56 protein-coding genes and 1 tRNA gene (1 of these 57 running past the window's edge) are annotated in these 57112 nt (G+C 45.9%); 33 read left to right on the top strand and 24 right to left on the bottom strand.

The features are described 5' to 3' along the window. Window positions 1–65 precede the first annotated feature (65 nt). Window positions 66–142, bottom strand: a tRNA-Pro gene (locus AZI86_RS17130). A 93-nt stretch (window positions 143–235) separates the two neighbouring features. Here AZI86_RS17130 and AZI86_RS17135 point away from each other — a divergent pair. Continuing rightward, a complete protein-coding gene (locus AZI86_RS17135) occupies window positions 236–898 on the top strand; it encodes a hypothetical protein (RefSeq protein WP_061836520.1) in 663 nt (220 codons plus the stop codon). Here the strand turns inward: AZI86_RS17135 and AZI86_RS17140 are convergent. Continuing rightward, window positions 895–1080, bottom strand: a complete 186-nt coding sequence (locus tag AZI86_RS17140) for a hypothetical protein (protein ID WP_061836521.1) — start codon at window positions 1078–1080, stop codon at window positions 895–897. The genes AZI86_RS17135 and AZI86_RS17140 overlap by 4 nt on opposite strands. A gap of 149 nt (window positions 1081–1229) precedes the next feature. On the opposite strand from AZI86_RS17140, the gene AZI86_RS17145 reads away from it, so the two are divergent. Further along, entirely contained in the window at window positions 1230–1625 is a 396-nt protein-coding gene (locus AZI86_RS17145; protein WP_096000921.1) for a hypothetical protein, read from the top strand. Between the two features lie 86 nt (window positions 1626–1711). Here the strand turns inward: AZI86_RS17145 and rpsR are convergent, their stop codons facing one another. Beyond that, on the bottom strand, window positions 1712–1981 hold the full coding sequence (gene rpsR / locus AZI86_RS17150) for a 30S ribosomal protein S18 (protein WP_081111981.1): 270 nt from the start codon (window positions 1979–1981) through the stop codon (window positions 1712–1714). 187 nt (window positions 1982–2168) lie between these two features. Between rpsR and rpmB the strand changes: the two genes are divergently transcribed. From rpmB to AZI86_RS17190, 8 genes are all read left to right on the top strand, one after another. Next, entirely contained in the window at window positions 2169–2459 is a 291-nt protein-coding gene (gene rpmB, locus AZI86_RS17155; protein ID WP_061836523.1) for a 50S ribosomal protein L28, read from the top strand. A 9-nt stretch (window positions 2460–2468) separates the two neighbouring features. Further along, window positions 2469–2729: a 50S ribosomal protein L24 gene (locus tag AZI86_RS17160; RefSeq protein ID WP_061836524.1), complete on the top strand. Its 261-nt coding sequence runs from the start codon at window positions 2469–2471 to the stop codon at window positions 2727–2729. Window positions 2730–2923: 194 nt separating this feature from the next. After that, on the top strand, window positions 2924–3238 hold the full coding sequence (locus tag AZI86_RS17165; protein WP_253716003.1) for a hypothetical protein: 315 nt from the start codon (window positions 2924–2926) through the stop codon (window positions 3236–3238). A 4-nt stretch (window positions 3239–3242) separates the two neighbouring features. Continuing rightward, window positions 3243–4076, top strand: coding sequence for a carbon-nitrogen hydrolase family protein (locus tag AZI86_RS17170; protein ID WP_061836526.1), 834 nt, complete (start codon window positions 3243–3245; stop codon window positions 4074–4076). A gap of 128 nt (window positions 4077–4204) precedes the next feature. Then, on the top strand, window positions 4205–4450 hold the full coding sequence (locus AZI86_RS17175; protein WP_061836527.1) for a hypothetical protein: 246 nt from the start codon (window positions 4205–4207) through the stop codon (window positions 4448–4450). Window positions 4451–4462: 12 nt separating this feature from the next. Beyond that, the gene (locus AZI86_RS17180; RefSeq protein ID WP_061836528.1) at window positions 4463–6199 is read left to right on the top strand and encodes an electron transfer flavoprotein-ubiquinone oxidoreductase; all 1737 of its coding nucleotides are present in this window, start codon (window positions 4463–4465) and stop codon (window positions 6197–6199) included. 56 nt (window positions 6200–6255) lie between these two features. Next, window positions 6256–7380, top strand: a complete 1125-nt coding sequence (locus tag AZI86_RS17185; protein ID WP_061836529.1) for a THUMP domain-containing class I SAM-dependent RNA methyltransferase — start codon at window positions 6256–6258, stop codon at window positions 7378–7380. 54 nt (window positions 7381–7434) lie between these two features. Continuing rightward, window positions 7435–7779, top strand: coding sequence for a hypothetical protein (locus tag AZI86_RS17190; RefSeq protein WP_157684757.1), 345 nt, complete (start codon window positions 7435–7437; stop codon window positions 7777–7779). Here the strand turns inward: AZI86_RS17190 and AZI86_RS17195 are convergent. The 3 genes from AZI86_RS17195 to lpxD all read right to left on the bottom strand — a co-directional run bounded on the left by AZI86_RS17195 (window position 7770) and on the right by lpxD (window position 9640). Next, a complete protein-coding gene (locus tag AZI86_RS17195; protein ID WP_061836531.1) occupies window positions 7770–8135 on the bottom strand; it encodes a CoA-binding protein in 366 nt (121 codons plus the stop codon). The two genes, AZI86_RS17190 and AZI86_RS17195, sit on opposite strands and share 10 nt — an antisense overlap. Before the next feature lie 77 nt (window positions 8136–8212). After that, window positions 8213–8581, bottom strand: coding sequence for a hypothetical protein (locus AZI86_RS17200; protein ID WP_061836532.1), 369 nt, complete (start codon window positions 8579–8581; stop codon window positions 8213–8215). A 9-nt stretch (window positions 8582–8590) separates the two neighbouring features. Beyond that, complete coding sequence (gene lpxD / locus AZI86_RS17205; protein WP_061836533.1) at window positions 8591–9640, bottom strand: UDP-3-O-(3-hydroxymyristoyl)glucosamine N-acyltransferase; 1050 nt, start codon at window positions 9638–9640, stop codon at window positions 8591–8593. Window positions 9641–9762: 122 nt separating this feature from the next. On the opposite strand from lpxD, the gene AZI86_RS17210 reads away from it, so the two are divergent. From AZI86_RS17210 to AZI86_RS17235, 6 genes are all read left to right on the top strand, one after another. Beyond that, window positions 9763–10299 (top strand): hypothetical protein, encoded by a 537-nt coding sequence (locus AZI86_RS17210; RefSeq protein WP_061836534.1) that lies wholly within the window; start codon window positions 9763–9765, stop codon window positions 10297–10299. Window positions 10300–10426: 127 nt separating this feature from the next. Continuing rightward, window positions 10427–10645 carry a translation initiation factor IF-1 gene (gene infA / locus AZI86_RS17215; RefSeq protein ID WP_061836535.1) on the top strand — a complete coding sequence of 73 codons (219 nt, stop codon included), beginning with the start codon at window positions 10427–10429 and terminating at the stop codon, window positions 10643–10645. Window positions 10646–10721: 76 nt separating this feature from the next. Continuing rightward, window positions 10722–13100 (top strand): helix-hairpin-helix domain-containing protein, encoded by a 2379-nt coding sequence (locus AZI86_RS17220; RefSeq protein ID WP_061836536.1) that lies wholly within the window; start codon window positions 10722–10724, stop codon window positions 13098–13100. A gap of 293 nt (window positions 13101–13393) precedes the next feature. Continuing rightward, the gene (locus AZI86_RS17225) at window positions 13394–14263 is read left to right on the top strand and encodes a hypothetical protein (RefSeq protein ID WP_061836537.1); all 870 of its coding nucleotides are present in this window, start codon (window positions 13394–13396) and stop codon (window positions 14261–14263) included. Between the two features lie 112 nt (window positions 14264–14375). Continuing rightward, on the top strand, window positions 14376–15764 hold the full coding sequence (locus AZI86_RS17230; RefSeq protein WP_061836538.1) for a TldD/PmbA family protein: 1389 nt from the start codon (window positions 14376–14378) through the stop codon (window positions 15762–15764). Next, window positions 15764–17107, top strand: a complete 1344-nt coding sequence (locus AZI86_RS17235) for a TldD/PmbA family protein (RefSeq protein WP_061836539.1) — start codon at window positions 15764–15766, stop codon at window positions 17105–17107. Before AZI86_RS17230 ends, AZI86_RS17235 begins: the two co-directional genes overlap by 1 nt. A gap of 74 nt (window positions 17108–17181) precedes the next feature. On the opposite strand, the gene AZI86_RS17240 is transcribed toward AZI86_RS17235, so the two are convergent. The 3 genes from AZI86_RS17240 to AZI86_RS17250 all read right to left on the bottom strand — a co-directional run bounded on the left by AZI86_RS17240 (window position 17182) and on the right by AZI86_RS17250 (window position 19829). After that, entirely contained in the window at window positions 17182–18219 is a 1038-nt protein-coding gene (locus tag AZI86_RS17240; RefSeq protein WP_061836540.1) for a hypothetical protein, read from the bottom strand. Between the two features lie 269 nt (window positions 18220–18488). Further along, entirely contained in the window at window positions 18489–18893 is a 405-nt protein-coding gene (locus AZI86_RS17245) for a hypothetical protein (RefSeq protein ID WP_061836541.1), read from the bottom strand. Window positions 18894–19049: 156 nt separating this feature from the next. Next, window positions 19050–19829: an HAD family hydrolase gene (locus tag AZI86_RS17250; RefSeq protein WP_061836542.1), complete on the bottom strand. Its 780-nt coding sequence runs from the start codon at window positions 19827–19829 to the stop codon at window positions 19050–19052. A gap of 153 nt (window positions 19830–19982) precedes the next feature. Here AZI86_RS17250 and topA point away from each other — a divergent pair, with 153 nt between their 5' ends. From topA to AZI86_RS17290, 8 genes are all read left to right on the top strand, one after another. After that, window positions 19983–22697, top strand: a complete 2715-nt coding sequence (gene topA / locus AZI86_RS17255; RefSeq protein WP_061836543.1) for a type I DNA topoisomerase — start codon at window positions 19983–19985, stop codon at window positions 22695–22697. 90 nt (window positions 22698–22787) lie between these two features. Further along, window positions 22788–23687 (top strand): hypothetical protein, encoded by a 900-nt coding sequence (locus AZI86_RS17260; RefSeq protein ID WP_061836544.1) that lies wholly within the window; start codon window positions 22788–22790, stop codon window positions 23685–23687. Window positions 23688–23811: 124 nt separating this feature from the next. Then, on the top strand, window positions 23812–25836 hold the full coding sequence (locus AZI86_RS17265; RefSeq protein WP_061836545.1) for a S41 family peptidase: 2025 nt from the start codon (window positions 23812–23814) through the stop codon (window positions 25834–25836). Between the two features lie 182 nt (window positions 25837–26018). Continuing rightward, window positions 26019–26933, top strand: coding sequence for a response regulator (locus AZI86_RS17270; RefSeq protein ID WP_061836546.1), 915 nt, complete (start codon window positions 26019–26021; stop codon window positions 26931–26933). Between the two features lie 116 nt (window positions 26934–27049). Further along, on the top strand, window positions 27050–28162 hold the full coding sequence (locus AZI86_RS17275; RefSeq protein ID WP_061836547.1) for a thiamine pyrophosphate-dependent dehydrogenase E1 component subunit alpha: 1113 nt from the start codon (window positions 27050–27052) through the stop codon (window positions 28160–28162). Next, window positions 28162–29217, top strand: coding sequence for an alpha-ketoacid dehydrogenase subunit beta (locus AZI86_RS17280; protein ID WP_061836548.1), 1056 nt, complete (start codon window positions 28162–28164; stop codon window positions 29215–29217). Before AZI86_RS17275 ends, AZI86_RS17280 begins: the two co-directional genes overlap by 1 nt. Then, window positions 29217–30059 (top strand): class I SAM-dependent methyltransferase, encoded by an 843-nt coding sequence (locus tag AZI86_RS17285; RefSeq protein WP_061836549.1) that lies wholly within the window; start codon window positions 29217–29219, stop codon window positions 30057–30059. Before AZI86_RS17280 ends, AZI86_RS17285 begins: the two co-directional genes overlap by 1 nt. Window positions 30060–30199: 140 nt before the next feature. After that, window positions 30200–30847: a hypothetical protein gene (locus AZI86_RS17290; RefSeq protein ID WP_061836550.1), complete on the top strand. Its 648-nt coding sequence runs from the start codon at window positions 30200–30202 to the stop codon at window positions 30845–30847. A 38-nt stretch (window positions 30848–30885) separates the two neighbouring features. Here AZI86_RS17290 and AZI86_RS17295 read toward each other — a convergent pair whose 3' ends face one another. The 4 genes from AZI86_RS17295 to AZI86_RS17310 form a co-directional block, all read right to left on the bottom strand. Continuing rightward, on the bottom strand, window positions 30886–31521 hold the full coding sequence (locus tag AZI86_RS17295; RefSeq protein WP_061836551.1) for a hypothetical protein: 636 nt from the start codon (window positions 31519–31521) through the stop codon (window positions 30886–30888). A 172-nt stretch (window positions 31522–31693) separates the two neighbouring features. Beyond that, the gene (gene pyrE, locus AZI86_RS17300; protein WP_061836552.1) at window positions 31694–32212 is read right to left on the bottom strand and encodes an orotate phosphoribosyltransferase; all 519 of its coding nucleotides are present in this window, start codon (window positions 32210–32212) and stop codon (window positions 31694–31696) included. 47 nt (window positions 32213–32259) lie between these two features. Then, window positions 32260–32574 carry a divalent-cation tolerance protein CutA gene (gene cutA, locus AZI86_RS17305; RefSeq protein WP_061836553.1) on the bottom strand — a complete coding sequence of 105 codons (315 nt, stop codon included), beginning with the start codon at window positions 32572–32574 and terminating at the stop codon, window positions 32260–32262. Window positions 32575–32577: 3 nt separating this feature from the next. Beyond that, complete coding sequence (locus AZI86_RS17310; RefSeq protein WP_061836554.1) at window positions 32578–33618, bottom strand: CNNM domain-containing protein; 1041 nt, start codon at window positions 33616–33618, stop codon at window positions 32578–32580. A gap of 193 nt (window positions 33619–33811) precedes the next feature. On the opposite strand from AZI86_RS17310, the gene AZI86_RS17315 reads away from it, so the two are divergent. Both AZI86_RS17315 and AZI86_RS17320 read left to right on the top strand, forming a co-directional pair. Then, window positions 33812–34609: a dienelactone hydrolase family protein gene (locus tag AZI86_RS17315; protein ID WP_061836555.1), complete on the top strand. Its 798-nt coding sequence runs from the start codon at window positions 33812–33814 to the stop codon at window positions 34607–34609. 100 nt (window positions 34610–34709) lie between these two features. Then, window positions 34710–35120 carry a hypothetical protein gene (locus AZI86_RS17320; protein ID WP_061836556.1) on the top strand — a complete coding sequence of 137 codons (411 nt, stop codon included), beginning with the start codon at window positions 34710–34712 and terminating at the stop codon, window positions 35118–35120. 39 nt (window positions 35121–35159) lie between these two features. Here AZI86_RS17320 and AZI86_RS17325 read toward each other — a convergent pair whose 3' ends face one another. The 3 genes from AZI86_RS17325 to AZI86_RS17335 form a co-directional block, all read right to left on the bottom strand. Continuing rightward, on the bottom strand, window positions 35160–35606 hold the full coding sequence (locus tag AZI86_RS17325) for a hypothetical protein (protein WP_061836557.1): 447 nt from the start codon (window positions 35604–35606) through the stop codon (window positions 35160–35162). Further along, a complete protein-coding gene (locus AZI86_RS17330; RefSeq protein ID WP_061836558.1) occupies window positions 35606–35833 on the bottom strand; it encodes a glycine zipper domain-containing protein in 228 nt (75 codons plus the stop codon). Before AZI86_RS17330 ends, AZI86_RS17325 begins: the two co-directional genes overlap by 1 nt. Window positions 35834–35916: 83 nt before the next feature. Beyond that, window positions 35917–36756 (bottom strand): LysR family transcriptional regulator, encoded by an 840-nt coding sequence (locus AZI86_RS17335; RefSeq protein WP_061836559.1) that lies wholly within the window; start codon window positions 36754–36756, stop codon window positions 35917–35919. A 92-nt stretch (window positions 36757–36848) separates the two neighbouring features. Between AZI86_RS17335 and AZI86_RS17340 the strand changes: the two genes are divergently transcribed. Both AZI86_RS17340 and AZI86_RS17345 read left to right on the top strand, forming a co-directional pair. Continuing rightward, window positions 36849–37307 (top strand): hypothetical protein, encoded by a 459-nt coding sequence (locus tag AZI86_RS17340; RefSeq protein ID WP_061836560.1) that lies wholly within the window; start codon window positions 36849–36851, stop codon window positions 37305–37307. 83 nt (window positions 37308–37390) lie between these two features. Beyond that, window positions 37391–38773, top strand: a complete 1383-nt coding sequence (locus tag AZI86_RS17345; protein ID WP_081111983.1) for a peptide MFS transporter — start codon at window positions 37391–37393, stop codon at window positions 38771–38773. Window positions 38774–38812: 39 nt separating this feature from the next. Here the strand turns inward: AZI86_RS17345 and AZI86_RS17350 are convergent, their stop codons facing one another. The 4 genes from AZI86_RS17350 to fusA form a co-directional block, all read right to left on the bottom strand. Next, entirely contained in the window at window positions 38813–40411 is a 1599-nt protein-coding gene (locus AZI86_RS17350) for a tryptophan halogenase family protein (RefSeq protein WP_061836561.1), read from the bottom strand. Between the two features lie 12 nt (window positions 40412–40423). Beyond that, entirely contained in the window at window positions 40424–42292 is a 1869-nt protein-coding gene (locus AZI86_RS17355; protein WP_061836562.1) for an OPT family oligopeptide transporter, read from the bottom strand. A 141-nt stretch (window positions 42293–42433) separates the two neighbouring features. Further along, the gene (locus AZI86_RS17360) at window positions 42434–42868 is read right to left on the bottom strand and encodes a hypothetical protein (RefSeq protein WP_061836563.1); all 435 of its coding nucleotides are present in this window, start codon (window positions 42866–42868) and stop codon (window positions 42434–42436) included. Between the two features lie 150 nt (window positions 42869–43018). After that, complete coding sequence (gene fusA / locus AZI86_RS17365) at window positions 43019–45127, bottom strand: elongation factor G (protein ID WP_061836564.1); 2109 nt, start codon at window positions 45125–45127, stop codon at window positions 43019–43021. 194 nt (window positions 45128–45321) lie between these two features. Here fusA and AZI86_RS17370 point away from each other — a divergent pair, with 194 nt between their 5' ends. From AZI86_RS17370 to abc-f, 4 genes are read left to right on the top strand one after another with little or no spacing between them, the layout of a single operon-like run. Beyond that, window positions 45322–46776 (top strand): RecQ family ATP-dependent DNA helicase, encoded by a 1455-nt coding sequence (locus tag AZI86_RS17370; RefSeq protein ID WP_061836565.1) that lies wholly within the window; start codon window positions 45322–45324, stop codon window positions 46774–46776. Then, window positions 46773–47435 (top strand): leucyl/phenylalanyl-tRNA--protein transferase, encoded by a 663-nt coding sequence (gene aat / locus AZI86_RS17375; protein ID WP_061836566.1) that lies wholly within the window; start codon window positions 46773–46775, stop codon window positions 47433–47435. Before AZI86_RS17370 ends, aat begins: the two co-directional genes overlap by 4 nt. A gap of 52 nt (window positions 47436–47487) precedes the next feature. Continuing rightward, entirely contained in the window at window positions 47488–48306 is an 819-nt protein-coding gene (locus tag AZI86_RS17380) for a S1 family peptidase (RefSeq protein ID WP_061836567.1), read from the top strand. A 38-nt stretch (window positions 48307–48344) separates the two neighbouring features. Further along, window positions 48345–50150, top strand: a complete 1806-nt coding sequence (abc-f, locus tag AZI86_RS17385) for a ribosomal protection-like ABC-F family protein (RefSeq protein ID WP_061836568.1) — start codon at window positions 48345–48347, stop codon at window positions 50148–50150. A 51-nt stretch (window positions 50151–50201) separates the two neighbouring features. Here abc-f and AZI86_RS17390 read toward each other — a convergent pair whose 3' ends face one another. From AZI86_RS17390 to AZI86_RS17400, 3 genes are read right to left on the bottom strand one after another with little or no spacing between them, the layout of a single operon-like run. Next, entirely contained in the window at window positions 50202–51278 is a 1077-nt protein-coding gene (locus AZI86_RS17390) for a hypothetical protein (RefSeq protein ID WP_061836569.1), read from the bottom strand. Window positions 51279–51290: 12 nt separating this feature from the next. Next, window positions 51291–52784: a TolC family protein gene (locus AZI86_RS17395; protein WP_061836570.1), complete on the bottom strand. Its 1494-nt coding sequence runs from the start codon at window positions 52782–52784 to the stop codon at window positions 51291–51293. Then, complete coding sequence (locus AZI86_RS17400) at window positions 52778–53578, bottom strand: hypothetical protein (RefSeq protein WP_253716005.1); 801 nt, start codon at window positions 53576–53578, stop codon at window positions 52778–52780. The genes AZI86_RS17395 and AZI86_RS17400 overlap by 7 nt, the downstream gene beginning before the upstream one ends. A 203-nt stretch (window positions 53579–53781) precedes the next feature. Between AZI86_RS17400 and AZI86_RS17405 the strand changes: the two genes are divergently transcribed. Next, window positions 53782–56934 (top strand): efflux RND transporter permease subunit, encoded by a 3153-nt coding sequence (locus AZI86_RS17405; RefSeq protein WP_061836571.1) that lies wholly within the window; start codon window positions 53782–53784, stop codon window positions 56932–56934. 15 nt (window positions 56935–56949) lie between these two features. Here AZI86_RS17405 and ygiD read toward each other — a convergent pair whose 3' ends face one another. Beyond that, window positions 56950–57112, bottom strand: partial view of a 4,5-DOPA dioxygenase extradiol gene (gene ygiD, locus AZI86_RS17410; protein WP_081111984.1) — the 3' portion only. The gene runs 605 nt beyond the window's last position; the window shows 163 of its 768 coding nt (coding positions 606–768); the start codon falls outside the window, past its right edge — the gene reads right to left on this strand; the stop codon is at window positions 56950–56952.

Here is a 57112-nt window from a genome sequence, read left to right on the forward strand (position 1 = left end):
CAAATTTTTTTAAACAGATGGGTGAATGAGAGTAACGAACTGAACAGCCGCGCTGTTTAAAAAAATGGTCGGGGCGATAGGATTCGAACCTACGACCCTCTGGTCCCAAACCAGATGCGCTACCAGACTGCGCTACGCCCCGACGAGGTTTGGAAATTATGAAATTGGACGGACTTTGTCAAATCTAATTCAAATCTCTGGATACTAACGCGTGATATAAGCTATCCTTTTTTACATGGAAAATTTCATCAACTCGCTGCCAAAGCCAGTTCTCGTATTATTAGTTCTGATTGTTGCTATATTTGTGATCTTTTTACTGCAACCTCCACGCACGATATGTGACACCCAACTGGACTCTTTCAAAGAAGACCAAAAAGGCAGCATCTTTGCCTTAAAAGAAAAAAAGAACGTCATTCCTCCGAGCATCCAGCGCTCTAAAGAGGCTTGCCAGCTTGGGAACAGTCCGGGTTCTTGCTATGAATATTTCCTGACCCTTAAAAAAGTGGCCGATGGGATCAATAAGGCTTCCACAGAATGTGCAGCGCAGCTCTTTGGAGTAGCAGAGGCCCGTACGGCCATCACGGATGGGGTTGAGTTGATGACTCGTCTGGCTTGGGGCTTAAAGCCGCCAGAGCCGACGCTTGAAAGATTTGGTTGGATGCAAGAGGCAGAGCTTGCGACCTTTTGTCGTCTGCGCTCGGTGTACATCCGGGCCAATGGAGAAGAGGGATGGGTGGAGCTGCGCCGTAAGATTTTTGCTAAACTTCCAGGCGAAGAGGTTCCAGTGGCTCTTGAGCCGGGCCAAGAAAGTGTTCAGCCAAGAATGGCAAACACAATGATGACCGAAGAAAATATCTGGAACCGCAGTCTGTTTTCAGTTCGGTGTGAGATCTTTTAGATCGACCACAAGCGCAGAAATTTCCAGCGAGGTTTGCTGGCGCGATATTCCACTTGCCCGTGAAACTCAAAGCCGGCGTCGTATTTGTGACTGATGAGATATTGCGACCCTTGCAGGCGTTGAATGTCCCATTCCAAAGGGTTTAACCCGAATTGTCTTAGTGATAAATTAAGTTGCTCCATGAAATTCTCCTTAAAAGTTGTCCGATGTTCGCATCGTGTTTCGATAAGGAAGCATTGCAACATAAAGGCCCGGACATGCCGGCCCCCGCAACGATTTTATGCGGGTTTCAGGCTTGAGTTGTCCGGCCCCCTGGACTAGCTTCCTAGACATGAGACGAAATGCATTTCTTGGATATTTGATGGCGCAAGTGGTGGTGATTGGGGCGGTTCTGGTGATCTTTCGAGTGATTCCGGAACGTCAGACCGCCGCAACCGTCGCAGGTGTTCTATTTGTATTACTGCCTGTTATATTGATGGTTCTGGAATATAGACGTGCTCAATTACAAGAGATGATCTGGTTTGTGGCCGTTTTGCAGTTTTGGACGGTCTTTGCTTTGCCCATCTTGGGGATTCGGCTTTTGAATTGGGGGGTGCCCTTTGATCAATTGTCTTTTGTTGGAATCCCGGGCCCGGTCCTGCATCAGTTTTCGAGTAAAAGCTACATGGTGATGATGATCGTCACGGCGTGGTGCTGGATTAAGCTGGCTCGAAGAGCCCAAACCTAAATAGGCGAAAATAGAAATAAAAAAAGCCGGTTTTTAAACCGGCTTTTTAGTATCCAATAGGAAATCTAGTTCAGTTCAAAGATTGATTAGATCTCGAATGGAACTGGAGAGATAGCTTCAGCTCTGTGGAAGTTATCGAAAGCATCAGACCCACCTGGCAATAGAGCCAAGTTACGAGCTTTTTTAACTGCCGCAGCAACGCGTTTTTGTTGCGCTACGCTGAGTTTAGAGATGCGAGAAGGAGTGATTTTACCACCGTCGCCGATGAAACGAGTCAAAGATGCTGGATCTTTGTAATCGAATACGTGGTCGCCGGAGAATTCTTGACGGTATTTGCTACGAGTAGTCTTTTTCATTAAAGTCCTCTTTCGATGTCCTATTGGTTGCGAGATCATGATGTGTACAAGAAAAAAGAGTTGCCAGCAAGTATCTTTTTACCTTATATCGTTACTTCTTGTTTGCGGCGCCTCCTAATTTAACCCGGATCGTGCTGTCCAGACTAATAGCTAGTTTGTATATAGGTAAAAGCCGAGGAGCTTCGTTATGAGCAAATGTGAAATCACTGGAAAAGGCCCTGTTGTAAAAAACTTGGTTTCTCACTCCAACATCAAAACTAAATCAACTGCACAACCAAATGTTCAGAAAAAACGCATCTTTAGCCGCGTTTTGAATTCTATGGTTCGTCTACAAATCGCTACCAGCGCTATCCGTGATATGGAGCATGTTGGCGGTTTTGACTCTTACATCCTTAACTCTGATGACGCTAAAATGTCTAAAAGAGCTTTGGCGGTAAAAGCGCGTATCCGTAAAAAAATGAGCACTGTAAAGAAATAGGGGCCAGACATGAAATTGAAAATTAAAAAGGGCGCAACTGTCCAAGTAATCACTGGTTCTGATAAAGGTAAAAAAGGGTCTGTATTGGCTGTAAACGCGGCTGCTATGAAGATCCAAGTTCAAGGTGTGAAAGTTCAAACACACTATGACAAAAAAGACGGTCTTCTAAAAAAAGAAGGCTTCATCGACTACTCAAATGTAAAGTTGGTTGAAGCAGCTTCTAAAGAAAAGAAGACTTCTAAAAAAGCTACTAAGTCTAAATCTGCATAGTAGCTCATAAAAAGCCGACCTCAGTGTCGGCTTTTTTTATCTCTGCCATGGTGGTTTTCATGGAAACCGGCAAAGATTGCCTAAGACAAAGTCCAAAATAAGTCCAAGTTTAATTGTTTCAGCGTTCTCTCTATTTTAGTCCGTCCTGAGCTTCTATAAAATCAAACTTGGGTACAAAACGTAGGAGATGCACCTTGAAAAAATCAATGATCACAGCAGCCCTTGTAATTCTAGGAACTTCCACGGCTTTTGCGGGACTGGAAAACTCGTTAGTTCTTTGCCGCAATCAAAAGAATGTCCGCACTTTGCGTGTGGAAATGGGCGAAGATCAAAAGTGCCGCGCTATCTACACAAAACAAGGTGTCGATGAAACGATTGGTTCAGGGCAAATTACGGGTTCTTGCGAAGAATACATCTCTAATGTTCGCAAGAACTTAGAAGAAGCTAAGTGGAATTGTCGCGAAATTAAAGAAGCACGCACTTCGTCCGTGATTCGCGACGCGGAGTAAATCCATGTCTGCCGCCGAATTGGTTATTGCAAATGTGCAGATGACGTCTATTGACGACGTCGATACCAATTTGATGCAAATGGAATCCCTGCTTGAAAGGGTTTTTGAAAAACACCAACCACGCTTAGTCACTTTTCCGGAAAACTGCCTTTACCTGCGGTTGACAGAAGGTGAAAAAATACCTGGATTTGAACTTTCTCATTCGTTGTTTTCCCGCCTTTCTGAATTATCTGTACAATATAAAACCTATCTTCACTTGGGCTCGGTGCCTTTGTTGATCGAAGGACATTTGTACAATTCGTCAGTCTTAATCACTCCCTCCGGACAAGTGCAGCCCACTTATCAAAAGATGCATCTGTTTGATATTCAGCTGGAGGGGCAAAAAGCCATTCGTGAATCCGATGCTTTTCGCCATGGGCAAAAGCCAAATATTTTAGAGGTCGATGGTTGGCGCGTGGGCGAAGCGATTTGTTATGACGTGCGCTTTGCCGAATTATTTTCTCAATATGCTCGCAAAGAAGTGGATTTGATTTTGGTGCCGGCAGCCTTTTTAGTAAAAACAGGTGAGGCCCACTGGAATATCTTACTGCGTGCACGTGCGATTGAGAGTCAGTCTTATGTTGTTGCCAGTGCCCAAGGTGGAACTCACCGAGGTGTTAGGGGCGGCACGCGAGAGACTTACGGTCATTCAATCAGTATTGATCCTTGGGGCAATATCCTGGGCGAAATCACGCAAAGCGGGCCGGGGTTTGTGATCAATACTTTATCGCGCCAACAGATTGAAAATGTGCGCAAACAAATCCCCATGAAATATCACCGCCGTCTGCCGGTGGGATGAGCTCTTGGCCCTTCGCCCCATAGACAACTCTCTAGATTTCCAGCACTATTTTCTGGTGACATCTTTCTCATTTAGTTTTTATATTCACACTGAATTGGCTCATTGGAGCGATTTAGGGGAGCTGGAACATGATCCGAGTTTTCTTTGCAATATTGGCTATCAATATGGCTTTGGTTTTGACCTCTCACGCGCAGGAGCTTAGCGGCCCTCGTTACGATGAGGCCAAAGAGGCGGAAATTGCCGTTAAAGCTAAAAAGCGTCTTTATCCGGGAGGCCGTGATGAAGAAGAGCTTAAAGTGCAAAGTCAGCTAACAACGCCGGTTCGTAAACTAGCTCCTCAAGCGGAAGTGAAAGAAGAATCTTCCGAAGAATAGCAGGAGAAATAAATGTCTACATACAATGATCTTCCAGAAGGTGTGACTCGCGAAACGATGGATGTTGATGTCCTGATCGTGGGTGGTGGTTCCGCCGGTTTGTCTTGCGCTTTGCATTTGCAAAACCAAATTCAAAAACACAACGAAGATGTCGCCGCTGGAAAAAAACAAGGCGAACAAATCCCCGAGCAAATGATCGTTGTTTTAGAGAAAGCTTCTGAAGTGGGCGCGCACAGTTTTTCTGGTGCGGTTTTAAATCCGAAAGCTTTAAGAGAGCTTGTGCCAAACTTTAAAGAAGAAGGCTGCCCGATTGAGTCGGAAGTAAAAAAGGATGCGGTTTATTATCTAGGTTCTGATTACTCTTTCAAAATGCCAATCACGCCACCGCCGTTTCATAACGACGGGAACTATATTGTGTCTGTCAGCAAATTAAATCGCTGGTTGGCTTCAAAGTGTGAAGAAAAAGGCGTTAATATTTTTCCAGGCTTTGCGGCGGTTGAAGCTTTGTATGAAGGTGACAAAATTGTCGGTGTTCGCACTGGCGACAAAGGCCGTGATAAAAATGGTAAACCGAAGGCGAACTTTGAGCCGGGTTTGATTTTAAAATCAAAAGTCGTGATCTTTGCCGAAGGAACTCGTGGTTCACTTTTCCGCCAAGTGGAAAAGAAATTAAACTTGCGTGCCGGTAAAAATCCAGAAGTGTTCGAAGAAGGCGTGAAAGAAATCATCCAGATGCCACCGGGCACCGTAGAAGCGGGCCAAGTGATTCACACAATGGGCTTCCCATTGTCTAAGTCTATTGGTGGTACTTTCATTTACACTTTGCCAGGCGATAAAATCATCGTGGGCTTAGTGGCGTACCTTGACACGAATGATCCTTTACTTGATCCACATCGTGAATTGCAAAAGTTAAAAACTCATCCGTTCTTACAAGACATGCTTAAAGGCGGAAAAGTGATCGCTTATGGCGGTAAAACCTTGCCTGCGGGTGGCTGGTATTCAATGCCAAAACTTTATGGCGATGGCTTTATGGTTTGCGGGGATTCTGCCAGCATGGTGGATGTGCAAAAGCTTAAAGGAATTCATTTAGCAATGAAGTCCGGTATGCAAGCCGCAGAAACGGTGATTGATGGCTTAATGAAGGGCGGCGACTTTACGGAAGCCGTGACCTCGGGGTACGAAAAACGTATTGAGAGCGGCTTCGTTAAGACGGACCTTTACCGCGTTCGTAACTTCCACCAAGCGCTGAGCAAGGGGATGGTTGCGGGAATGCCTTTGATCGCTTTGCAAGAGGCCACAGGGGGCCGTGGTTTGCATGATCCTATGCCGATTGGGCATCGGGATGCTGAAACCACTGAAAAAGTGGTTGATGTGTGGGGGCCCTATGGGCTTGATCACGAGGAAAACCGTCTGCCTAAGCCGGATGGGCAGTTGTTCTTTGATAAGCTTTCTAGCGTCTATTTGACGGGGACCATGCATGATGAGGACTCTCCGAACCATTTAATCCTTAAAGACGGGGATATCTGCCGTTCGGTATGTGAGCCTAATTACAAATCTCCGTGCAACCACTTCTGCCCGGCCAATGTATACGAGATGGTGGACTCCACTAAAGAAGCCGGTAAGAAGGACTTACAAATTAACTATACCAACTGTATTCACTGTAAGACTTGTGATATCAAGTGCCCATTCGAAAACATCGAGTGGACGGTTCCCGAAGGCGGGGGCGGCCCTCAATATCGTGAAACTTAGAAGGCTCGGCGGATAAAAAGGGACCGGGTCTTCTTAACCAAAGAAAGGCCCGTCCAATGCCAGAATTTTTCGCCTCCACAGCCCGTGGATTAGTTGAACCTCTTGAACAAGAACTTAAAGATTTAGGTCTTAAGGTCACTGATAAATATATCGGAGGAGTGTTCTTTGAAGGGCCTTGGGAAGACTGCTACAAAGCCAATCTTCACTCTCGCTTAGCCAGCCGTATCTTAAAACCGATTTTAGATTTCACCGCCTACCAGCCTGAAGAACTTTATAACCAAATTCTTCGCCATGATTTTACGAAATACATTAAACCAACACAAACGATCTCTATCGATGCATCGGTGTCTGAATCAATGATGCGGGACCAACGTTTTGTGGCGATGAAGGTGAAAGACGCCATCGTGGATCAATTCCGTGATAAATATGGTGTGCGCCCGGATGTAGATAACGAAAACGCTTCTTTGCGCATCAACGTGCGCGTGATTAAAAATCAATTCAACGTGGCGATTGACACTTCAGGTGAAAGCTTATTTAAGCGCGGCTATCGCACGGAAACTGGTGAAGCGCCGCTGAAAGAAAATCTGGCGGCCGGACTTTTAAAAGTCACCGAATGGGATGGAAATTCTCCGTTAGTGGATTTCATGTGTGGTTCGGGAACTTTCTTGATTGAAGCCGCGATGATGGCCATGAATATTGCCCCGGGTATCAACCGCAAACGTTTTGGTTTCCAAAACTGGTTGAATTTTGACAAAGCCACTTGGGAAAATGTCGTGCAAATGGCGATGGATTCCGAAAAAACAGAGTTGCCGTTTAAGTTTTACGGTTTTGATATTGATTCTAAGGTCATCCGTACGGCTAAAGAAAACGCTCGCAATGCGGGTGTTGATGGTGTGATCGAGTTTAAAAAAGAATCGGTGGCGACTGTCGAGCCACCCGTTGAAAAAGGCATGATCGTGGTGAATCCTCCTTATGGCGCGCGTATCGGGGATGAAGACAATCTTCGCGACGTGTATCGTGATCTGAGCTTTACTTTGAAGCACAGATTCAAAGGCTGGGATGCTTGGATTCTTTCGGGCAACAAAGATCTCATCGCGGACCTAAAGTTGAAATCAACGAAGAAGCATTTCGTATTTAATGGGAACATTGAATGCCGTTTCTTAAAGTACTCAATGTTTTAGGACGGTCGCTTGATTTTAGCTTTCTTTTTGAATTTATTTTTGGGGAGTCCGGCGTTGAGATACGAGTCGGTGATTTGTACTTATTCTGAATCCGAGACCGTCAAAAAGACGGTCTCGCAAAAATTGATTACGATTACTATTGATGCGGACTTCGGGCGTTTTGCCGAAATTCAATTCGGTGACGACACTAAAAAGATTCAGTATCAAATTCTTTTAGAAAACGATGCGAACAACGAGGCATCGGTAAACATCCTTCAGAATTTTCTGATAGGGGATCTTGAAAGTTCCGCGGAGTTTTCGGCGGACGCTCCCAAATATACTCGGATTGCTCAAGGCGCTCACAGTGTTCGCTGTGAGCTTGTGCCGGTGAAGGTGACTGCACCGGCGACTCAAAACTGATTTGTTCTTAATAAAACCATCGTGCACGCCTCGGTGGTTTCAATTCCGGCTTTTTCTAGTTCTTCTGCAAATTCTGTTGATTCTGTCCCTGGATTAAAGATCACTCTTTTGGGGTGCAGCTTTTTGATTTGATCTAAGTAAGGCTGCAAGCGCTGGGGATTCACATACAGAGTCAGCGTGTCCACACTTTCAGGTAAAGCCGTTAAAGAAGGTGTGACGTTCAACTCGTCAATTTTATCGATGTGGGGATTTACGGGATATACTTTGTGGCCATACTCTTGCAGCATCTTCATGGCTTTGTGAGCATAGCGTTCTGGATTGTCACTGGCTCCCAAGATAGCGACGGTTTCAGTCATGTCATTCCTCCTAAAAGAAAATACTAACATCAGTCCTTGGGAACCGTTCTTAAATCTCTGTCATGAAAGATTTTAAATTACATCCAAGGTTTGTTGACGGCGATAAATGCCGCGGTAGTGCCTAGACCCAAGATCAAAACCGCCACCGGCCAACCGATATAGCCTTTGCGTTTTACTAAGGAAATTCCAACGCCCATTAACAACCAGATTCCGATTTTTGCTTGAACCCAAGTCGGTAAACCCGCGACCAAGCCTAAGCGCGCGGCTAACCCGAAACCGCTAACAAAAATAAAGAGCAAGCCAACGCCGTGACAGGCATACGCCATAATGCGAGCCGCTTTTTTTAGCTCTACACGTGCGTACATAGAAACTAGCAATCCACCGAAACCGAAAAACAAAAGCATCAGACCTAAAAGATGAATGACTTTATAAAAGTTGTACGACACAGAATTCTCCTATTCTTCGGCGTTGAGGCCCAGGTGTTTAAGTACTCTGGCCATGTCTTTACGTAAGCGGGTTAGGTTCGTCAAGTTAGCAAGTGTTTTTAACGAATCACGCAGCGGCTCGGCAGGATAGCCGCCAAAAGCTCCCGGGCCTTCCATATCTTTAGTGACTCCTGTGCGGCCAGCTAAAATGACTCTGTCGCCAATGTGAACGTGGTCGGCAATATCAACGTTGCCGCCCGCCATGCCGTTATTGCCCATACTGCTAGAACCCGCCATTTTAAATGCTGCTGCCAGCACGCAGTCCTTACCGATCACCGAGTTGTGCGCAATGTGGACGAAGTTGTCGAATTTGGTGCCGTCGCCGATGCGAGTTTCAGTGAGAGCTGCGCGATCCACCGCACAGTTGGCGCCCATCTCGACATAGTTACCTATTACCACGCGACCGATCTGCGGGATTTTTTTGTGAGTGCCTTCTTTGGTTTGAGCAAAAGAAAAACCATCAGCACCGATCGTGGTGTGCGGATGAATTTCGCAGTGAGTTCCCAAAACGCAGTGCGCGCCAATAAAAACCTGCGGGTGCAACAAAGTGTGCGCCCCGATATCAGCGTAAGTTTCAATCACCGTGTGTGCGCCGATGGTGCAGTGATCGCCGATTTTGGCGTGTTCACCGATCACCACATAAGGTCCCAAAATAGTTCCCGTGCCGATGTGGGCGGTTTCGTGAACCACGGCGGTGGGGTGAATTTTGGTGGCTTGATTGAAGCGATTCATTTTTCCGTCAAACAGTGGCAAGATTGCCGCCATTGCCAGTTGCACGGATCCTGTTGAAAAAAAGGTCGCAGAAGAATCTGTCGGAAGAGTCAGACTTTTATGAGCCACGATAATAGGAGACTGCGCTTTAAGTGCGGCTTCCAGCTGGGGCGCTTTGCCGACAAAGACGAGCGTGTCCTTGGTAGAGAGTTCAGGAGGGAGAACCGAGGTTGCTACCGCTTGAAGTGGACCCGATACATATTGAAGATCGGACGAATTTAGTTCTTTAAGAATTTCTGCTGTGATCATAGTGATGCCTCGCGCTAACAGTTCTCCTATTATTTTTTTGATGTCAAGACACCGGGTGATAGTATAAGTCTGCTATAGATTACTTTTTGATGTTTTCTCACCTTAATAAGAGAGGAACTGAGATGGCTAAGAAAGCTGCAAAAAAGGAAGCACCTGCGGCAAAGAAAAAAGCGGCAGCAGCACCTAAAGCGGCGGCAAAACCGGTAAAAAAAGCGCCTGCCAAAAAAGCAGAAGCAAAACCGGCTAAGGCCGTAGCAAAAGCTCCAGCTAAGGCTGCAGAAAAAGAAGTTAAAGCAAAGCCTGCGAAAGCGGCGGCTCCAGCTCCTGTTTCTAAAGCTTCAGAAAAAAAAGCGGAGGTAGTGAAACCTGCCGCTGAACCTAAACCAGAGAAAAAAGCGGAAGCTCCTAAGAAAAAGGAGAAGAAAGCGAAGGTCGATAAAACGGGTCTGTCTGAAGATCAAGCCAAGTGGGTTGAGCTTCATGATAAATATCAGACTTTAAAAGCACCGACTTACAGTATTTCTGGTCAATTTGAAGCGCGTACACCGATTCAACACAAAATTTTCGGATGGGGATTTATTCTTTCAAATGAATATGATCGCTTAGAAGTTTTATTTGAAGATGGAAAGCGCATGTTGATAAGCAACCGTCAGTTATAAGTGTAATTTTCGATCTGCCGCATCGCTGCAACAGGACGCTGGAAGGGCTCTTTAGGAGCCTTTCTTTGTTCTTCGGCGGCAGAAATCTATTGCTTCGCCTCTGAAACTCGCCTACTAATTTACCTACATGGCAAAAGACGATTTAGTACAAATTGATGGTAAAGTGATCGACGCCCTTGCGGGTGGACTCTATAAGATCGAACTGGATAATAAAGCGATTATCAACGCAAAACTTTGCGGAAAAATGAGACGCTTTAATATTCGTGTGGTCGTGGGCGACCGAGTGAGCGTAGGGGTTTCTCCTTACGACCCAACTCATGGTCTGATCATGTTCCGTCATAAATAAGACTTACAACTTAATCTAAACTCACAAATCCAAAGACGACTCCGATGAAATCGGAGTGTAATAAGACGAGGCACCTATGGATCAGGCTCTTCAGAGTTATTTGGCACGTATTGCTCCCACAGTTTCCGCAAAGTCAGCACAAGCCGTGATTGAACTTGCCGCGGAAGGAGCAACGGTTCCCTTCATCGCACGTTATCGTAAAGAAAAAACGGGGAACTTGGACGAAGTTCAAATTCGCGCCGTGATGGAAGGTCATGAGACCTACAACGAAATCGTGAAGCGCAAGGCTTTCTTAATCAAAGAAATCGGCGAACAGAACAATCTGACCGCAGATATCCAAAAGCGCATCGAACTTTCCTGGGATCTGGGAGAGCTTGAAGAGATCTACAAGCCGTTCAAGAAAAAGAAAAAAACCAAAGCGACTATCGCGCGCGAAGCGGGATTGGAACCTTTGGCGAACTGGATCTGGGATATGGGCCATGGCAAGATCAAAGACGATCAAACTATGGAAATGAAAGCCAAGGGCTTCCTAAATCCGACAGCCAAAATTGTGACTTACGAAGAAGCGCTTAAAGGGGCTCAAGATATTATCGTCGAAAAAATCGCCAATGATGCGGAACTTCGCGCGATGATCACAAAAAATTATCATGAAAAAGGCCGCGTGGTGGCCAAAGCCGCGAAAGGCTTTAAACCAAATTCGAAGTACGACATGTACAAAGAATTTGAAGAGCCCGTAAAACCTCTTTTTGATGCTAAAAACAATCATCGCTATTTAGCGATGCGCCGTGGATGGCAAGAAGAAGAGTTGGCTTTGGATATCAAAGCTGATGACGAAGAAAATTTAAAAGCTTACGAAAAATTTGCGACTTCGACTCCGGACAATGCGATTGGGGATTATTTGAAACAATCGGCGCGTTTGGCGTTGAATGTTTATGTTCTTCCGTCTGTGGTGAATGAAGTTCACCGGATGTTAAAGGAAAAAGCAGACACAGATGCGATCACCGTTTTTGCGGAAAATGTGCGTAAGCTGTTGTTGGGTTCCCCTTACGGCGCGAAGTGCGTTTTGGGTGTGGACCCGGGTCTTCGCACGGGTTGTAAGATTGCTTTGATTGATAAATCAGGTGCTTTTATTTCTCACACCGTTTTGTACACTTTGGGGGATGACGCTGAAAGAAAAGCGAAGGCTCTTTTCGGTGAAGTTTTAAAACAAATCCAAATCGAAGCCATCGCGGTGGGTAACGGAACGGCAGGACGTGAGACTGAAAGTTTCATCCGTAAAATCCTTAAAGACTTGGGTAAGAACATCCCGGTGGTGATGGTTTCAGAATCAGGCGCGTCGGTGTATTCGGCTTCTGAAGCGGCTCGTGAAGAGTTCCCGGATCTGGACGTTACGGTCAAAGGGGCCATCTCGATCGCGCGTCGTTTGCAAGATCCTTTGGCCGAGCTTGTAAAAGTAGATCCAAAGGCGATCGGTGTTGGTCAATACCAGCATGACGTGAATCAATCGCAATTGAAAAAATCATTGGAAGCTGTCGTTGAGTCTTGCGTAAATAACGTGGGCGTAGACGTAAATACGGCTTCAGCGGCGTTATTGTCACATGTTGCGGGCATTGGTCCGGCACTTGCGAAAGGGATCGTTGAAGCTCGTAAGAAAACATTGTTCAGCGACCGCCAAGAGCTTTTGAAAGTTCCGAAGTTTTCGGCAAAAGTATTTGAACAAGCCGCGGGTTTCTTACGTATTCCTGCAAGTAAGCAAGTTCTTGATAGCACAGGTATTCACCCCGAGCGCTATCAGGCCGTGACCGATATGGCGAAAGATCTTGGTGTGTCGTTGTCCGAAATTATCGGCGAAGGCGCTAAAAAGCTGGTGGCTCAAAGAACAAAATGGGCGCAACTGGTGGGTGAGTTCACCTTTGATGACATCGTTAAAGAGCTAGAAAAACCAGGCCGCGATCCACGTGATCCATTTAAAGTTTTCCAATTCCGTGATGACATCATGGAAGTGAAAGACCTTAAAGAAGGCATGGTGTGCCCCGGTATCGTGACCAATGTTACTAACTTTGGTGCGTTCGTAGATATCGGTGTTCACCAAGATGGTTTGGTGCATATTTCAGCTTTATCGCACAAGTTTGTTGATGATCCACGCAAAGTCGTGAATCCAGGTGATCATGTGATGGTGAAGGTTTTGAAAGTCGATACCGTGAAAAACCAAATTTCTTTGACCATGAAAATGGAAGACGCCCCAGAAGCGTCAGCTCCTCGTGGCGAACGCCGTCCAGATCAAAGAAATGCGGGGGGGCCTAGACCTCAAGGGGGGCGTCCTGGTCAAGGGGGTCCTCGTGGTGAGCGCGATCGCGACAACCGCGGTGGGGCGCCGGGCGGAAAACCTCCGGGCAATCCATTTAACAATCCATTTGCAGCACTTTTAAACGTTAATAATACGAATAAAAAATAAGGAGAACATCATGGCAGTTAAAGGAAAATCAAAAAAAGGTATCCGCCACAGAATGAAGCGCATCTCTAAAAAGAAGCGCATGTACCGCGCAAAAATCCGTAAGTAATTTTTTGACAGCGTCTTAACAAGCGCTCTTCAAAATATTCAGGAATCAAAAACCCTTCTTCGCAAGAGAAGGGTTTTTTGTTTTGGGAGCTCGAAGTTTATGTAAAAACATAATTATATTTAGACTAAAGTCTGATCAGTTTAATTCTAGACTGCCTCGCTGACTATAAAGTTCCGATACTCATGTTATGAAGAAGTACGTTTCAATTATTTTTATCGTCGTTGCTGGCTTATTAACTCTTAACTGCCAGGAAGCCAAAAAAGCGGCCGTTGTTGATATCGGATCGCAAACGCCGGATGGGCCCACAGTTGTGACCGAAGTTGAAGGCGTTACCGCGGGTTCTCCGTTATTTGTTAAAGTTGGATTAGCCTGGGAGACGGATACTTCTGGCAAATATACTTTTTCCTCGCCATGTTTTTTTCCTCCTGGGTCGGTGGTAGGGGATGAAAAAGATTGTACCTTTACTGTCCCTGAAGCGAAGCTTTTTTACAGCCGTGTGAACTTCAGGATGGGGTCGCTGGATCCTGTAAATTGCGGCAGGATCGTTTTTGAGCCGTATTATTTTCAACGATCTAATAGAAAGATTGCTAATGCATTCGATCCATCCTTAACGGAAATCGATTGTGCCACGAACCCCACAAATCCTAAGGCTTCTGGATGTTGGGGAGGAGCTGCGCCGATTCTTCTTGGGGCAGAATGGCCTCTATCAACTGCAAAATATTTCTTTCCGACTATGGGGAATCAGAACGACTACGTTATTGATTCGTCTAACACTGTTAGGCATTTGGGCACCGGCGTAAATTGGATGATTACCAATGATTTAACTGACAGAGTGACGGGATACCAAGCCACCGCGAATGCGGATCCGACAAAACCAACTATCGTCGGCGCTAATGAAAGACTGCCTAACCAGTTTAAAGACTATTTCGTTAGCTGTGTGGACATATGGGGCGAGTCCCAGTACAAGATGAGGCTTATAATCTCTGACGAGAATACAGTAAATTCAGTCAACGGGTCTGTCTTGGACACCTATACTGATTGGGACAATTCTCCCTAGACTTAGAGGTATTACGGCGTAATACCTTGCCGTATTTGTACTGGATCTTGGCGAATTTTCTTTTAGGGGCGCGGGTTTTAGGGCTATTCTGCTTTGAACCAGGAGGCTCCTCATGATCGTGCAACCTCATATTCTGACTAAGGCTCTGGATGCGGCTTTGAGCACCGGCGCAGATTTCGCCGATATTTTTCTTGAAGACACTTATTCCTCTCAATTAACAGTTTTAAATGCGAAACCGGAACAGGCCATTGTTGGTCAACTTTATGGCGCGGGCATTCGTTTATTCTTCGGTCACGAAATCGTTTACGTCACGACCAATGATCTTTCGGAGGCAGGCTTAGTTAAAGCGGCCTTAAATGCAGCGCAAAGCCGGGGCCAAGGAAATCCCAAAAAGACCATGCCACTGATGCAAGTGCCATTTGATTCGATTCACACCTTTGGTGAAAAACCTTGGGAGATGGATCGTGCGCGCAAATTCCGTTGGTTGAATTCTTTGGACACTGTTTCGCGGGCGCGCAGTTCGCATGTCACGCAAGTCGAATCGGGTCTAAATGAAAAATTCCAACGTGTGCAAATCGCGAACTCAAAAGGAGTGATGGCTTACGATGAGCGTGCCTACACTCGCTTGCGTTCCGAAGTCTACGTTGAAAAAGATGGAATGAAAGAAAGCTTCTATGATGACGAAGGTCACATGGGAACTTCTGAAATTTATGATCAAGTGAATATCAATAAAATCGCCGAAGAAAATGTTGATAAAGCGTTGATGCTGATGACGGCCCAGTATGCGCCAGCGCAAGAAATGCCCGTTGTGATTGACAATGCTTTCGGCGGAGTGATCTTCCATGAGGCTTGTGGGCACGGCTTAGAAACCACAAGCGTTGCCAAAGACGCTTCGGTCTTCTGTGGTAAGATGGGGCAAAAGATCGCTCACGAAAGTGTCACCGCGATCGATGACGGAACCATCGCGAATGGCTGGGGTTCGCTCAGCATGGACGACGAAGGAAATAAGACCAAAAAGACGACATTGATTGAAAACGGTGTTTTAAAATCTTATATCGTCGATGAGATGGGTTCACGCCAAACCGGCTATGAAATCACGGGCAGTGGGCGTCGTCAGTCGTATAAATATGCGCCGGCTTCTCGTATGCGCAATACCTATATTGCTGCGGGCAAGGATAAGTTTGAAGACATGATCCGCGACGTAGATTACGGACTTTATGCAAAAAAAATGGGTGGCGGCTCAGTAAATCCGGGAACGGGTGATTACAACTTCAAAGTCGTTGAAGGGTATATCATCCGCAATGGCCGTATCGAAGAACCAGTTAAAGGCGCGTGCTTGATTGGTCGGGGCATCGACACTCTTGGAAAAATCACCAAAGTTTCTGACGATCTCAAATTGGCCCGCGGCATGTGCGGCTCTGTCAGCGGAAGTATTCCAGCGGCGGTTGGACAGCCGCAAATTTTAGTTTCAAGCCTTATGGTCGGCGGGAGAGCGAAATAATGGATGCGATTAAAGAAAACTTCCAAAAAATTGTTTCTGAAGCCAAAAAAGATGGTGTGCGAGTAGAGCTTCTCATTGCCGGTGGAGAAAATATCTCTATTGGCTATCAAAAACGAAAGCTCGATTCTTTTGAATCGACGCAGTCGCAAGTCGCCGGATTTCGCGTCATTGATGGGGCGAACCAAGGTTATGCTTACACCGAAAATCTTTCTGACGAGTCTTTGCTTCGGGCTTATAAAGAAGCTTTTAACAACGCTAAGACGGTGGAGAGTAAAACAAAATTTGAAATCCCTTTGACTAAGCCAGGACAAAAGATTCAAGCCTTGGATGTGAACAGTGCGGAAGACATTCCGATGGATGAAAAATTGGCCGTGGCCCAAAAACTTGAAGAGTATTGTCTTGATGCAGATAAACGCATTCAGGCCGTGCCCTATTCGGGGTTTGATCAGTCGACCAGCTTTAAGCGTATTTTAAATTCAGAAGGCTTAGATCAAGAATTTAAACAAAGCTATTATACAGGATATAGCTATGCTTTGGCGAAAGACGGCGAGTCTTCCAAAATGGACGGCGAAGGATTTTTTGCTCGTCGTTTTAAAGACATTGATGTGAAAGAAGTGACTCAAACAAGTGTAGAGAAAGCGATTTCGCGCTTAGGAGCGGTAAAACCAGAAACAGGTCATTTCCCCGTGGTGATTGATCGCACTCAGTTCCCTATGGTCATTGCCATGTTCCGCGCTTACTTGTCGGCACAAGAAGTTGACGAAGGAAAATCTTTGTTCGAGGGGAAATTGGGACAGAAAGTCGCCAGCGATAAGTTCACTTTGATTGATGATCCCTTTGAAACTCGTGGAAGTGCGGTTCGTCCGTTTGACGACGAGGGTTCTCCGACTCAAAAAACGGTTTTATTTGAAAACGGAGTTCTTAAGAATTTTCTAACAAATATCGAGTACTCGAAGAAAATGAATCTGCCACACACTTCAAGTGCGGCTCGTAGCCCGGCTTCTCCGATGGGAATTGGCGCGACGAATTTAGTGGTAGCTAAAGGAACAAAGTCTTTAGAAGATCTTTTAAAAAAGTATCCAAAAGTGATCCACATGACCGAGTTCTCGGGTGGTTTGCATGCGGGCTATAAAGATACAACGGGTGATATTTCAATGCCGGCAGAAGGTTTTTTATATGAAAATGGCAAGAAGGTCGCAGCCATTGATCAGTTTGTGATGTCCGGAAATGTGTTGGACCTTTTAAGGGATATTGAAGAGCTTAGCAATGAATACAACCGTGAGGGGTCATCGACGATCTGTCCAGATGTGTTGGTTAAATCGATGAGTTTCGCCGGAAAATAAAAGATAAGAAAATGAAAAAGCAAAGACCGAAGGCATCTTATCCTTCGGTCTTTTTTTACTTTAAAATCTAATTCTTAGTGTTGACCCAAAGATCCCAAAAGAAGTTGTAGGAATCCCGCCATACCTTGAGTTTGGCCTAAGCCCAATCCCAAGTTAGGAAGAGCGCCGGTTTGACCTTGAGTCAAACTGCCAAGCAAAGTCGTGATCAAGTTTGTGTTCAAACCTTGGTTGCCTCCTAAGTTGCCCAAACCTAGGTTGGCACCGGAAGTGAATGATCCCAGAAGTGTTTGAATAAGATTGGCGTTCAAACCACCCGACAAGCCCGGGATGGTGATGCCACCGATACCCGTTACTGATCCGGAGCCGATGGAACTCAAGATGCTTGAAAGTAAGTTTGAATTCATACCTGGGATTTGGATACCTCCAACACCGGTCACGGCACCTGATGAAATGGCCGAGATGATGGAAGACAATCCACCAGAGCCCAGGCCTGTGCCTCCCAAGTTACCAAGAAGAAGCCCCATCAAGTTTCCAGAGGCTGTCGGCAAACCATTTGTCGGAATCCCCGCGATCGGAAGATTTTGGAAAAGAGATCCGGAAAGAAGAGATACTAAGTCTGTAGGAAGTGCTCCGCCAGTCACATTGCCTAATCCGGTTGAGCCCAAGATCGAAGTCAATGAACCGTTACCAATCAAACCCATCAACGAGCTGATTTGTGATGTTGGCAAACCTAGGTTGCCAACGCCTTGGGAAGCGCCACCGATAAGAACTGGCAGAATCGCGCTAATGTCGTTAGATCCCATTAAGCCCGCGCCAAGAACTGATGAATTTGCAAATCCCATGATAGTAGAGATTTGTGAAAGATCTAAATTCAATGCTGGAAGATTTAAGTTCATTTGAACTTTTGTTCTTGCAGTTGATGAAGTCGCATTGGCTTTTAATGTTGCCTCAAGATCTGCAAGCATCTTTTGAGCTTGTGATTCTGGCTGCGCAGCAAGAGATTCATTTGTTGATGAATCGCTCTCATTAGTAGAACCCAAAGTTGCAAGCTTGTTGTTACATCCAGTTAGCATTCCGATTGTGACTAGTGCGAGAATCAAAAGTCTGTTCATGGTGTGTTCCTTTCGTTAAGTACACATTCAGGTTAGGACCAAAGTCGGAAAATAAAAACACTCGAAAAAAATAAATTTTTCGAGTGTTGAATGTGCTGACGGTTTTTTAAAAATCATTGAACAAACTTTGAACAGTAACTTAGACATTACATAAGAATGTCTGAGTGCTTAACACTTCTGTTTTACATTCACGGTTTTTCCACACTTCCTAAGAAGAAAGGAAATCTCAGGATGAAGCGGCAAAAACTGCCACGGTTCATTATTATGGTTCACTTGCGCAAAAACGACCACCAATGACGGCGTGTTTTAGCTTCCGTATTGTGATATTTTTGCTGGGCTCCTTGCTCTGAATCCTTATTCATCACGTAATCCTTATTGTCAGAATTCTCTCCGACAGGAGGTTTTGTGACCTGTCTTCCATGACCCCCGTCGCTATATATAGATGGCCGAAAATCATCGGAGCCATAGACTTGTTCAGGGCGATCATGGTGTTCATGGGCCAAGCGATCTTCGGTATTAAAGCGGATTTCTTCCGGGTCATTGTATTGAGCCGAGTTGGGGAGGAAGTCTTGATTGTCATCGGTGAAGTTTTCTAAGATTTTCGAGTCGTGTTCCGGATGGTGCCGACGAGTTCCACCATAGTGATTTTCTTGGGACTTAGTATTTTGTGGCATGCAATCCTCCTAGTAATGAAAGATGCATATCTGATGCCGCAGTTAAATTTGTGTTTTCACATGAAAGCCAGGGTATTCACCCAAGCTTTCATGGCAAAGATCAAAAAAATGATTCAATGTGGGACAACCCTGGGGATAAATGCCCGCTTTGGCGATTCACTTTTTAGACGCTAAAATCGCTTGCGCAATTTCGGTAAAGCCTTCGCCGCCACGATTTTTACTAACATACGTGGGTGGATTCTTAATCTGATCCAAAAAGTTTTGAATATTGGCCACGGCAAAGCTATGAGGGAAGTACCGAAACATCGGCTCATCGTTCGGAGAGTCTCCGCTGAAGCCGCAAATCTGTTTCGCTTTTTCGGCATCAATACCAAATTCGCGGTCTAAAAATCGCAAAGTCATTGTCAGCTTGTCATAGTTTCCAAACCACCCATTGACGTGAATCGAGCTGACTTTGGCTTGAGCTCCGTGAGATTCAAAAATCTGTACAATTTTTTTGACCTCCGAAGAGGCCAATGCCGGGACATCTTCGCAGAAGTCGATGGCCAAATCCATCAAGCGACAGAATTGATCGCTGGCCAGGTCGCAGCCGGGTACTCTCGATAAAATTTCAGACTCTAAGTTTTTGAGCTTTGCTCTGTTCTGTTTTTGAGTAGCCTCGTCAAAAAAGAAATGGCGATGCATTTTTCTATTATGATAGCGAAAATAAAATCCGCCGTTTTCGCCGACGATACCGCTAACGGGCCACATGCGGGCGATCATTTCACACCAACCCGCGGGACGTCCGGTGATCGGGACGACGTGGATTCCGTGGTCGTGCAAATTCCATAAAGCTTCGTAAGCTCCGGCCTTTAAGTGACCTTCATCGGTCAAAGTGTCGTCGATATCAGTGAACAAAAACTGCAGTGAGCTGTTGAATTCGGAAGCATTTTTCATTCCTTTAAGATTACCGGAGGAGAGCGGTTGGACCAAGGTCTTTGGTACGGCTTGTTATAATTTAGACTTGCGCCGGAAGCCCATCGCCTTCATTTTTGTCTATATATATAGATCGGGCTACCGGGCCCATCTGCCAGCAGCAGAGGAACACCAATGGCAAAAAAAGGCGAATCCAACGACGGCATCAAGCTTGTGATCGTAGAGTCCCCAACAAAGGCAAAAACCATCCGTAAATTTCTAGGACGTGAGTACGTGGTGGAATCTTGCATGGGACATATTCGCGATTTACCCAAATCAGCGAAAGACATTCCTGAAAAAGTTAAAAAAGAAAAGTGGGCCCAGCTGGGCGTGAACGTGGATAAGAATTTCGAACCTCTTTACTGCGTGCCTAAAGATAAAACCAAAGTCGTTAAGAATCTGAAGGACAAGTTAGAAGAAGCCTCAGAGCTTTACCTCGCGACCGATGAAGACCGTGAAGGGGAGTCTATCAGCTGGCATTTGCTTGAAGTCTTAAAACCGAAAGTTCCAACCAAACGCATGGTCTTTCACGAGATCACCAAAGAGGCGATTCAAAAAGCCCTTAAAGATACGCGCGAGATTGATTTGAACCTGGTTCGCGCGCAAGAAGCGCGTCGCGTGCTAGATCGCTTAGTGGGTTACACAATCTCCCCCCTTCTTTGGAAAAAAGTCGCTTACGGTCTTTCCGCAGGGCGCGTGCAATCCGTGGCCGTGCGTTTAATCGCGGAAAGAGAACTAGAGCGTGTGCGCTTTAAGAAATCTTCTTATTGGGGAGTTCTTGCGGAACTTGCCAAAGACGGCGTGAATTTCGAATCGCGCTTGCAGCAATATAAAAATCAGCGCATCGCAACCGGCAAAGACTTTGATGGTTTGACGGGCCAACTTACGGCCGGCAAAGACGTTTTAGTTTTAGACGACAAGCTGGCTGCAAAACTATCTCAAGATCTAAAATCAGGCTCCTGGACCGTCAGTGAAGTTGAAGAAAAACCAACCACTCGTAAGCCCGCAGCACCTTTTATCACTTCGACGTTGCAACAAGAATCCAATCGTAAATTGGGTTTAAGTTCGCGCGAAACGATGCAAGTCGCACAGAAATTGTACGAACAAGGTTTTATCACCTATATGCGTACGGACTCTACGTTCTTATCTGAAGAGGCCATCAAGGCTTCGCGCGAATGTATTCAAAGTAAATATGGCAAAGAATATTTAACTCCGCAGCCACGTAATTATGCCGCGAAAAAGGTGAAGGGCGCTCAAGAGGCCCATGAAGCGATTCGTCCCGCAGGGAACCAGTTTATGGATCCCGATGAGACGGGCCTTACGGGCCAGCAGTTCCGCCTGTATGACATGATTTGGAAACGCACGATTGCTTCGCAAATGGTGGATGCTCGACAAAAACAAGTCAGTGCAAAAATCCAAGTCGGCGATGCTTTGTTCGGTGCTTCTGGCATGACGATTGAGTTTCCGGGTTTCTTACGCGCGTACGTCGAAGGCAGCGATGATCCCGAAGCAGATTTAGCAGAACGCGAAGTGCGTTTACCCGCACTGAAAGTGAAAGATTCCGTGAAGGTTTCTAAGCTAGATCCGACATCGCATGAAACCAAGCCGCCAGCTCGTTACACAGAGGCGAGCTTAGTGCAAACGATGGAAAAAGAAGGCATTGGTCGTCCATCAACATACGCTTCAGTTATCGGAACTATCATTGACCGTGGATATGTTCGTAAAAATGGAACCGCCTTGGTGCCGACATTCACCGCGATGATCGTGTCCAAACTTTTAAGTTCTTATTTGACAGAGTATGTGGATCTTGGCTTCACGTCTGAAATGGAACAAAGTCTGGATAATATTGCAGAAGGTGATTTGGATTGGGAGAAATACTTAGCCTCCATTTACAAAGGGCCTAAGGGTTTGCGCGCTTTGGTGGAAGCTCAAGAAGAAAAAATCAATCCGGACGATGCACGCACAATGACTTTAGAAGGCATGGATCGCTATAAATTCCACGTCGGTCGCTATGGGGCTTATTTAACAAGTACTCGCGACGGTGAAGATGTCAGTGCCTCATTGCCAGACAACGAATCGCCCGCAGATATCACGCCTGAAATTGCCGAGCGTTTGATTGATCAAAAAATTAATGGCGCGGATGCTTTAGGTAAAGATCCAAAAACAGGTTTGCCGATTTATGTTTTAAATGGTCGTTTTGGTCCGTATGTACAGTTAGGTGACGTGTCTCCAGAAGATGACAAACCAAAACGTGCGTCGCTTCCGCCAAATACGCAACCGGAACAAGTCGACTTGAATATGGCCCTAGAGCTATTATCGTTGCCTAAAACTTTGGGTATCCATCCTGGAACTTCAAAAGAAATCAAGGCAGGCTTAGGTCGTTTTGGTCCTTTCGTGGTTCATGACGGTGATTACCGTTCCATCCCTAAAGGGGAAAGTGTGATTACCATCACCTTAGAACGTGCTTTAGAAATGCTGAGTCAGCCTAAAAAAGGCCGTGGCCGAGCCGCCGCCCTTAAAGATTTGGGGCCTCATCCTGATTCGGGCGAGGCGGTCCAGGTATTTAATGGTCCTTATGGGCCTTATATAAAATGTGGCAAAGTGAACTCGTCGCTTCCTGAAGGGGTGACTCCGGATACCATCACCCTAGAGCAAGCTATTGCTTTGATTAATGAAAAAGGCGGAGTGAGCAAGGCTAAGGGCAAAGCCAAAAAGGCCCCGAGTGCAAAAAAAGCCGCCCCCGTTAAAGAAGCTCCGGCTAAAGGGGCTTTAAAGAAGGCCGTGACTCCAAAAGCCAAAGCCGAGGTTTTGGGCGTGAAAAAAGTGGTCACTCGCAAGGCCAAAAAGTAATTAGTTCAGGCCCCTTTTCCGAAAGGGGTTTGTTTGTTAAATTGACTGCATTCAAGCATTTACGCCCTCGACGGGCCCGGTGGAGTCAATATGAGCGACAGTCCTCGCAAGGGACAACTCGAGTTAGGAATCTCTCGTCAGCCAGAGAAAGATCGCAACTTTCATTTGGGTGGACGCAGTTTCTATTTCTTTGATTTCGACGACAACATCGCTTTCTTAACGACGCCCTTGATTCTTTTCCACAAAGACACTCGTGAAGAACTTCAAATTTCTAGTGGGGATTTCGCCCAACACCATTTGCATATTGGTAAATCGGGTGCGTTTGAAAGTTTTGAAATTGATTATTGCGATATGACAGGAACATTCCGTAATTTTCGTGACGCTGATATTTCTGAAGCCGAGCGCCTGAACGGGCGTCGTCAGATTTTCGTGGAAGATGTGGCGCAGGCCGTGGGTTTTGCAGACTTCCAATGGAAGGGGCCTTCTTGGGAGTGTTTTTATCACGCGGCATTTAATCAGCGCCCGCTATCGGTGATCACCGCTCGTGGTCATCATCCGGAAACTCTGAAAGAGGGGATCCGTCATTTCGTGCAAAATAAGCTTTTGCCCATTGAGCCCAACTATTTAAGTGTCTATCCGGTCAGTCATAAAGAAACGCGTCGTGCTTTAGGGGACGTAGAATTCAAAGAAGGCACAGCCGAGTTAAAGCAACGTGCCATTCGCGCCAGTGTTGAAAAAGCCATTGAAGTTTACGGGTATAACCCGCATCACCGTTTTGGAATGTCTGACGATGATCCCAAGAATATCCAGCTCATCTTAGAAGAGATGACTCGACTTAAGTCTAAGTACCGCGAGATGTCTTTCTTTATTATCGAAACCCAGCACGGCAACTTCATCAAACATGAAGTCGGTGTTAACGGGCTGCGCGGTGAAAAAGTGGAGAGCCTCTCACAACTGTCTTTTTTTGAAGAAGAAAGACAAAAGTCTTAATCCCCAATAACCAGTCCTAATTTAGGGCGGCATTCATAAATTGAATGCGCTCTATTGAATATTTGTTACTCTAGTGAAATCACGTGGGCTTGAAGGAAGAGCAAGCCCTATCGGAAGGATCACGATGATTTCATTGTCTATGTCACAGAAAATTAAGCTAGCCATCGTGGCTGGTGCTCTTGCAACTTCATCACTGGCTTATGCTCAGCAAAAAGACGGCTTAGAATGTCGTTATCTGACAGTGATTGAACAAGGCTTTTTGGCCAATCACGTGAAATATTCTGTACGTGATTCTGAATTGCAAACTCGCGTGGTAGAGCAATATCTGAAGCGCTTGGATCCCTCAAAAATTTATCTGACTCAACCGGATATCGATCAGATTAAAAAAATAACCAATAATGTTTTTGATAAGACCAAAAACAAAGATTGTGCTTTCCTGGATCAAACTCAAAAAATCGTCCTTGAAAGAGTCAAAGATCGTTTGGCATTTGCTAAGCTTTACTTAGGCAAAGATTTCAAGTTTGATCCGGCGACAGAATTTACTTTCGATCCAGAAAAAAAGGCATGGCCCAAAGACACGGCTGAGGCCAATGATTATTTGAAAAAATACATCCAATTCCAAATCGGCAACTATATGGCGACCGATATGAAAATGGAAGAAGCTAAAAAGAACGTCATCAAAAATTACGAGCGTGCGGTGAAACGGACTCAAGATACGACCGAAGACGATTTGTACTCGGGCTATCTTGATTCTTTTGCGCGCGCTTTAGATCCACATTCAAGCTTCTTTTCTCGTGATGTTTTAGAAGACTTTGAAATCCAAATGCGTTTGTCACTTGAAGGTATTGGCGCGACACTTTCCTCCCAAGACGGTTTCACCGTGGTGGAACAGCTTGTGCCAGGTGGGGCGGCCGCAAAATCGGGTTTGATTGAGCCTCAAGATAAAATCGTGGCGGTCGGGCAGGAAAAAGGTCCGATGGAAAACGTGATCGATCAAGATTTGAAAGACGTTGTTAAAAAAATCCGTGGCGCTAAAGGAACGAAAGTTCGTTTGACGATCTTGCGTAAAACCGGTGACGGTAAAAAACGCATGGATGTCACTTTAGTACGTGAAAAAGTAAGCCTTGAAGACGATGCGGCCTCAATCACTTTCACGGAAAAAGAAGTCGGTGGCGTAAAAAAGAAATTGGGCATTATCAATTTCCCGTCGTTCTATGCGGATTCTCGTCGTGGCGGTCGTTCGTCAGCGGCAGATTTGAAAAAAATCATCAAAGAAGCTAACGAGAAAAAAGCGGACGGTTTGGTGCTAGATCTTTCTACCAACGGTGGAGGATCGCTTGAAGACGCGGTGAAAATCGCGGGGTTATTCTTCCAAACTGGAAACGTAGTGAAACAATCTTCTAAAAATGAAGGTCGTGCGGAAGCCGCCCTTCGCGACACCGATCCCACTGTTGACTGGGCGGGACCGCTGGTTGTTTTAACCAGCCGGATTTCGGCTTCGGCATCTGAGATCGTATCGGGAACTTTGCAGGATTATAAACGCGCGGTGATCGTCGGTGGTGACCACACTTATGGTAAAGGTTCCGTGCAATCGGTATTGCCAATTCCAAATGACCTTGGCGCGATTAAAGTGACCGTGGGCATGTTCTTTATCCCGGGTGGTAAATCGACTCAGCACCGTGGTGTTGATGCCGACATTGTGTTGCCAGGTCCTTTTAGTACGGACGACGTGGGTGAAAAGTACATGGACTATTCATTGCCACCAAAAACCATCGACGCGTTCTTGTCGCCAGAGGCCTACGTGAAAGAAGGTCCTTCAGCGTGGAAAGAAGTGAAAACAGAGTGGGTCAAATCAATGAAAGATCGCTCTACGGAACGTGTTGCTAAAAATGAAGAATTTAAAAAAATCGTCGATGAATTAAATAAGGCCAAAGCCCGCGGTAAAGTGATCCGCGTGAGCGAAGTGCTTAAAGATAAAAACGAAAAAGAAAAGAAAGATAAAGCGAAAAAGACGGCAAGTAAGGCCAAGAAAAACGAAGAATACTTAAAGCGCCCTGATATTCAGGAAGCGGAAAGTGTCCTTCTGGATCTGATTCTGTTGCAAGAAGGCAAAGCCCTTCTGCCACTGAAACAAGCCAGCGCTAAATAGAAGCGTCTTTTCCTTAAGTCCATGTCAGTTGTTGTTGAAGCCCGGGCCGAACCCGGGCTTTTTTTATTTAAGCCTAGCCATGGCCTGGCTTAAAACCCAGACCTTGGTCGGGTATAGCTAAACCGGAAAAGCACGATAAGAGATGAGGGGATGCGTGACGGACCCGCGGCGAGGAGATCCACTTGAGAGAGAAAAAAACTATCCGCCTTTTACATATCGATGATTCAGCGACTCTGCGTAAGACCATTGAACGTGGGTTAGAACCGTACAAGAGCGAATACGCCCTGACTCAAGCAAATTCCGCGGAAGAGGCTTTGCAATTATTAGCTTCCGGGAGCAAGTTCGATGTCGTTTTAACTGATTGGATGATGACCGGCAAAAGTGGATTTGATCTTTTATGCATTTTAAAATCACACCCTGCGTACCATGACATTCCTGTATTCTTTCTTACGACAGAATCTGATGGACCCAACTTCACAATGGCAATGGCGTTTGGCTCTGCGGGATTGTTAAAAAAGCCTATCACTGTTCCGGAAATTTACGCTTTCTTGCAAAAGAAAATGCACGTCATTGAGGAATCATTTGTTATTTCAAAAAACGATATTTTCGTCACCAAAACGCAGGCATTGTTGCAAGACTTCAAACGCTTATTGCCTTCGCGAAGTACGACGGATTTGGAAAACTGTTTGAAGGGCACGCAAATCCTTAAGGCGATGTCGAGTTCTTCTCGTTGGCCCGTGCTTGGCTATTACGCGACGAAAATGGAAGCGGCCATTCAAGAAACTTTAAAGATGGGGCATTATCAAAATCCGCCCTTAAATACGATGTTGTCAGAATTCGTGAACTTCATGGAAAAAGCAGCGGCGGATATTCAAGCCGGGACTGGCCATGCGATTTTTGGAGCTGACCTTGAAAGACAATTTAAAACCTATCATGAGAACTTAAAAGCGGGTTGGTTCAACGCGGCCATCCCGACCCCGTCGCAAGATGGACTCTGGCTTTCTTGGGACGCGGTCAATCAGCTTCAAAAGCATTTGGACAATGAAGGCAAAGCCCTCCTGCAAAGCCATATAGCGTCTAAGAAGTCGGCCGCTTAATTTTTAGTCAAAAACAAACTATTTTTCCATGGATTTCAAGGCTATTTGGCGTGACAAAAGCTTCTCTTTTCGCTTAGATGGACGCCAAATAGAGTTCGGACTCATGGAGACTCACTATGTCTAAAAAGACCTCGGTTAAAGCGGGATCAAAGCCAGCGCCTAAAAAAGGTGCGGCTTCGAAAACTTCTGCCGGTGCCGCTAAAAAAACCTCTGCTAAGGCTTCCTCCAAAGATTCTTTTGGCGGACTTTCTGAAGATCTTTTATTGCGCATGCATGACTTGATGGTGAAATCGCGCGTTCTTGAAGAGCGTTTGATTAAAATCTATAAAGCAGGAGAAGCTTATTTCTGGATCGGTGGACCCGGTGAAGAAGCTTTCGGCGTCCCGTTGGGCATGCTTACTAAAAAGGGCCAAGGCTTGGATTACGATTGGTTGCATTTGCACTATCGTTGTACGCCGACTTTGATTGCCATGGGTATGACCATGATTGACTCTGTTCGTTTGATCATGAATCGTTCGACCGACCCTTCCACGGGCGGGCGTAACTTTGCCAATCACTATTGTTTCCCTCAGTGGAATGTCGCGCCAGTGACTTCGCCCATCGAGGTTCAGTATCCAATTGCGGTGGGAACCGCCCACGCACAAAAACGTCACGGTAAAAAATCGATTTCAATTGTGACAGGTGGTGACGCCGGAACTGCCGAAGGAGATTTTGCCTCTGCTTTGATTTTAGCGTCTCGTAAAGGCCAAGAGCTGCCTGTGTTATTGACCGTGCAAAATAACAAAATGGGTATTTCCACTCCGTTTGAAGGTCAGCATGGGGAAACGCATATCGCCGATCGCGCGAAGGCGTTCAACATCCGTTCGCGTATCATTAATGGTAATGACCCGGTTGAGACTTATATCGCCGTGAAAGAAGAAATGGATTACATCCGTAAAACCGGCAAGCCTTCTTTCATTGAGGCATACACGACACGTTTGTACGGCCATTCTTCAGCCGACGGGGCTAATAAGAAAACTCACATGGCGGATCCAGTGATGGTCTTTGAAGAACGTCTTTTGAAAGCCGGTATTATTTCTGAAAAAGCCGTGAAAAAAATCTGGGAAATTTATGAAACAGAAGGTGTGGCCGCACAAGAACAAGCTCGTCAAGAGCCAGTGCCGACGTCGGATTCTGTTTGGGATCATGTTTACGTGAACAATGAAAATGCGGATTGGAGAAAATTCTAATGGCAAGTACAGCTCAAGCCATTCGCATGGCTCTTCATTATGGTGAAAAGCACTTAGGTCTTAAAGACGTTTTTGGACAAGACGTGGGCGCACCATTGGGTGGTGTTTTCACGGCGACTCAAGGTCTTAAAACGGCTTGGAACTCTCCGCTGGATGAACGTGGGATTATCGGCATGGCGATGGGAATTGCCATGGCTGGGGACCGCTGTGTGGCAGAGATTCAGTTTGCGGATTATATTTTTAATACGATCGATCTTTTAAAAATTGCCGGCAACACTTTGTGGTGCACAAACGGGCAAATGCAATTGCCGATGGTCGTGATGACCCCGGTGGGTGCGGGAATCTTTGGTTCCGTTTACCATTCGCATTCTTTTGATGCTTGGGCTTCTCGTTTGCCGGGTTGGAAGATCGTGATGCCTTCAAATCCGCTGGATGCTTACGGCTTAATGCTGGCGGCAATCCAAGATCCAAATCCCGTTTTGTATCTTAAATCCAAAGCTTTGATGCGCCATAAAGGGGATGAATTAATCCCGGGCGAACCGGCTGATGAAAAAGAGCTTAAGGCGATGATTGATAAACCCGTGCAAAATCCAGACGGCTGGAAACCACGTTGGCCCGATCTGCAAGAATACATCGTGCCGATTGGTAAAGGTAAAATCACTCGGAGCGGTGAACACATCACGGTTGTCACGTACAGCCGCATGGTTCATTTGTGTGATGAAGCGGCAGATAAGTTACGTGAAGAGGGCATTTCTGTTGAAGTGATCGATTTACGTTCGATTTACCCGTATGACTGGCAGATGATTAAATCATCAATTGAAAAAACCGGTCGCGTGCTTTTCGTGAATGAAGATACGGAAGTCACAAATTTTGGTGAGCATTTGGCTTACCGTGCAACTCAAGAATGTTTTTACCAGTTGATGGCGCGTCCGCGTGTGGTGGCTGGTAAGAATCTTCCGGGTATTGGTTTGCATCCGAACCTAGAGAAGAATTCCGTTCCTCAGCTGCATGATATCGAAATAGCAATTCGCGAAGTCGTGGCGGAAGTTCCTTAATGGCAAAAAAAGAGAAATCTCACCGTAAAAAAGTTCGTCGTCGGGTAAATCGTAAAAACAGCAAAGTGCAATTCGATAAATACGAATTGTACCGCAAGGCTGTGCAATCGGCAGAAACCGACGTGCAGTTTATTCGCGACACTTACGTGGAACTTAAGGGCAAGCAACCGCGAGTGTTTCGTGAAGACTTTTGCGGAACGTTTGCTTTATCTAACGAATGGATTAAACTTAATCCGCGCCATGAGGCTATCGGTATCGATCTTGATCCAGAACCGATGGCGTATGGTCGTCAGCACTATCTGACTCAATTAAAACCTGAACAGCAACGTCGCATGAAGCTGATTGAAGGCAATGTTCTTGATCCGAACTTACCTAAGGCTGACATCGTCGCGGCAATGAACTTTTCGTATTTCTGTTTTAAGCAAAGAGATCTATTAAAAAAATATTTTGCCAATGTTTATAAAACTTTGGGTAAAGATGGGATCTTCCTGGTCGACCTTTTTGGTGGCAGTCAGTGTTATGACGCCATCGAGGACACGATCAAGCACGAAGGTTTTACTTACTATTGGGATCAAACCAACTTTGACCCAGTGACCAACGAAGCTTTGTTCCATATTCACTTCCGAGTGAAAGGACAAAAGATCGAACGCGTTTTCACCTATGACTGGCGTCTTTGGTCGATTCCGGAACTTCGCGATATTATGGCCGAAGTCGGATTCCGTAAAAGCCATGTTTATTGGGAAGGAACCGCAGCCGATGGTTCGGGCGATGGAAACTTTACACGTGTCGATCATGGTGAAGCCTGCCAAAGCTGGATTGCTTACATCGTTGCTGAAAAATAGGCTCTTTTTTAAGAAAAGCCCCTCCTTGGGCTTTTTGACACCATTTTTTCTGGTATACGCCTTGCTATAGCTTAGCTCGTTGTTAATTTTGGTTCGTTTTGGACTGAGGACGATGAGCACAAATCTTTGTAGAGGTGAATATGAGTTCTATTTTGCGTGGAGTGGCTGTGGCTGCTCTGTCTGTTTTGGCGTTGGCGGGTTGCGATGAGTCTCGCGTGGTTGGTACTCTTACCACTAGTACTACTCTTCGTATTGTATCTCCTGGTGGGAACAAACAAGTCTTAAATGCAGGCACTTATCGTGCGGCGGTTCGCGCTCAAGAAAAGGGCGGACAAGTTTTCATTTCTGCAGCCGGGGGGAAAGAGGTCACTTTCAAGATCCCTCAGCTGTCGAGTTCCTCAGAGCAAACTATTAAAATCTCTCCGGCATCGTTAAGACAAGAATTTGGCTTAAGCGGTCGCGTTTACGGAACTCAAGTTCCCTTTGATCGTGAAGCGACTCGTTCCTGCGTGTACGATACGGAACGCGTTTATCGCTGTGATGGTGATCGCGGTCGTGACTTGCGTGGCCGAGAAAACTGTGGTTGGGAATGGGTCGAAATCAAAGGCTATCAGCGTGTTCGTGAGCAAGGCTATGCCTCTTACAAAAATCTAGATATCAATCTGGTAAACACAGCGAGCCAAAAAGTAGGTAATTTCCGCGGTTCGTATTCATACGGCGACACCATCACAAATGTAAGTTATTTGTCTGGTTGTATTCCTGAAAGACATCGTCCGTATAACTTCTAAACTAAAAAGCCCACTTAGAAAGTGGGCTTTTTTATTTGTTACTTATTCAAGATGTAATAAGCCTTAGAAATGATATGCATTCTTCCTAATCCTTCAAAGCGGGGGACAGTAAGATAAAATGTGGGCGTAGTACCTCGTCCTTTTTCATCGCTGCGCACGCGTCCCTCCATGATGATTCGGGCATCTCCGTTAAGTGTGATGGGATTTTTGGACTTCAGATAAGCGGTCGTGATTTTTTCTTCTTCTTCGTTTTGAATCGTCACGGTGGCAGATTCAAATATAATATTATTAGCTTTAAAATTAATAACTTTGGGGAAGACCAACTCTCCGCACAGAACGATGGTGTCGGCGGTGATCTCCGTCGGCAGGGGGGACTTAGGCTCATGGCCGCCACAGCCGAAGGTGACCGTTTCTTCTCCGGGTACCAGAGAGTCTTCAAGAGCCTCAAAATATTGAAGTCGCAAGATGTGATTGATGTCTTCGTGACTGCGCTCAATCTCAATATTTAAAACGTAAGGATCGGTTTCTAAGGTTTTGACAGCCACAAGGCCCGAGTAACCTTGAGTTCTGTAAGTCAATGGGGGGGCGGATTTAGGACCTTCTTGATTGCGTTCACGGGGCCCGCAGGCCGCAAAGCTAAAAAGACTTAATAAAAGGATAAAAATAGTTCTCATAGTGACTCCGTTTTCAGTTGCAGGCTTAAAATTGCAAGCGGGGAGCCAGGGGGTATCGAAGGGGAGTGGTAGATATAACCTAAAGAAACCAGGGGTTTATGGAAAACCCCCTTTGAAACGTCCGTCCCCCGTCTTAGAAGGCGGACGTGGTTTTTGGGATTATTAAAGGCGACTAGTTAAAATCAGCCTTCATAAAAAGAGGCGTCAATGTCAGGTCGATCTCGGTTAATTTTGGTTCCGGAAATACAGGTCCTCGATGAATCACGCAAAGCACGTGGCTGACTTTGGCTCCTAAAGAGCGAATGTCCTTTGTGGATAAAACGACCTGTCCGCCCGTTGTGACGACATCTTCGATCACGCAGACGTTCTTGCCTTTGATCTCTAAGCCCTCGGCAAATTTGCAAGTGCCGTACTCCTTAGCCTCTTTTCGTACAAACACACAAGGCAATCCGGTTTCAAGTGATAAGGCGGTGGCGATGGGGATGCCACCCATTTCTAATCCCGCTAAGACCTCGGTTCCCGGAGGAATCAGCGGCGCCATTTGTTTTGCGATTTCACGCAATAACAATGGCTGTGCTTCGAAACGGTACTTATCAAAATATTCGTTAGAAACTTGGCCCGAACGAAGTTTGAATTCTCCGGTTAAATGAGCGATGTCATAGATTTTTTTTGCGAGTTCTTGCTTAGTCATCAAAGCCCCTTATTTCGGTCCCCAAGCGGACCGGGCCATAATAAAAGCTATTTCATCGAATCTTCAAGCCACTTTTTATAGGATTCATTTATTGCCAGAACAGGCAAAATCATGACGCAAGGAATAGTGTAGGGATGAAGTTCTTCGATGCGTTTAGTAAGGCTTTCTTGCACGCCGGGCTTATTTAAAGTCTTTAAAATCAGCACATATTCATTGCTGTGATCTAAATTTCCATCCCACCAATAATGGGACTCCATGCGCGTAAGGATATTGGCACAGCCAATACGTTTTTCCTTTAATAAAGTTCTAGAAATGGATTCGGCGGTTTCTTTATCTGGGCAAGGAACATAAAAAAGCAGCACCGGTTAGCTCCGGCGCAGCTTTTGTTTGCGCAGCTGCCATTGTTCTAAGGCAAACTTACGCATGTCTTCGACGTTATCAAGTTCATCGACGATCTCAACACCTAGAAGCGTCTCCACGGCATCTTCTAAGCTTACAAGTCCCGCGACGATACCGTATTCATCGACGGCCAAGGCGACGTGCTCTTTTTCTTTGATGAAGAAATCAAGGACTTGCGACACGGTCATACGCTCTGGAATGCTTGAAATCGGGGTCACCAAGTCGCCCACCAGTTTATCGTGTTGATCGTTGGAAAGAGCTTCGTGAATCTTATAGCGATAGGTCATACCCACGATATTGTCCAAGCTTCCCGCATAAATCGGAATACGCGAGAAACGCAAAGGACGATGTTTGGCAAAAACCTCTTCAACGGTTTCGTCTTTTTCTAAAGCGAAAAACACCGAACGCGGGGTCATTATGTCCGAGACGTAAATCTTATCTAACATCAAAAGGTTTTTAATGATGTTCGACTCTTTGCCTTTTAAGGTTCCTTCTTCCATGCCGATTTCGGCGGTCATCAGGATTTCTTCGCGGGTTACTTCAGGATCGTCACCGGTTTTGGCAAAAAAACGTCCGATCCATTCAGACATAATCACCAGTGGATAAAGCAAAAGAATCATAAATTGAATCGCGTAGGCCGAAAACGGAACTAAGGCTTTCCAGTGAGCGGCACCGATGGATTTAGGAATGATCTCTGAAAGAATTAGAATCAAAAACGTAAGGACAAAAGACACTAGGGTGACAGACTCTTCGCCGTACTGGACTTGGACTTGGTAAGCAATCGCCGCGGAACCTAAGGTGTGTGAAAAGGTGTTCAACGTGAGGATCGCCGAAATAGGACGATCGAGATTTTCTTTTAAGTGCTCAAGCAATTTACCGCTGCGTTTGTTCTCTTTCACCAAGACGCCGATGTAAGCCGAAGTCGAACTTAAAAGGACGGCCTCAAGCAACGAGCAAAGAAATGAGATACCGATGGTGAGGAAGAATAAAATGCTAATGATGGTCATGATGTACGAATGCTAAGTGTAAGAACAAGATATTGGCTGGGCCTGTGATATTCCATAGATGTCTTATCTTACCATGGGGGGGGCCTCTGTCTATAACGCAGCGCTATTCTGTTCCATGGCATAGTAGCGTTAGCGGGTTTTGACCGATTCCTGACGGTTTAATAGACTTTAGTCCACTCTTAAGGAGATCTAGATGAAAGCTTTATGGAAAACCACCACCCTTGTTTTGGCCACAATTTTTTCTGCGACGGCAGCCCATGCGGCGATTAAGTCTGAAGCGGTTGAGTATAAAGACGGCAAAACGGTGCTTGAAGGCTACATAGTCTATGACGATTCTTGGACGACCCCAAGACCGGCCGTTATGATTGTGCACCAGTGGATGGGTTTGACGGACCATGAAAAACAATCGGCGGAAAAATTGGCGAACCAAGGGTATGTGGCGTTTGCCATTGATCTTTATGGCAAAGGCAATCGCCCCGGAAATATGGCCGAAGCCGGGGGACTGGCTGGCACCTTTAAAAGCAATCGCCAAATGTTCCGCGATCGTGAAAAAGCCGCTTTTGAATTTCTTAAAAAGAACAAAAAAGTCGACTCTAAAAAAGTCGTTATTGCGGGCTACTGCTTAGGCGGAACCGGGGCTTTAGAGGCGGCTCGTGGCGGTATTCCGGTGGTTGGTGCGGTCAGCTTTCATGGGGGACTTTCGGCCGACAAACCTGAAAAAACGAAGAATCTGAAGGCCAAGTTATTGGTATTGCATGGAGCCGTCGATCCGAACGTTCCTCCTAAGGAGGTCGAAGGATTCATGAAGGAAATGAACGATGCGAAGGCTGATTACCAGTTTATTGCGTATTCAGGGGCTGTTCATGCCTTTACCCAAAAAGAATCCGGCAATGATCCTTCCAAGGGGGCTGCCTATAACGAGGCGGCAGATCGCCGTTCTTGGGTGGCTTTCATGGACTTCTTAGACGAAGTCATCCCCGTTGCAAAATAGTTAGAGACATGAAATTTTGACTCTTAAAGGCCCTCGCTCTTGGCGGGGGCTTTTAGTTTTGGTAAACCTCCTGGACATACAACTCTCTAGGAGCATTTAGATGAAATACATCTTACTTTTCGTTCTTGCGTTTACGGCGTTAACTTTGGTCTCTGCCACTCCTGCTCAAGCAGCAAAATCTAGCAAATCTGAACCGGTAGATACGCCGGATGAAGACCGTGTTTGTTCAAACGAAGACGAAAACAGCCCCGGTTGTTTTGAAGAGTCTTACGAAGGTAACGACCGCGAAGACGAATACGGCGACTTGTTCAGCGCAGCTTACACTCCAGCGAGCGGTGTAAAAACAGTGACTGAAGATCGTGGAACTGTGTTGGTAGTAACAACGACGCGTTCACGCGATGCTTACCAAGGTGATACTTGTGCTTACGTGACTGTTCAGATCATCGATAAAAAGACACGCAAGGTGACAGCTTCTGAATCTATCAACACCTGCGATCAGCAAATTCTGTAATTTTAAAGACTTCAATTTCGCCGAAATAAAAACCGCAGCCTAAGCGCTGCGGTTTTCGTTTTTCTGGCGTCGTTGTTGGCGCTCTTCTAAAAAATCCATGACGACTAAGGCGATGGCATTTTCAATCGGACTGCCGCCTTTGCGGGGGGCTTCCTTCTGAGGATTAAATCCCCCTGAGCTGAGCCAAGTGCTTCGAAGCATGGTGATCACCAAGGCCCCAACAAAAAGCAACGTCATACCTAAATAAACCGAAGTGCCGGTGGTCCACACGAAGCCCTCCGGACTATCAAGCTGGGTGGCTATTTTTGCGATCAATAACGAAAGTCCTACGCAGCTGAGAGCCAAGGATCCGATCGCACAGATGGCAAGGATCGTGATCGCCCGCACGCGCAAAACCACTTGTTGAGTAATGGCCTGGCTGGGGCCACCGAAAAAACTTTTAGCGTTTCCTAAGAAAAATGAAAGCAATGGAATGAGAAACTTCATTAGTCTTCCCCTTTGTAAATGAGGCGCGCGATTAAAAATCCTAAGCCCGCGGCGGCACCTACGGCGATCCATGGATTTTCTTTTACGAAAATGGTGGCGTCGTTTTTAAATTCTAAAGCTTGTTCTTTATGTACGTCAGAAATTTTTTCCGTCAGGGGACGGGTGTAATTTTTCAATTCTTCCTGCAGAAGTTTTTTGATTTCGGCGACCAGCTGATCTCTATCCATGAAGAAGCCCCTTGATGTTTTTTCAAAGGGCTTATCGGTTTAAACTGTTTGAAAGTGAAGCGTTTCTATTCGATGGTCCAGAGCTAAAATTTCTGTGCCGTGACGGCTTCAATAAAGGCTTTCCCCAAGGCCGTCTTACGAAAGTTAGGACGATAGACCAAGCTGAGGGTGTCTTTAAATGGAAGCACCTCGGGATGAGCTTCCTCGATCGAGACTCCGGATTGACGGGCCACGCGTTCAGGGAGGATGGCATGCCCCATCCCTGAATCTAAAAGGCTTGCGACCACTTCTAAGTTTGCGGAACGAATTTGCCGGGAGTAATGAAGGCCCTTCTTTTTTAAACGCTCCATTAAGGTTTGAGTTTGAAAAAGATTTTCATCGACGATCAAGATGTCATGGTTTTTTGAGCCCTTCTTTTTCCAGACGCGCACTTCATCTTGCAAAAGGTCTTTAATGATAAGGTCGGCGTGGGGTTCGGGGTTGATGACTAAACCTACATCGCAACGATGCTCTAGAACCATGTTTAAGATGTTTCGTGAAAGATCATGAATCAGATTGACGCGAAAATCAGGGTGCTTTTTCATCAGGCCGGGCAAAAAGGCGGGCAGCGTGTAGCGAGCAACAGAAGCATGAACTCCTAATTGCACTAGCCCCTTCACCTCGTTTTCTGCCGAAAGGGAAGACTTTTTTAGTTCTTCCCAGGTTTGCAGTAAGTTTTCGGCATAGCGAAGGGTGTCCATCCCGGCCGGGGTTAAAACCACACCTTTTTTAGAGCGCTCAAAAAGGAAAACCCCGAGTTCGTCCTCAAGCTTTTTTATCGTAACCGTGAGGGTGGGTTGACTGACATGCAGTTCCTGAGCGGCACGGCTCATGTTTCCGATCTGGGCGACAGCTTTAAAGTATTTAAGAGACTGAATATCCATATAATTTATTAATCATAAGTATAATAAATCATCAATATTTTTAATGATAAGAATCCGCTAAAAGCTTTCCTAACAAGATGGAGGAGTCTTTTATGAAATCTTTAGTTGTTCTGGGTTTGATATTTTTAAGTGCGATGGCGAATGCCAACACTTTGGTTTCTGAGCAAGTAGTGACTTTGCCGGTGGATCTTTCAACTGCGGGCATCCGCTTAAGTAAGGCTGGCTACAGCGCGCCGACGGTGAAGGTTTTGATTCCGGAACTGGCGGCAGTGACGGTGCTGAATCATCGCAATGAGGGCGAAACCGCGCCGTGCCTGGCGACTTTTCAAGCGATTTTAGTGGAGGAGGTTGTGCAAGGAAAGCCTGAAGTATTACAAGTCCCTGTCTCTATTAAATTAGAAAAGATCTTTGGGGTCATAGAGGATGAAAACGGGCAGAATATCTGCCAAGTGCGTTTAATGGAAACGGTGACTGCCTCCATCCGGGGATTTGATTTTTCTCACGTCCGCTTTGGAGATTTGCCGTCTCGCCATGTGGATGATTGCAAATAAGTTATCTGGTGGGTTCGCGAAAAGAAGGATCTTTTCGCGAACTGCTGTTGACTCTTTATTGAGCAGCCTTCTATGCTGCGATCATGATTAAAACAAAACATCCTCAAGGTCTCTTCGTTCTTTTCTTTACCGAAATGTGGGAACGCTTTTCTTATTACGGAATGCGCGCTCTTTTGGTGTTGTACATGACTCAATACCTCTTTATCGAAATCGATAAAGGCAAAGAAGTTTTCGGCTTTCAAGGCTTGAAATCTTTTATTGAGATGATTTATGGGCCGATGACGAACCAAGCACTTTCGTCACAGCTGTATGGTTTGTATACGGGCTTTGTATACTTCACTCCGTTCTTTGGGGGAATCATTGCGGACCGTTTGATTGGGCAGCGTCGCTCTGTTTATGTCGGTGGTTTTTTGATGGCGATTGGTCACTTCTTGATGGCCATTGAATCTCAGTTTTTATTGGCGTTGTTTTTCTTGATTATCGGAAATGGCTTTTTTAAACCGAATATCACAACGCAAGTGGGCTATTTATATCCAGAGGGCGATGCTCGACGTGATAGTGCGTTCACAATTTTTTATATGGGCATCAATCTTGGCGCCTTCTTTTCTCCGTTTATTTGCGGCACATTGGGGCAAAAAATGGGATGGCATTACGGTTTCGGTGCGGCCGGTATTGGAATGTTAGTGGGACTGGCGGTTTATCACTTTGGTCGTCATCGTTTGCCGGTGGATCGAATCACTCGTCAAAAACAGACTCAAAAAACCGAAGAACAAGAGTTAACCAAACAAGAACTCAAAGGTATCATGGCACTAGTCATCTTGTGTGCGCTGAACATCGTTTATTGGGCGATCTATGAGCAGCAAGGAAATACCATGCAGCTTTGGGCGGAAAATAACACCAACTGGACATTCTTTGGCGTGAATCTGCCATCGACGTGGTACCAGGCTTTCAATCCGGCGATGATCTTTATTTTCTCGCCATTGCTGATGATCTTCTGGGCGTGGCAAAATAAAAAAGGCAAAGAACCTAGCAGCACGGTGAAAATGGGCTTGGGTTGCATTATCAGCGGCTTGGGTTTCGTCTTTATGATTTTGGCAGCAAAAGTTATTGGACCCCAGGAAAAAGGCAGCTTGCTGTGGTTAACCGCAGCCACGGCATTTATCACTTTGGGTGAGATCTATCTTTCACCGATCGGTCTTTCTTACGTCACCAAGGTGGCCCCAGCACGTATGGTGTCCATGCTTATGGGTGTCTGGCTGATGTCGAGCTTTTTTGGTAATTACGCTTCGGGAGTTATCGGCGGATACTATGATGTTTTAAGCAAACAGCAGTTCTTTGTCCTCTTAACAGGACTGGGAATCGGAACGGGCTTAGTCTTTTTGGCATTTGCTAGATTTTCTTCAGTCGAAAAATCTTTAGAAACAGATGCGGAAAAAGTGATCGCGACGCACACGCAGCCTGTTTAAACGAAAAAACCCGTCAGTGATGACGGGTTTTTTATACCTTTAGGCTTCTGTTTCCACGATCCACGTGTCGGGATCTTCAAAAAGCTGACTTAAGATTTCTTGGTCAAACAAGGCATTGCTGTCGAAAAGTTCTTTTAACGTCAAAGCATGCTTCGTAAGCTCATGGTAAGAATCAACTCGGCTGAGATATTCTTCCTTGGTCATCTTGGGCTTTTTTGGATCTTTCAAAAGCTTCTGCCCATAAATCAAAGTGTCATAGCTGTAGCTATTAAAAACCAAAGCTTCCAAAGTCGAATAGGGCGACTGCGTTCCAAAGTTGCTCGCACTTAGTGGCGGTCTTTGGTGAAACAAGTCCAAGATCATCTGGGCATCACCGATATTTGTGTTTTCGCGGCACCACTGCCAATAAGGCGTGTCCAACTGCTTGTTAAACTTGTAGTGAATACCTAAAAACCAACGGAAGGTATCCCAGGTTGCGGCGATTTCTGAATTGATGCCCGCAATCGAGGCGTAGTCTTCAAAATTATTTGGCATCAGCTTACATAAAGTCATAATACTGTGCATGGCTGTTTGGATAGCCGTGGACTCTAAAGGTTCCACAAAGCCATAAGAATTACCGATCGCAAAAACATTTTTATTCCAGGCTTGCGTGTGGCGGCCTGAGCGGAACTCCACCATTTTGTATTTTTCGATATTTCCGTATTTCGCACGAACCTCGGCCAAAGCAGTCGCTTCATCGCAATAGAGTGTGGAGTGCACATAACCGTGATGATTTTCCTCGCGCATAGGAATCGTCCAACACCAGCCATTGTTCATCGTTGTACAGCGAGTGTGTGGACCGATAACACCATTATTGGGCGTATCAAACGTGAGGGCGCGGTTGTTGATAAGGGTGTCCGTAAAGGGGATAAAGTCTGTTTTTAAAGCTTGGCCCAAGATGCGTGAGCGGAAGCCTGAACAATCAATATAAAGATCATATGTAAATTTCTGACCTTCATTGGTTTCAAGTGAACTTACAAATTCTTTTTCATCCAAGTTCACCTTGGTCACTTCGGCATCAACGATGTCGATACCTCTTTCACGAACCACAGTATTTAAAAAACGGATCAGATGTTTATTATCGATATGGTATGAAAATGGAATGCTCGCCAGGAAAGAGCTTAGTTCGCCATCCTCGTTGCGGATGACGGGAATTTTATTGGCATCCATCAACACGGATGCCCAGTTGGCGTTGTTGATAGAGTCTTCGTAATAGTAAGACTCTTGTTGGTGGCCGGCGAAGAAATTAAAATTAAAGTGGTAATCCCCGGGGCAGCCCCAGTCAAATTTGATCCCGAGCTTCAGGGTTGGCTTTACTTCGCGGAAGAAACGCTCAGGCTCAATACCCAAAGTGCGATGTAAAAACGGGACGACCTCGGTCGTTGTCGACTCACCCACGCCGATCACCGGAATTTTACTAGATTCGATGACCGAGGTTTTAATTTGAGGATGCAGTTTTTTTAAAGCCAAGGCGGTAAGATATCCGGCCGTCCCTCCGCCTAAGACGCCGATGGATTTGATCTGCGTCGGTGGATATTTAGGAAAGTTCAAATAACTTAAATCAAAAGCGGTGTCGACAGCGTTGGCGATAGATGACATAAAAAATCTTTCTTAAATCGCGGTTTCTAGCAGGATTAAAATAATGCCGATAATAGATCCCCCGGCGATTACTCCGGCCGCGAGAGTTTCTTGGTTATCAACAAAAGCACGGTATCCAAAGCTTGATTTGTCTTTAAATTTTTGGCGAGCCACCCAGAAAATCAAAGTTCCTAAAGCCATAGACCATGCATCAGTGAATCGCAAAACAAAACCCAAGCCCAATCCCACGCCCGAAAGTGGGAAGCGGCCTTTGGTTTTTTTGTTTAAGACTTCAATTAAGATCCCTAGCACGGCACCCACCATCGCCGCGATTTGAGCGGTGATATGTAAGTTGCTCAGACCGTGAGCTAAAACTTCAGAGACCCCTTTCCAAATCGAAGCCCCGGGTAACGGCATGGTTTCCGAGGTGAACATTGAGATATCGCCATGAAAGATAGAATAAAATACCGGAACGGCAACCAGGCCTCCGGCAAATATCCCTAAAACGTGGCCGACCGCCTGATGGCGAGGTTTTCCACCCAACATGTAAGCAGGTTTGATATCCATTAGAAGATTTGAAGCATTCAATGAAACTTCCGATGTGATCCCGGCGGTCATCAAATTCGTGGTTACATTTCCTGGGGCCACAACGCCGTAAGTAATCTGCGTCAGTTTTCCTAAAGCGCCACCCGGGGTGATCGCAGTTAAGCCTGTGGAGGTCACGGCGATCAAAGTAAAGATAAAAACCAAGGGGATGGCTAGTAACCCCAACCAGTAATGAATTCCAAACCACATATGACCCAAATAAACCGTGATAAAGCCGACGATAGGAATGCCCACGGCAAAAATCCACATTGGCAATTCAATTTTATCCAAAGCATGAGCTTCGCGTTTGCCTTTTTTTACAAAAAGCTTAGAGAAACTTTGCACAATGATTTGCGGCTTAGAAAAGAACGCATACAAAGAAGATGTCGTCATGATGGCCGCACCACCCCATAGGGCCCACATCGTGATCGCTTTAAATTTAGCTTCGGGGATGACCCCCGCTTGAATCAAGATCGGCGCGCAGACGAAGTAATTTAAAAAGCCGCCAATTAAAATAGACATGGCCGTTTTCATATTCATTAAGCCGCCCGTGCCCATCATTACAATGGATGTGTCGAACTGAATGGTCAGATCCTTCATCGGGCTGCCTAAGATTTTTGGTGTCGCAAATTTATAGATGAAATCGTCCCAATAGTGGGGCAGGGCTAAGAAAGATAATTTGATTTTTTCTAAAACGGCATCCGCACGCAAGATTTCAATCAACGCCGAAAGTCCCGCACCGGCCATCATCAGCTTGGCCTTAAATACTCCGGACTTACCGTCATCGGAATGCAAGCTTTCTAAAACCACGCCGGCGGCATAACCTTCGGGGAAGGGCATTTGTTCTTCGTTAATGAAGCGCTTTTTTAAAGGAAACGCAAACAGAACCCCCAGCAAGGCGAGAACCACAATCCACCAAAAGGTTTGCCACATCGGAATCACTTCGCCCGTCACCATCATGTAAGCGGGGATAGAGGCCATCATGGGGGCCGTCATATACCCGGCGCTGGTGGCGATACTTTGCATGGCATTGTTTTCAAGGATCGTCATGTGCGAGCCCAGGCGCATCTTGTCCATCAGTTTAAAAAACGCGAAAGACAAAATCACGGAAGAGATCCCTACACCCAAAGTCCACCCGGTTTTAATCCCGATGTAAAGGTTGGTAAGACTTAAGATGCCCCCTAAGATCATTCCAGTCAGAGCCGATCTTAAAGTCAGTTGTGGCATATCGCCTTTATAGACGTTCTTTAACCACCACTCGTCTTTTTCTTCGAGTGTCATAGTCTGAACTTGTTCTTCGGTGAGTTCTTTAATCATATGAAGTCCTTCTGATTAGAAGGACATTAGCATTTTGCTTAGGCCGGGACCAAAATAAATTAAATATAAAAACTAAATAAGGAAATAAGGTTAACGCCCTCAGTTGCCCACGCGGCAGTGCTTGGTGTCGAGAAAACTTGGTTAGAAATTCTGGCTGTAATTGAAACAACTAGAAATATCTCGCGACCCTAACACAGAACCGTCTTTCGGATCGACTAGAAGGGCCTTTGGTTCAACTTCAGCGGCAAAAGGATAAATTTCTCCGTTCTCGCCCTGAACAAGATACCAGCCTGAGGGGTCTTTGGTTTTGAACGTTAAGCGAAGAACCAAGTCGACACCTTTTTTGGTTTTTACACTGAAGAAAAGATATGCAAGGGGTGAAGGACCTGAGCCTTCCATAACATGAGAGTATAAAAGTCTGTTTAAAGTAAATACTTCCGTTGCACCCAATGCGGCTTGAACAGCACATTTTGAAAATTCATCGTGGTTCTCGGAAGTTCGTAAAGCAAATCCTTGTCCTGATGCCATAGCGGAAACAGCAAACAAACCCGATAATATAAAGATGAGTAGTTTCATAATGCCCTCATTTGGAATCCGATATAGGCACTATCATCATCTAACCGCGCTGTCCAGAAAGGTAAATCCTTTTGTTGAAAAAAAAGCCCCGGTGTTTCCACCAGGGCTTTGAAATCTTATATGATTTTTTAATCCTCCGCGTCCGCGGGATTACTTTTGCTCAGCGGCGCGCTTAGCTTGGTATTTCTTAACAAGTTCTTCTTGGATGTTACGAGGTACAGTAGCGTACTTCGCGAATTCCATAGAGAACTCACCTTTACCTTTAGTCGCTGAACGCAAATCCGTTGAGTAACCGAACATTTCTGTCAACGGTACTTCCGCTTCGATCACGCAGTTGCCGTCGAAAGCAGTTGTGCCCACGATAGTACCACGGCGTTGGTTGATTTGACCAACCGCTGAACCTTGATATTCATCTGGAACAACAGTTTCAAGCTTCATGATCGGCTCAAGAACTGCTGGTTTCGCAGAAGCATACACTTCACGAAGAGCCGCCATACCTGCGATTTTAAACGCCATGTATGATGAGTCGACGTCATGGTAAGCACCGTCTTGAAGAACAACGTCTACGCCAACAATCGGGAAGCCGATAAGTGGACCTTTAACTGTTTGTTCTTTGAAACCTTCTTCAACCGCAGGGATGAATTCTTTAGGAATACGACCACCCACGACTTCATTCGTAAATTTAAATACAGAGCCATCTTCCTGTGGAGGAAGTGGTTGCAATTTACCAACGATTTTCGCGTACTGACCAGAACCACCTGTTTGTTTTTTGTGAGTGTAGTCAAACGGAGTTTCTTGAGAGATCGTCTCACGGTACGCCACTTGAGGTTGACCCACGATAACTTCACAGTTGAATTCACGTTTCATGCGCTCAATGTAGATCTCTAAGTGCAACTCGCCCATACCAGAGATGATAGTCTCATTTGATTCCTCGTCACGGTGAACGCGGAAAGTAGGGTCTTCCTTACGGAATTTTTGAAGCGCTTTAGAGAAGTTATTCGCGGCAGCTTTGTCTTTTGGAGCAACTGCCAACGAGATAACCGCGTCTGGTACGTGCATAGATTGCATAGAGTAGTTGATTTCTTCAGAGCAGAAAGTATCGCCTGAAGCGCAATCAATACCGAACAATGCAACGATGTCACCCGCATAAGCTGTGTCGATATCTTCCATTTTGTCAGAGTGCATACGCACTAGACGAGGAATCTTAACGGCTTTCTTATTCGTTTGATTCGTGATGAACGCACCTTTAGCCAATTTACCTTGGTAAACACGCATGTAGGTCAATTGACCAAATGGAGTTTCCGCAAGTTTGAAGGCCAAAGCCACTGTTGGTTTTGTTGAATCTGGGAACAACTCGACTTTTTCTTCGCCTTTGTTCAAATCCAACGCGTGTTCTTTTTTCTCTGCCGGAGTCGGAAGATAGTAAGTTACGCCATCCAACAAGTGCTGAACGTTTTTGTTTTTAAACGCAGAACCGCAGAATACCGGAACAAGTTTCAAGCTGATCACACCTTTACGGATAGCCGCTTTGATCTCGTCGATAGTTGGTTCTTCTTCCATCAAGAATTTCTCGCCGATACCATCGTCGATGTCAGCAAGAGCACCGATCAATGTTTGACGGTATTCTTTAGCTTGATCCACTAGATCAGCTGGAACCGGGATTTCAGTGATTTTTTCACCGTCTTCACCTTCGTTGATGTAAGCTTTCATCGTCACTAGATCCACGATTCCACGGTGTTGGTCTTCCAAACCGATGGGGATGTTGATCATCACTGCATTTAAACGCAATTTTTCAATCAAAGCGTCTTTAACGCGGAACGGATTGGCGCCTTGACGGTCCAATTTGTTCACGAACGCCAAACGAGGAACGCCGTAACGTTTCATCTGACGGTCAACGGTAATAGATTGAGATTGAACGCCGGATACACCGCAAAGAACTAGAACCGCACCGTCAAGAACGCGAAGTGAACGTTCAACTTCAACTGTGAAGTCAACGTGCCCCGGTGTATCGATCAAGTTGATTGTGTAGTCTTTCCACTGAACTTGAGTCGCAGCAGATTGAATCGTGATCCCTTTTTCTCTCTCTAGATCCATGGAGTCCATTGTTGCGCCAACGCCGTCTTTACCACGAACTTCGTGGATGGCGTGGATTTTACCTCCATAGAACAAAATACGCTCAGACAGAGTCGTTTTTCCCGAGTCGATGTGAGCCGAGATACCAATATTTCTGACCGTATCAATATTCCACTTTTTGGACATATCTTTACCCTTTTCTCTAAGTGTTCTCTTTAGTTGGTCTTTATCGTTACTTTTATGAAAGCATTCGGATTATCACCGAATGCGTCGGAGTGCAAAAGAAGATTCTATAGGAACCACGCGACGCAACGCTACAAGATAATATGTGCACTCGACAGACTCTCGTCAAGGTACCGGTAAAGGAGTACCATATTGAAATGTTCCAACCTGATTTAAGCCGACTTTTACGAGAGAATTTCCCTTTTGATTCCTTCCGGGGGGAGCAAGAATCCATTTTGCGCAAAATCTGGGCAAATGAAGACCTCTTAGCCTTGATGCCGACGGGAATGGGAAAGAGTCTCTGCTTCCAATTTCCCGCCAAAGTTCGTGACGGTTTGGTCGTTGTTATCTCGCCCTTAATCGCTTTAATGCAAGATCAGGTTTATAAAGCGCAAGATTTGGGGATCTCAGCCACGTTTTTAAGCTCTACCTTGACCCGGGATGAACGGGAAAGCCGCCAAGCCCGCATCGCCAAAGGGGAGTTCAAGCTGCTTTACGTGACTCCGGAACGTTTTCGTAAACCGGAATTCCTAGAAGCCATCAAATCCTGCAAGATCCAACTTTTGGCCGTGGACGAAGCCCATTGTATTTCTCAGTGGGGCCATGATTTTCGCCCCGACTATTCACGAGTTGGGGAATTTCGTCAGATCCTGGGAAATCCGCCCACTGTGGCGTTGACAGCGACGGCGACCCCTGAGGTTCAAAAAGATATCCTGGCAAAACTTTTCATTCCTGACGCCGAAATTATTTCAGCGGGCATCGAGCGGCCCAACCTTGGACTGCATGTCCACGATGTTTATGGGGTGGATGAAAAAATTCGCGCCATTATTGGCTTACATCACCAAACCCCGGGAGCGACGATCGTTTATTGCTCGTTGATCCAAACGTTGAAAAAGGTGGCCGGCGCCCTTTCGAGAATGGGATTAAAGCCGTTGGTGTATCACGGGGATCTGCCTCCGCAGGATCGTAAACGCAATCAAAAACAATTTATTAGTGATCCCGCTCCGTTAATGATCGCGACCCCGGCATTTGGTTTGGGAATTGATAAAAATAACGTCCGTCTTTTGATTCACGCCGAAACCCCCAGTTCGCTAGAGTCTTATTTTCAAGAGGTCGGCCGCGCGGGACGGGACGGGGTGGACTCCTTCTGTCATTTGCTTTACGACCAAGAAGACGTCTCGATTCAAATGGAGTTTTTAAAGTGGTCGCATCCCGAACCTGACTTTATTCGCAAAATTTATCAGCTGATCGAAGAAAAGCGCATGCAGGTCGATCAAGAGGGATTTGATTTTTTGCGCGAGCAAATGAATTTTAAAAACCGTCGTGACTTCCGCGCCGAAGCCGCCGTCAGTATTTTAGAGCGTTGGGGGTGTTTAGAAAAGTCCGACGATCCCTTTCCATTTGCCATCGTCCACGAACCGACGGCCGAGCAGTTTGCGGCTGAAAACGGGGTTGAAGTTTTACGCGCGCAAAACACGAAATTGCTAAAAATGGTTCAGTGGGCCACGCAAGATTCGGAATGTCGTCTGAATATGATCTATCATTATTTCGGTCATGCTCATGAAGTTCCATGCGGTAAATGTGATGTCTGCACCACGCGAGGCCCCGAGTGAAAAAAAAGTTCGGCCCTTCATCCGTCGAATTTCCTGACCCACGAGATACTCTGGCGGAGGGAATTATTGCCGTTGGTGGGCGACTGGATGTGGCGACTCTCTATGAGGCCTACTCTCGAGGGATTTTCCCCTGGCCCCAAGAAGGAATGCCGATGTTATGGTTTTCTCCCGAACGGCGCGGGGTCTTAATCTTTAAAGAGTTTAAAGTTCCCGAAAGCTTAAGGCGTTTTCGCCGTAAGCACCCTGAGATCACTTTCACCGTCAATAAAGACTTTCAACAGGTATTAGAAGAATGTGCAAAACAACCTCGCCCCCATCAGCAAGGGACATGGATCACGCCGGCGATGAAGCGGGCGTATTTAGATTTTTTTAATGAAGGTTTTGGTCTTTCGATCGAGGTTCGCGAAAACAATATCGTCATTGGCGGGATCTACGGCGTTTTGGTCGAGGGCGTTTTTAGTGGTGAAAGTATGTTTTATAAAAAGCCCAATGCTTCAAAATTGGCACTTTGGTATCTAGTGGATCATTTGCAATCCCAAGGCCATGAATGGATTGACGTCCAAATGGTGACCCCGGTGGTGGAAAGCATGGGAGGCAAATATGTTGATCGAGAGGTTTACCTCACCATGCTCACGTTACGGCATAAGAATTTTTTTTAAAGACCCCGCCTTGATTGCAATTCCGGCCCAGGATGTGTAAGTACGTTTTTAAATGAAAATTACGAAGTTCTTAGTGACGATGTCATTTATTTTACTGGTGCAGGCGACAAGCTCTGCCCACATGCTTTTTCCCCACGACGGGGTGGCGGTCGACTTAGGCATGCTTCGTCCGATAATTGCCAATGGTGAGGTGGTCCCTCATTCTCTGGACGATCTCCGGGCCATGACGCCCAGAATTTATATCAAAGACACCAGTGAAGGGACCGTTGAAGAAAACTACTGCACGGGACTTTTGATTGCCCCGAACGTGGTTTTAACCGCCGCTCATTGTGTGGCCTCTGATCCCGCAGACCTTTTTGTGCAGGTTTACTTTCGTGAAAAAAAGGTGAACGTTGAAAAAATCCTGGTCCACCCTGATCACGAGCCTTTGCGCTATGAACAGATCAATGGTCGCTTGGAGGCGCGGGGCGGTTATAATGATGTCGCCCTTTTGTTTTTGAATCAGAGTGTAACGTCAGTTACTCCGGCTTTATTGCCAGTTCCGGACTATCGCCTTAAAGACAAAGAAAAAGTGCTCTTAGCGGGCTACGGTTTGTTGGGTGAGCAAGAAAATAAAGCCGGGGAGCTTCATTACGTGAAAGTTTCGGTCGACGAAATCTCTAAAGGACGCTTGCGCGTTTATGGTAAGAAAACTTCATGCAGTGGTGATTCTGGCGGGCCCGTTTTAAAAAGACAGGACGACCGCTGGATGTCAGTGGGCGTAATTTCTTTAGGTGATTGCGAAAGTATTTCGACACAGATGCGCACCTCGGCTTTCACTGACTGGATTCTGAACGAGATCGCGAAGTTCGACTCTTACATTCGTATCTAAGGTTTGCACAATGATACCTAGGCTGATAGCTTAGGCCCATGCTTCTGCTGAATACCCATAAATTAACTAAATCTTTTGCCGGTAAAACTCTTTTTAAAGATGTCAGTCTGGGCATCGAAGACGGTGAGCGTGTTGGCCTGGTCGGTCCTAACGGCGCCGGGAAATCTACACTGTTAAGAATTTTAGCGGGCCAAACCGAAGCCGATAGCGGTGACGTCACAACCAAAAAAGGTTTGCGCATGGGCTTCTTAGAGCAAACACCTACTTTTGGTAAAGACGAAACAATTTTAGACGCCGTTTTGTCTAAAGGCGATTATCACGAAATCGTGGGGCCGGCTTACGAGTGGATTGCTAAACTGGAACTGTCCCAGTTCGGTGATGATTTCAAAGTGGCCGATCTTTCTGGTGGTTGGAAAAAACGTGTGGCTTTAGCGCGCGAGCTGGTGCTTTCGCCAGAGCTGTTGTTGCTAGATGAGCCGACGAATCACTTAGACGTTTCTAGTATCATTTGGTTAGAGGAATTTTTAGCGCAGGCTCCGTTTGCGACCTTGATTATTACGCATGATCGTTTGTTTTTACAGCGGGCCACGAATAAAATTTTTGATCTTGATCCGAAAAATCCTAATTACTTGCTTTCGGTCAAAGGTGGATACCTAGAGTACCTCGAAGCCAAAGAGCAATTGTTTGCGGCCCAAGAGCAAAAAGAAACCGAGATGAAGAACACTCTTCGTCGCGAAACGGAATGGCTTCGTCGAGGGGCAAAGGCTCGTCAAACCAAGCAAAAAGCGCGTATTGAACGTGCGGGCACGCTGAAAGATGATGTTCAGGATATTTCGCAAAAAAACTTAAAGCGTGTCGCAAAAATTGAATTTAAAGATACAGAACGCAATCCACAAAAGTTAATTGAAGCTGATCATGTAACTAAGGGTTACAACGGTCGCGTCTTGTTTAAGGATTTCAGTTTACTTGTTTCGCCGAAAACTCGTTTGGCCTTGTTGGGGGATAACGGATCGGGAAAATCCACAATGATCCGCATGCTTCTAAAACAGGAAGAACCCGACTCGGGCCGCGTGGTGCAAGCTGAACGCCTGAAGGTCGCCTATTTTGAACAAAACCGTGAAACTTTAAAGCCTCAGGTTTCTGTATTAAAGAACATTTGTCCTGAAGGGGACTATGTCCATTATCAAGGACAGTATGTATTTGCGCGCAGTTATTTGGAACGTTTCCTTTTTAATCGCCAGCAGATGGATCTGCCGGTGGAAAAGCTTTCGGGGGGTGAGCAAAGCCGCCTCCGCCTAGCACAATTGATGTTGAATGAAGCCCAAGTTCTTATTCTGGATGAGCCGACCAATGACCTCGACGTCGCGACACTCACAGTCCTAGAGGAGTCTTTGAAGAACTTTAATGGTGCGGTGATCTTAGTCACGCATGATCGTTACTTTATGGATCAGGTGGCTTCGCATATTTTGGCATTTCATCGTGGTGCTGATGGCAATACGACCTTAGAAAATTTCACGGGTTATTTGCAGTGGGAAGAATGGTTTGAAGAGCAAAAGCTTTTAGAAGCGGAAAAGCAACGTGAGGAAACCAAAAAGGAAGCTAAGGCGACTAAGACCGTGAAGCTTTCCTTTAAAGAAAAGTTTGAATTAGAAAATATGGAAGCGACCATTCAAGACTTAGAAAAGTCTTTGGAAAACTTGCAGGCCGAAGCGGCAAAGCCTGAAGTTTTAAGCAACTCTGGTAAGTTGCAAGAGTTGTATGCCAAGATCTCGGACACTCAAGGTAAGCTTGACCACAATTATGCTCGCTGGGCAGAGCTAGAAAAGAAATCACAAGGACAATAAAAAAGGGCTCGATTTACGAGCCCTTTTTAGTTTCAAATGTTCAATTTCTTATTACGGACACTTTGGTCTTGGAGTTGGGATTGGTCCCTTTTCCGGAAGTGTTGGCCATTTTGCGGCCGCCGGTTCAAAGCACTTTTCTTCGTCTTGGACTGGTTCGTTGATCACTTCGCCGTTAGGGCCGACTTTCTTCAATAGAAGGTTGCCTTCGAAGCCGCGAGTCGATGTCCAAGAACCCGTGAAAGCATTTTTCACGATCTTACCTGTTATCGTCGCTTTATAGGAAGTATTGCCAAAGTTCCGTGGTGTACCGTCAATTCTAAACTGCTGAGTATTCGTGCGGTAAGTGAAACCTAAATTCAGAGCCGAATTTTGAGTTGGATCATCCGTGCGCACGAACAAACCGTAAAGAACTGGAATCTCTAGATCTTGAGAGGTGTCAATCCGCATATTGATTGTCAGGGAATACTCTTGCGATTTTCCGTCCAAGACGCTGTTCCCAACGTATTTACCAACCAAAGGCTCATACACTTTTCTTAGTCTGTTATAGTAGGCTTGGTCCGGATTTTCATCTGGAGCGCTTTGTTCAGTAGAGGAAGGTCTTAAGCTGATAGTTCCGCGAGGCGTCGGTCCATCATTCTTAATTGAACCGACAAATGTTTTCGCCGCTAGCGAAATACCTTTTTGGTCAAAGAAGATGGAGTGGATGTCGTTGGGTCCCAAAGTCGCAGGAGCCGCACCGCCACCATTAGCACTTTTCGTAGATTCCACGTTGATAAGCTCAAGTTGCGGAGCCGCTGGATCATAGATGACGTCAAAAGTGACATCGACACCGACCGGATTATTGCGTTTCAACGTCGCACGCGGAACGATTCTGGTGATAGGCTGACCCTTTTCGTCAGTTTTGCCGGACTCTGTCTGAGTCACATAACCGATGGCAAGTTCCACATCATATAAAGTTCCGTTAAAGCGCATTTGGCCTTCATAGTTTCCTACCAATGGATCAAAAATGGCTTTCGTTTCAGCATCATCTTTTGCTTTTTGCGCTTTAATATTGTCTCCGCCGCCCTTATCAAAAGAGCATCCAACAAAAGACATCGCGACTAAAGCTGTTACTAGATATTTTAACATAATATCCCCTTATTACTTATATTCCATGTTGGGAGCATCGTCTGGGATGAGTTCATCGCGAACAGACGCCCACTCGTTCAGAGCGATGGCATAATCACCAAGCGCTCTTAGGTACAAGACTTCAGAGTCAAAGAAGTTATTCATGGCTGTGATCAAGATTGAAATGTCGGTACGGCCTTGAGCGTAAGAACGGTTCAATTCTTGAGAAGCTTTCTCACGGAATTGTTTTTGTCTTAACGAGCTCAAAGTGATGGCGTACAAAGATTGCACGCGACGTTCAGTTTGGGTTTCAATATCCGCGTTTTCTTGCAACTGTCGAGACAAGATTGATGATTGCAAATCGCGGTTCAGGCGATTGTTGATGATCGTTTCTTCTTGAAGTCCAGAACCGAAATTGTATTGGAATTTCAAGCCCACATAGTATTTCGGACGATTTCCAGAAGAAAGATCTGAAAAGGAACCTTCAGCCGTTTCGTCAACGCCGGAAGTGTAAGCTCTGCCGACAAAGTTCAATGTCGGGTAGCTATTAGAGTTTGCGGCTTTTAATGACTCCGCCGCAGCTTCGACTCTTAATTTTTGGGAACGAATGGCGCGCAAATCTTCCACATTTTTTGCTGGAAGCTTCGGAACCGGCGGAATTTCAGTAGGGATCTCAAAACGAATTTCCGTGTTCGAATCTAAAGCTAACATCGTTAAAAGATTTTCCGTATTTTTTAGATAATCTAATGACGTGGTCTTCACTTTTTGTTCGCGTGTTTCAAACTCGGCTTGAACTTGCGGTAAGTCCCCTGGGTTTGAGTAACCCAAAGAGGTTTTTCTTTTTACCGCATCGACCAATTTTTGATAACGATCGCGAGAGTTCACCGCCTCACGGAAAGACTCTTGCGCCACATAGCTGTCCCAGAATTGGCGAAGAGCTTGAAGTACGGCGTCTTCCAATTGGTCGGCACGAGTGATCTCGCTGGCTTTATAACTTAACTCCGCCGCGTTCACGATGCCGCGATCAGCAACTCCGAAGAAGTTTCCAAGCAAAGATTGTTCAAGCGTGATCCCCGCAACATCCAAAGTTTGTTCGGTCGGAGGAACTTGTGCGGGCAGAGTGTCGAATTCCACTTTTTGTGAGAGACGGCTTAGTTCTAATCCTAAAATCGTTCCAGTGGTGAACGGCTTGGTCAAAGAGGCCTTGGTTTGATAGCGATCATAGGTCGCGATAGATTGACTTGTGCCGGTCAATAAAGACGCTTGCTTGTCTTTCTCAAAGCCGGATTCAATCAAGGCTTTCCAGTCATAGTTAGCTAAGACCTTGATGGGATCTAGGCGATAGCGTTGGAATTCCAAGTTAACTTCTTTGGTTTTGTAACCTTGTTTTAAAACCAATTCCGCGACGGATTTTTGGTTTAATGTAATGGTCTTTTTCGTGGATGTAGACGGTGTGGCCACAGGAGTTTGCGCCCAAACAGTTGTCGAGATCGTTGCTGTTAGAAGGGTTAGAAGTGATTTTACCATGTTACTTTAGTCCCCAATTCAAAGTTGTCTTTTTGTAGTGCAAGTTGGCTGTCATCAAGATCGCGTTGTGAATATGTTGTGAACACAGATACTTTATCTGCGACTTTGAAATCAAAGCCTGCTGTTAAGGCGCGGTAAGCCGCACTTTTGGAAAACTGCCCATATGAGCTAGAGCTGGTTTGTGTGTAACGTAAAGAACCGAACTCTGGTGTGAAGATAAAGGTCAACCAGTCATAGCGCTCCCAACGTGCTGCAAATGTAGGCCCCACGCTAAAAAGAGTCGTATTCAATCGGGCATCGTCAATCACCTGACCCGATGGATAAGTCACCGCTACCGATTGAGATGAGAAAGAACCTTTCAGTTGCGCACCAAAATTTAACAGGATGCTGTTCGCATAAAAATCTTGGCTGATAACGCCAAATTCAATTCCCGGCATCAAGGTTTGACCTTGCTGACCAAGATCAAAGGTGTTGTTCAGGTCATTAGTCACGCGGCCTTCGGGTTGGAATTGTTGCGCGGAAACGCCGACGAAATAATTCCAGCTGCGGCCGATCACTTCAGGACGAGGATCTTTCAAAGTCAAAACTCCGGATTCCATTTGAACTTCGGAAGCTTGTTTTTGTTGTTTTCCTAAATTTTGAGATTCAGTCAGGGCCTTCTCGCGTAATGAAACCTCTTCAGCCGGTGCCGTTGCTTTTGGTGATTTCTTTTTTGACGGAGCCGCAAACGCAACAGAAGTGATCGATAAGGTGAAAGTCAGCGTCAGTGTGACAAGGCGTTGTAGGGTCATCATTACCTCTAAGAGTTCGGAAAAAGATCGCAGGTCTAATGCCCGAAAGAAATAGTCTTTAGCTAGGGGTGTGTCAACTTTCTTCGGTTGCTAAGGGGGGCGAATTGGCCCTAAAATTTCAATAGTTTAGAAGGCAGCGTTAAGGTGCAGATGATTCATGACTATTTTACATGAATTGCCTACGATCTTATTCCTTAGGGGTGTTTATGAGGGTGTCCGATATTTCGATCAAAAATCCAGTATTTGCTTGGATGTTGATGTTTGCGTTGATGATCTTTGGGGGGATTTCTTGGTCTCGCATGGGGGTCAGTCAGCTACCGGATGTTGATTTTCCGACGGTGACTGTGAGTGTTACTTTGCAAGGTGCAGCACCCGAAGTCATGGAAACGCAAGTGGTTGATCCGATTGAAAGCTCGTTGATGACCGTCGAGGGAATTCAGTCCATCAAGTCGAGCAGTAAAACGGGAAGTGCTTCGATCACGGTGGAATTTGATTTGGATCGCAATATCGATTTAGCCGTGCAAGACGTGCAGGCAAAAATCGCGGGCGTGCAACGCTTGCTTCCGGACGATGTGGATCCTCCCACGATTTCAAAAACCAATCCGGATGATCAGCCGATCTTATGGTTGGCGCTCACTTACGACAAAAATGATCCTGAATTCCTGATGCGCTATGCGCGCGATTATTTGAAAGATCGTTTTACGACTGTTGAAGGGGTCGGCGATATTTTCTTAGGTGGCTATACCGATCCAATCATGCGAGTGCATGTTCGGCCAAAGGATCTGATTCGCTATAATATTTCTGTCAATGACGTCATTGATGCGATTAAAAGCGAGCATGCGGAATCGCCGGGTGGTTACATTCAGACGGAAAAAAAATCTTATAACGTCCGCACTTTGGGGGAAGCAAAAACGGAAGATGAATTCCGTGCGCTTGTCATCAGTAAACGTGCCGGACGTGGGGTGGCGGATCCGACCAATATGGTGCGTATTCGTCAGGTCGCCGATGCTAGCATGGGTTTAGATAAGATAGAACGCATGTCGCGCTTTAATGGTATTCCGGCCTTGGGAATTGGTATTCGTAAGCAGCGTGGAACCAATGCCGTAGCTGTGGCGAAAAACGTGAAAGAAAAAATGAAAGAGATTCAGCCTCAACTTCCGGAGGGCATGAAGATCCAGGTCAATTTCGATAGCACCAAATTTATTGAACAGTCCGTCGGAGAATTGACTCATCACTTGATTTTAGCGGTGATTTTCACCTCGATTGTATGTTGGATATTCTTGGGCAGCTGGTCGGCCACGTTTAACGTTTTGCTTTCGATTCCTACCTCGCTCTTGGGGGCGTTCATCGGTCTTTATTTCCTAGGCTATACATTGAACACTTTCACCCTTTTGGGTTTGACGTTAGCTATTGGTATCGTGGTCGACGATGCCATCATGGTTTTAGAAAATATCTTCCGCTATAATGAAAACGGGCGGGGACGAATTGAGTCGGCGATCTTAGGCGCCCGGGAAATTTCGTTTGCCGCCATGGCGGCCACCGCCGCGGTTATTGCCATCTTCTTACCCGTGGCCTTCATGAAAGGCATCGTCGGTAAGTTCTTTATGCAGTTCGGGGTGACGATTTCTTTAGCGGTGTTCTTGTCGCTGATTGAATCTTTAACGATCACGCCGATGCGTTGTGCGGGCTTTGTTCATCACGGTGAAAGATCCACGCGCATTGGTCGTGGTTTTGAAAATTTCATGGTGTGGTTAAAAGTCAGTTATGAAAAATGGTTGAAAAGTGTCTTAAATCATCCATGGTGGACCGTTGTCGCGTCGATCATTTTTGTCGTCGTGTCTTTTGGTTCGATCAAGCTGCTCAATAAAGAAATGTCGCCAGCACAAGATCAAAGTCTTTTCATGGCGCGTTTGATTATGCCGGTGGGAACTTCGCTTGAGTATACGAACTTGCAAACACAAAAAGCTGAAAAATGGTTGATGGAGCAACCGGAAGTTAAGCAAGTCTATGCGGCGATTGGTGGATTTGGGGGCGGGGTTTCCGACGCCAATATCACCATGATGTTTGTGACCTTAAAAGACAAAGGTCAGCGCGGGATCAACAAAGCCAAGGGCAAAGAATTGTCCCAACAAGAATTTATGCAAGTCGCACGTGAAGGGCTGTCTAAAATCGAAGACATGCGTCCGGTTTTATTAGATTTATCGCAAGGTGGTTTTTCAGGTGGCCGTGGTTACCCGGTAGAGTTCACGGTCTTAGGTTCTGACTGGGAAAAACTTGCTAAATTTAACACTGAAATTATGAAACGGATGAGCGAGAGTGGTTTGATGGTCGACGTGGATTCCAATTACCTATTGGGTATGCCTGAAATCCAAGTCCGTCCTAATCGCTTAGAGTCCGCCCAGCACGGTGTTAGCGTGGCCGCTATTGGAACCACGGTGAATGCGCTCATTGGCGGAGCCAAAGTCGGTGAGTACCAAGTGGGTGGTCATCGTTACGACATCAAGGTGAAGCTGGTGGATCAGGGAGATCCCATGGGCGAGATTAAAACTTTGTTTGTCGGAAATGTGCAAGGTAACTTAATTCCGATGCCCAAGGTGACCAAAGAAGAAATTGGTTCCAGCTTGCAGTCGATCTCAAGATCCAACCGTCAGCGTGCGATCACGATCACCGCAAATTTGAAACAAGGCGTTTCTCAGCAAGATGCCATGGCGAAAGTGGACCAGATAGCCAAAGACGTTTTAGTTGAACCCGGTTACATGATTGAGCAAGGTGGAAGTTCAAAAACTTTTAAAGAATCTTTCCAAAGTTTGATTTTTGCCTTGGTCTTGGGTTTGATCATTGCCTACATGGTCTTAGCAAGTCAGTTCAATTCGTTCATTGATCCGATCGTGATTTTAGTCGCGTTGCCATTTAGTTTTAGCGGAGCATTCTTTGCACTTTTAATCACTGGTCAGTCATTGAATATGTATTCGATGATTGGTTTGTTGTTATTGATGGGGATCGTGAAAAAGAACTCGATTCTATTAATCGAATTTACGAACACCGTGCGAGACCGAGGAACGCGTGAAGCCATGGCAGCACTGATTGAAGCGTGTCCCATCCGCCTTCGTCCGATTTTGATGACGTCCGTGGCGACAATTGCGGCGGCAATTCCCTCGGCGACGGCAACAGGGGCAGGATCTGAAACCATGCGCCCGATGGCGATCTGCTTGATTGGCGGGGTTTTTGTTTCAACAGCCTTGACGTTATTTGTTGTTCCGGCGGTTTATCTGTTGATGGATAAATTCAAAACACGCGATGAAGTGCGTGAAAAAACCAAGCAGGCTTTTGCGGCCGTGGGTAACGAAGCTCTGGAATAAACCAGAGCTTCGCTTTTAAGAATACAGCACCGACCGCATTGAAAGACTTCCCATCGCATATCCTTGATAGGGATAGGTTAAAACGTCATCCTGGGTGGTGGCGCCCACCACATACAGAAGTGGCAGATAATGTTCCGCGGTCGGAACTGAAAGTTTTGCGATATCACCTAAGTCTGCA

It is taken from the genome of Bdellovibrio bacteriovorus (assembly GCF_001592735.1).
In the GTDB taxonomy this organism is placed as follows: Bacteria; Bdellovibrionota; Bdellovibrionia; order Bdellovibrionales; family Bdellovibrionaceae; genus Bdellovibrio; species Bdellovibrio bacteriovorus_D.

Coding starts and splice junctions, on each gene's coding strand:
- AZI86_RS17135 (WP_061836520.1), top strand. CDS start 236: ATGGAAAATTTCATCAACTCGCTGCCAAAGCCAGTTCTCGTATTATTA.
- AZI86_RS17140 (WP_061836521.1), bottom strand. CDS start 1,080: ATGGAGCAACTTAATTTATCACTAAGACAATTCGGGTTAAACCCTTTG.
- AZI86_RS17145 (WP_096000921.1), top strand. CDS start 1,230: ATGAGACGAAATGCATTTCTTGGATATTTGATGGCGCAAGTGGTGGTG.
- rpsR (WP_081111981.1), bottom strand. CDS start 1,981: ATGAAAAAGACTACTCGTAGCAAATACCGTCAAGAATTCTCCGGCGAC.
- rpmB (WP_061836523.1), top strand. CDS start 2,169: ATGAGCAAATGTGAAATCACTGGAAAAGGCCCTGTTGTAAAAAACTTG.
- AZI86_RS17160 (WP_061836524.1), top strand. CDS start 2,469: ATGAAATTGAAAATTAAAAAGGGCGCAACTGTCCAAGTAATCACTGGT.
- AZI86_RS17170 (WP_061836526.1), top strand. CDS start 3,243: ATGTCTGCCGCCGAATTGGTTATTGCAAATGTGCAGATGACGTCTATT.
- AZI86_RS17175 (WP_061836527.1), top strand. CDS start 4,205: ATGATCCGAGTTTTCTTTGCAATATTGGCTATCAATATGGCTTTGGTT.
- AZI86_RS17180 (WP_061836528.1), top strand. CDS start 4,463: ATGTCTACATACAATGATCTTCCAGAAGGTGTGACTCGCGAAACGATG.
- AZI86_RS17185 (WP_061836529.1), top strand. CDS start 6,256: ATGCCAGAATTTTTCGCCTCCACAGCCCGTGGATTAGTTGAACCTCTT.
- AZI86_RS17195 (WP_061836531.1), bottom strand. CDS start 8,135: ATGACTGAAACCGTCGCTATCTTGGGAGCCAGTGACAATCCAGAACGC.
- lpxD (WP_061836533.1), bottom strand. CDS start 9,640: ATGATCACAGCAGAAATTCTTAAAGAACTAAATTCGTCCGATCTTCAA.
- AZI86_RS17210 (WP_061836534.1), top strand. CDS start 9,763: ATGGCTAAGAAAGCTGCAAAAAAGGAAGCACCTGCGGCAAAGAAAAAA.
- infA (WP_061836535.1), top strand. CDS start 10,427: ATGGCAAAAGACGATTTAGTACAAATTGATGGTAAAGTGATCGACGCC.
- AZI86_RS17220 (WP_061836536.1), top strand. CDS start 10,722: ATGGATCAGGCTCTTCAGAGTTATTTGGCACGTATTGCTCCCACAGTT.
- AZI86_RS17225 (WP_061836537.1), top strand. CDS start 13,394: ATGAAGAAGTACGTTTCAATTATTTTTATCGTCGTTGCTGGCTTATTA.
- AZI86_RS17230 (WP_061836538.1), top strand. CDS start 14,376: ATGATCGTGCAACCTCATATTCTGACTAAGGCTCTGGATGCGGCTTTG.
- AZI86_RS17235 (WP_061836539.1), top strand. CDS start 15,764: ATGGATGCGATTAAAGAAAACTTCCAAAAAATTGTTTCTGAAGCCAAA.
- AZI86_RS17240 (WP_061836540.1), bottom strand. CDS start 18,219: ATGAACAGACTTTTGATTCTCGCACTAGTCACAATCGGAATGCTAACT.
- AZI86_RS17245 (WP_061836541.1), bottom strand. CDS start 18,893: ATGCCACAAAATACTAAGTCCCAAGAAAATCACTATGGTGGAACTCGT.
- AZI86_RS17250 (WP_061836542.1), bottom strand. CDS start 19,829: ATGAAAAATGCTTCCGAATTCAACAGCTCACTGCAGTTTTTGTTCACT.
- topA (WP_061836543.1), top strand. CDS start 19,983: ATGGCAAAAAAAGGCGAATCCAACGACGGCATCAAGCTTGTGATCGTA.
- AZI86_RS17260 (WP_061836544.1), top strand. CDS start 22,788: ATGAGCGACAGTCCTCGCAAGGGACAACTCGAGTTAGGAATCTCTCGT.
- AZI86_RS17265 (WP_061836545.1), top strand. CDS start 23,812: ATGATTTCATTGTCTATGTCACAGAAAATTAAGCTAGCCATCGTGGCT.
- AZI86_RS17275 (WP_061836547.1), top strand. CDS start 27,050: ATGTCTAAAAAGACCTCGGTTAAAGCGGGATCAAAGCCAGCGCCTAAA.
- AZI86_RS17280 (WP_061836548.1), top strand. CDS start 28,162: ATGGCAAGTACAGCTCAAGCCATTCGCATGGCTCTTCATTATGGTGAA.
- AZI86_RS17285 (WP_061836549.1), top strand. CDS start 29,217: ATGGCAAAAAAAGAGAAATCTCACCGTAAAAAAGTTCGTCGTCGGGTA.
- AZI86_RS17290 (WP_061836550.1), top strand. CDS start 30,200: ATGAGTTCTATTTTGCGTGGAGTGGCTGTGGCTGCTCTGTCTGTTTTG.
- AZI86_RS17295 (WP_061836551.1), bottom strand. CDS start 31,521: ATGAGAACTATTTTTATCCTTTTATTAAGTCTTTTTAGCTTTGCGGCC.
- pyrE (WP_061836552.1), bottom strand. CDS start 32,212: ATGACTAAGCAAGAACTCGCAAAAAAAATCTATGACATCGCTCATTTA.
- AZI86_RS17310 (WP_061836554.1), bottom strand. CDS start 33,618: ATGACCATCATTAGCATTTTATTCTTCCTCACCATCGGTATCTCATTT.
- AZI86_RS17315 (WP_061836555.1), top strand. CDS start 33,812: ATGAAAGCTTTATGGAAAACCACCACCCTTGTTTTGGCCACAATTTTT.
- AZI86_RS17320 (WP_061836556.1), top strand. CDS start 34,710: ATGAAATACATCTTACTTTTCGTTCTTGCGTTTACGGCGTTAACTTTG.
- AZI86_RS17325 (WP_061836557.1), bottom strand. CDS start 35,606: ATGAAGTTTCTCATTCCATTGCTTTCATTTTTCTTAGGAAACGCTAAA.
- AZI86_RS17330 (WP_061836558.1), bottom strand. CDS start 35,833: ATGGATAGAGATCAGCTGGTCGCCGAAATCAAAAAACTTCTGCAGGAA.
- AZI86_RS17335 (WP_061836559.1), bottom strand. CDS start 36,756: ATGGATATTCAGTCTCTTAAATACTTTAAAGCTGTCGCCCAGATCGGA.
- AZI86_RS17340 (WP_061836560.1), top strand. CDS start 36,849: ATGAAATCTTTAGTTGTTCTGGGTTTGATATTTTTAAGTGCGATGGCG.
- AZI86_RS17345 (WP_081111983.1), top strand. CDS start 37,391: ATGATTAAAACAAAACATCCTCAAGGTCTCTTCGTTCTTTTCTTTACC.
- AZI86_RS17350 (WP_061836561.1), bottom strand. CDS start 40,411: ATGTCATCTATCGCCAACGCTGTCGACACCGCTTTTGATTTAAGTTAT.
- AZI86_RS17355 (WP_061836562.1), bottom strand. CDS start 42,292: ATGATTAAAGAACTCACCGAAGAACAAGTTCAGACTATGACACTCGAA.
- AZI86_RS17360 (WP_061836563.1), bottom strand. CDS start 42,868: ATGAAACTACTCATCTTTATATTATCGGGTTTGTTTGCTGTTTCCGCT.
- fusA (WP_061836564.1), bottom strand. CDS start 45,127: ATGTCCAAAAAGTGGAATATTGATACGGTCAGAAATATTGGTATCTCG.
- AZI86_RS17370 (WP_061836565.1), top strand. CDS start 45,322: ATGTTCCAACCTGATTTAAGCCGACTTTTACGAGAGAATTTCCCTTTT.
- AZI86_RS17380 (WP_061836567.1), top strand. CDS start 47,488: ATGAAAATTACGAAGTTCTTAGTGACGATGTCATTTATTTTACTGGTG.
- abc-f (WP_061836568.1), top strand. CDS start 48,345: ATGCTTCTGCTGAATACCCATAAATTAACTAAATCTTTTGCCGGTAAA.
- AZI86_RS17390 (WP_061836569.1), bottom strand. CDS start 51,278: ATGTTAAAATATCTAGTAACAGCTTTAGTCGCGATGTCTTTTGTTGGA.
- AZI86_RS17395 (WP_061836570.1), bottom strand. CDS start 52,784: ATGGTAAAATCACTTCTAACCCTTCTAACAGCAACGATCTCGACAACT.
- AZI86_RS17400 (WP_253716005.1), bottom strand. CDS start 53,578: ATGATGACCCTACAACGCCTTGTCACACTGACGCTGACTTTCACCTTA.
- AZI86_RS17405 (WP_061836571.1), top strand. CDS start 53,782: ATGAGGGTGTCCGATATTTCGATCAAAAATCCAGTATTTGCTTGGATG.